This window comes from Paenibacillus whitsoniae (genome assembly GCF_003955665.1).
GTDB classification, from domain to species: domain Bacteria; phylum Bacillota; class Bacilli; order Paenibacillales; family NBRC-103111; genus Paenibacillus_E; species Paenibacillus_E whitsoniae.
In genome coordinates this window covers 4166-61633 of record NZ_RXHU01000039.1, presented here as the reverse complement: position 1 = coordinate 61633, position 57468 = coordinate 4166, and the positions used below count along the sequence as shown (strand labels likewise).

The following is a 57468-nucleotide window of genomic DNA, read 5'->3' as shown; positions in this document are numbered from 1 at the left end:
CATCAAGGTGCTGGAAGCGAACGATCTCGAGTCCTTCGGCAAGCTGATGATCGGTTCCCATGATTCCTTGCGCGATCTGTATGAAGTGACAGGCTTTGAGCTCGACAGCATGGTCGCAGCAGCATTGAAAGTGCCTGGCGTACTCGGCTCCCGCATGACGGGCGCAGGCTTCGGCGGCTGTACGGTGTCCCTGGTGCATGAAGACAGCGTGCCTCAGTTCATCGAGCAAGTCGGCAAAGAGTACACGGAAAAAACAGGTCTAACACCTAGCTTTTATGTCTGCGATATCGGCAATGGTGTAGAACAAGTCGGGGAGGCGCTCTAATATGGCGATTCTAGTTACAGGCGGAGCCGGCTATATCGGCTCACATACGGTTGCGGCGCTGCTGGAAAAAGGCGAAGAGGTCGTCATCGTCGACAACCTCCAGCAAGGTCACCGCGAGGCACTGCTTGGCGGCAAGCTGTACGCAGGCGATTTGCGCGATGCGGCTTTCATGGATACGGTGTTCAAAGAAAATGAGATCGATGCGATCATTCATTTTGCGGCGAATTCCCTGGTGGGCGAAAGCATGACGAACCCGGCCAAGTACTACCACAACAACGTGTACGGCACCCTGTGCCTGCTGGAAAAAATGAACGAATACGGCGTCAAAAAAATCGTCTTCTCCTCCACGGCTGCAACGTACGGCGAGCCTGAGAACGTTCCGATCCTCGAGAGCGACCGCACGCTGCCGACGAATACGTATGGCGAAACGAAGCTGGCGATGGAGAAAATGATGAAATGGTTCGACACGGCCCATGGCATCAAATACGTATCGCTGCGCTACTTCAACGCGGCCGGCGCGCATGCAGGCGGCAAAATTGGCGAGGATCACAGCCCGGAAACGCATCTGATCCCGATAATTTTGCAAGTTGCGCTGGGTCAGCGTGCGCATATTTCGGTCTTCGGCGACGACTACGCGACGGAAGACGGCACGTGTGTTCGCGATTACATCCACGTCAGCGATTTGGCCAGCGCGCATGTACTGGCGGTTGAGAAGCTGCGTGCGGGTGCGGACAGCAACATCTACAACCTGGGCAACGGCACAGGCTTCTCGGTCAAACAAGTCATTGACATCGCCCGTAAAGTGACCGGCCATGCGATCCCGGCGGTCATCGAGCCGCGCCGCGCAGGCGATCCGGCAGCGCTGATCGCCTCCTCCGAGCGAGCTAGAGCGGAGCTGGGCTGGAAGCCATCGCACGACTCCCTCGAAGAGATCATCGCGAGCGCTTGGAACTGGCATCAGAATCATCCGTACGGATACAGCAAATAGAGAAACGCAGGAGTAACCGAGCTGTCGTCAGATTATTAGGGCGGCGGCCGGTTCTGTTTGGCGGATAGGGCTTTTTGGCAGAAAGGGAAGTGACTAAGAATGGAACGTACATTACAAACACCGCAGACGGCTGGGCTTGCGATTGAACGGCTTTTGCGATTTGGCGGTCAAAACGGCTTGCTGGAGCCGCTGGATACGGTTGCTGCGCGGAATGCGCTGCTGGATTTGTTCGGCTTGGCAGAGCCGTATCAAGGCGATGTGCCGGAAGAGCAGCTCAACTCGCCGGTGCCGCTGCTGGAAGAGCTGCTGGACGCGGCTTACGAAGGCGGCTTGCTCGAAGAAAATACAATGACCTACCGCGATCTGCTCGATGCGCGCATTATGGGGCTCCTGATGCCGCGGCCTTCCGAAGTCGTACACCAGTTCTGGACGCTCGCGAGAACGCAGGGTGTGGAGGCGGCGACGCAGTATTTTTATAAGCAGTCGATCGATTCGAACTACATCCGCATGGACCGCATCGCGAAGAACGCTTACTGGCTGACGGATACCGCTTACGGCGATCTGGAAATCACGATCAACCTCTCCAAGCCGGAGAAAGATCCGAAAGAAATTGCCCTGCTCAAAACGCTGCCCCAAAGCAGCTACCCGGCCTGTCTCCTCTGTGTGGACAATCTGGGTTATGCAGGCCGTGTGAATCACCCGGCGCGGCAAAATCTGCGCGTCATTCCACTGGAGCTGGACAACGAGAAGTGGTACTTCCAGTACTCGCCTTATGTGTACTATAACGAGCACAGCATTATTTTTCATGAAAAACATATCCCGATGAAAACGACGGCGAATACGTTTTATCGCTTGCTTGACTTTGTCGATCAATTTCCGCACTACTTCATCGGGTCGAATGCGGATCTGCCGATCGTGGGCGGTTCCATTCTGAGCCATGACCACTTCCAGGGCGGGCGCCACAAGTTCCCGATGGAAAAGGCGCCGAGCGAGCAGGTGTTCTCGCATGCGGACTTCCCTGGCGTGAAAGCGGCGATCGTCAAATGGCCGATGTCCGTCATTCGTCTCAGCTCGCATAACAAGCAGCTGATTTATCAGCTCGCGAGCAAGCTGCTTGACGACTGGCGCGCTTACAGCGACAGCGAGGCGGAAGTGCTCGCGTTCAGTGAAAAAGACGGTGCGCGCGTGCCGCACAACACGATCACGCCGATCGCCCGCAATAATGCGCGGGGCGAGTACGAGCTCGATCTGGTGCTGCGGAACAACCGCACCTCCGCGGAGCATCCGGATGGGATTTTCCATCCGCATCAGCACTTGCACCACATCAAGAAGGAGAATATCGGCTTGATTGAGGTCATGGGGCTGGCGGTGCTGCCGGGCCGCCTGCAGGACGAGCTGGCGGACATCCGCAAGCTCCTGACGGGCGAAGCCCGCGCGGGGCGCGAGCTGGAGGAAGCGAGCCACCCGCTGCACAAGCACGCGGCGTGGATCGGGACGCTGCTGGCGCAGCATGGCACGTCGCTGAGCGCCGACGCGGCGCAAGCTCTGCTGCAGACCGAGGTCGGCAGCAAGTTCATGGACGTCCTGCTCGACGCAGGCGTCTTCAAAAGAGACGACGCCGGGCAGGCGGCGTTCGGACGGTTTTTGGCGGCGGCGGGGTTCGCGCCGCAGGGGTAAACGCAGGATGCGGATGGGCGGGAGCTCATTCGCTTGAATTGTGACGCTGAAGGTTGCGTGCAAACGGGAGAGAACTCTCGTTTGTGGGCGGCTTTCAGCGTTTTTTTGTGCACTCGGCGGAAGGGGGGCTTCGCACCGTGGTTTGGGTGAGCCCGGGCGTCGTGCCGGTGGAATAAGTCAACGTGGTTATCTTATTCCACCGGCAAAACCCCGTTAGGAGGAAATAAGCAAACCACGTTTACTTATTTGCTTGGAGTGGGCTTGTTTTGGGACTGTGCAGCCAGAATAAGACAACGCGGTTGTCTTATTGATCCCGAAATGTACCGTTAGGAGGAAATAAGCAAACCACGTTTACTTATTTGCTCGAAGTGTACACATGCAACAGGCGATGCACCTAGGGGGTACCCTTGGCACATAAACAAACTGGTCGAGCTGTGAAATTTCCCGCGCATCACCAGTTTTTTATGTCTTATCGCAGAGACGAACTTCGCACTGCCTTCATTCGTCAGAATTATAGGTGAAATCCAATAATACCCAGAGGGGGAGCAACCGATGCCTTGGCCCATGGTACATTTTGCAATAGCGGATAACGTGTGGAGGGGAGATCCATGTCCATATGCTCTAATTGGCAGTATTGCTCCGGATGCCATACATGCGAGAGTGGGAACTACGCGCGAAGATAAGGGCAGAACACACTTCATGGAAAATGCGGTTATGCCTACCGTTGCCCAAATCGGTCACCATGCGGTTCATTACTGGAGTAGAAACAATTCAGCGGAATGGAAAGCGTTCGTACAAGGCTATATTTCGCATGTGTATGCAGACTTGAGATGGACGGAAACCCTTTATGCAGAATTTGAAAGCAGCTATCGCGAAGACACGGCTTCGATGAGAAGCACATATAATCGGGAGGTTAGTCAGATCGAATTCAACCTGATGAGATCTGAAGCGTGGACGGAGCGCGTTATCGCCAAGCTACAAGAAGTAGAAGCATTTGCGATGCCGCCACTGATTGAAGCCGATGAAATCGAGGCTTATTCCAACGCAAAAATCGAATGGCTGCTTAATGCGAGCAACGAACCTGGGATCACGCCGATTTATTTTGAAGAAGAGAAAGTGCGGACTTTTATTTCTTACACATCCGAGGAGCTTCATAGGTTATTTAAGGAGTGGGGCATTACGGTGATATGACTTACAACAGCAGGCCATGCGGGAATGAACCCGACAGACCTGCTGCTACTATTTATGTGGGGGCCGAACCTACACCAATACCCTCTCTGGCACAGGCCAATCCTCCACGCGGTACGCCATATCGAAGAACATATACTCCAGCTGGCAGCTAATCATAAAATGCTCCCGCATCCGACGCTTTTCCTCCTCGGACGCCGTTACGGCCCACGCATCCAACTGCGCGCAGAACGCCATCATGCGGGGCTCGGCCTCAGGTGAGCCATAGAACGTGATCCATTCGTAGAACGGATGGTCTGGCTGCGGCTGGTAATCCTGCAGGATGCGCTGCGCCGCTTCCATGTATGTCCATGGGCACGGCAGCAGCACGGCATAAATCTCGCCAAGCGTCCCTTGCGCCGCTACGGTCAGCATGTGGCGCGTGTAGTGCTGCGCTGTCGGTGCCAGCGGGTAGCCCTGCAGCTCCTCGTAGGTGACGCCCGCCGCATGGCAGAAATTATTGTGCGGATGCACCTCACTATGCAGGATATAGCCGATCTTCTCATGGAACTTCGCGATTTCCTCGCGCGTTCTGCATTTGCTGATGCCGAGCCCGTAGACGCGCATGTACGCGTTCAAGTACTCAAAATCCTGCTTCACATAATGGATTAACTGCTCTTTGCCCAGCGCTCCTCTCGCAATGCCTTGCACGAACGGATGCTGGTAAATCGCCTCAAAAATCGGGTCTGCCGCCTCACGCAGTTCTTTCGTAAAGCTCATCTTCTACGCCTCCTAAGATAAAATGAAAAGCCGCCCCATCATGGAGCGGCGATGATCAGCTTAGGCGAACGTACGGCCAAGGCGTATCGGACAAATGCCGGCTCCACTTTCCTACGCTGGTATGATCCAGATCAGGTTATAAGGGTCCGGGGATGGTTCCCGTCTCAGCCACCGATTAGGCGCCCCTAGTGGAAATGCTTTACAGTTGCTTTTACCCTACATGGGGAAGTAGTTTTTGTCAATCCTAAGATGGTTGACCATCGGTCAAGATAGCCACGCACTCCATAATTTAGTAAAATATAAAAATGACCCAACCAGCCGATGAAGAAGGAGTGTGTCTATGGAAACTTTTCAAGCGTTGATGGTGGACCGGACGCAAAATGAGTTCAAGCTCGCCCTACAGGAGCTTCGCCTGGAAGATTTGCCGGAGGGGGAGGTCACGATTCGTGTCCGGTACTCCGGCATTAACTATAAAGACGCGCTCGCCTGCAGCCCGGCGGGGCGCGTCGTGCGCAAGTACCCGATGGTGCCCGGCATTGACCTCGCGGGCACCGTCACAGCTTCCGCCGACCCGAGGTACCGGGCCGGCGACGAGGTCCTGGTGACCAGTTACGAGCTGGGCACCGGCCACTACGGCGGGTTCGCGGCTTACGCCCGCGTCCCCGCCGACTGGGTCGTCCCCCTGCCTCAGGGCCTCACGCATCGCGAAGCGATGGCGCTCGGCACGGCAGGGTTCACGGCGGCGCTCTCCATCCACAGGTTGGAGAGCAATGGGCTTGCGCCCGAGCAGGGACCCGTGCTCGTGCGGGGCGCCACCGGCGGCGTCGGCAGCGCCGCCGTGTCGATGCTGGCCGCGCTCGGCTACGAGGTCGACGCGAGCACGGGCAAAAGCGCCGACCACGCGTACCTGCGCGAGCTCGGCGCGAAGCGCATTGTGCCGCGCGAGGAGCTGACGCCCGCGGCGCCGAAGCCGCTCGGCCCGGAGCACTGGGCCGGCGCGGTCGATCCCGTAGGCGGCGAGGGACTTGCCTACGTGCTCAGCCGCCTGCGCTACGGCGGCTCCGTCGCGCTGAGCGGCCTCACCGGCGGCGCGGAGGTGGCCGCGACGGTGTATCCGTTTATTTTGCGCGGGGTGAACGTACTCGGCATCGACTCGGTCTACTGCCCGTCTGCGCTCCGCAAGCAGCTCTGGGAGCGGCTCGCGGGAGAGCTGAAGCCGCAGCGGCTGGAGGAGACCGTGTACCGCGAGGTCTCGCTGGCCGGCGTGGCCGATGCCGCGAAGGAAGTGCTGGCCGGCAAGGTGCGCGGCCGCGTGTTGGTGCGGCACGAGACATGAGTGAACGTGCAATTGGTCACTGCCCTCTACAAGCAGCACGGGGTAGAGAAGGTCACGGGGGATTCACAAGAACAAGGAGGAGCACAACATGAAAATGCGGGTATCCGTGGTTCAATACCATTTACATACAATTGGCAGTTTCGAGGAATTTGCGGCGCAGGTGACGCATTATGTGAAGGTGGGGCAGGAGTTTGAGGCGGATTTTGTGCTGTTTCCGGAGCTGTTTACAACGCAACTGATGTCGATTGGGGACGAGAACGGCAAGGCGCTGCCGATTGAAGCGCTGCCTCGGTATACGGAGGCGTATAAGGCGCTTTTTCAGGGACTGGCCAAGGATACCGGTATGCATATCATCGGCGGCACACATATCGTCGAGGAGGGCGGAAAGCTGTACAACACGGCGTTTCTGTTCTATCCGGACGGCCGCGTCGGCGAGCAGAAAAAGCTGCACATTACGCCGACGGAAGTGAAAGAGTGGAGTATGGGTGCCGGAGATTCGCTGCAAGTGTTCGATACGGATAAGGGACGCATCGCCATCCTCGTCTGCTACGACGTCGAGTTTCCGGAGATCGTGCGGATGGCCCGGGCTCGCGGAGCGGATGTGCTGTTTGCGCCATCTTGCACCGATGACCGCCATGGCTTCCATCGCGTGAGGTATACGTGCCATGCGCGCACGATTGAGAACCAGATCTACGTCGTGACCACTGGGACGGTTGGGGCGCTGCCGACAGTGGATTTCATGCGGGCGAATTTCGGGCAGGCGGCGGTGATTACGCCGAATGACGTGCCGTTCCCGCCGAAAGGCATTCTTGTCGAAGGCGAAATCAATAACGACATGGTTGTGACGGCGGATCTCGATCTGGAGCTGCTGAACGTGGTGCGGGAGCGCGGCTCGGTGACGACGTGGCGGGATCGCCGGACGGATCTGTACACGGACTGGTCTTGAGGGAGTGTTGACGAGCTTGACGTTCGTCAATGCACAAGGTAGAAGGGAAGCGTTTCAGCATGAAAGGAAGGGATAGCCATCACCTTTTACATGAAAAAGCTCTACGTCTTCGACGGCAGCCAGCCGAAGGCGGCGGTGATCCGGACGTATGGGACGGCGGATTTTGATGCACTGATCGAGGTGCAGCAGGGAAGCTTTCCGCCGCCGTTCCCTTCGGAGCTGTGGTGGAACAAGGAGCAGCTCGGTGAGCATGTGACCCGATTCCCGCAGGGGGCGCTTTGCGTGGAAGTCGAGGGCCGGATCGTCGGCTCGATCACGGGGCTGCTCGTGGACAGCGCGGCCATGGCGGCGAGCGGCGACCACAGCTGGGCTGCGATTACGGATAACGGGTATATCCGTAGTCACGAGCCCGAAGGCGACACACTGTACATCGTCGACATCTGCATCAGGCCCTCGTACCGCGCATACGGACTCGGCAAATGGCTGATGCAGTCGATGTACGAGGTCGTCGTGCAGCTTGGGCTTGCGCGGCTGCTGGGCGGCGGCCGTATGCCGGGCTACGGCAAGCATGCCGATACGATGACGGCGGAGGCATACGTGGCGGCGGTCCTGGCCGGGGAGCTGAAAGACCCCGTTATCACATTCCTGCTGCGCTGCGGCCGGACTCCCGTTGAGGTCGTTGCGAATTACTTGGAAGATGAAGAGTCGCGGAATCACGCGCTGCTCATGGAGTGGCGCAATCCGTTCCGCGCTTCTTCACACGAACTATAGGAGGCATAAACACATGGACTACATTCGCATTACATCGATCGACAACCCGTTATTCCGGGATATGCATAACTTGATGAAAGAGGTTTTTCCGCCGGAGGAAGTGCTGGAGTATTCACTGTGGAAGGAGCCGTTGGAAGATCCGGGTATTCGTGTATTCGTTGCTGTGCACGAAGGCAAGGTGGTCGGCACGACGGAGTATCGTTATTATGAAGATTTTCAGGTAGCGATGACGGATTTTACGATCATCGGGCAAGCGGGGCTTGGCATCGGCCGTTTTCTGGCACGCCGACGTTGGAAGGATCTTGAGGAGCTGGCGGCCAGCACGGGCAGGCCGATGATCGGCATGTTCGCCGAAATTTATGATCCGTATCGTATCGAGGATCATGCTTTTGGCGGCGTGAAGCCGATGGATCCATATGTGCGGCGCGAAGTGCTATCGCACTTGGGTTACAAGCGGATCGACTTCCCGTATGTACACCCATCTTGGGAAAACAACGGGGAAGCCGTCGAGGAGCTGGATCTGTGCTTCCTGCCGACGGACGAGGACGCGGAAGAGATCTCCGCGCAGTTGGTGGCCGCGTTCCTGCGCCGCTATTATGCGGTGCTTGCGAATAAGCCCGAGGCGTGGGAAGCGATGGTCGCGGGGCTGGAGGCGCGGGAGACGGTGGCGCTGAAGCCGCTGTAGTTGTGGCGGCCGTCCCGTTGAGCTTGCCTGAAGTATGCGAGGTGTGGATCACACTGTAGCGCTTAAGCTAGTACAGCCTTTGTCAGTCCTCCGCTAGGCATGCCTGGCGTATGCGAGGTTGTTGTGCCAGACTGTAGCGCTGAAGCTAGTGCAGCTTTGTCAGCCCTCCGCAAGGCTCGCCTGGCGTATGTGAAGTTTGTTTGTGCCACATGATATCGCTGAAGCTAGTATAGCTTTGTCAGCTCTCCGCTGAGCTCATCCGGGATGGGCAAGGAGACGCGCGACACCGCAGCGCCTGAAGCCGCTCGTAATGCGAGCGCCGTCCGACCGCGCCTGCCCTGGGTTTTACAGCCGAGGCGTGGCGCGGAGCAGGCGGCAACAGCAAAAAAAGCAGGCGCATCACGCCTGCTTTTCTAAATATAGGGATAGTACTTTGCGAATGAATGAGCCAAGCGGGTCCTCAATAAGAGTGGTAAACCGCGCTTATTGCTGGGGGATTCGGTACACAGGTGAAAATAAGAGTGGCAAACCACCTCTATTTTCAAAAATAAAGGTTGATTTCCGCCACAGTGCGCCCAATAGCAGTGGTTAAGCCCCCTTATTTCTCCGCATAAGGCGCGATATGCCGGAATAGAAGTGGTCTACCACCTCTATTTCGAGCAACACGCTGCTAGGGGCTTCGACTAGCACTGAACTAGACGATCATTCGCAGCGAACGATCGGGGCGCTCGTGCCCTTTTTTACCATCCAAAATCCAGCGTCTTGCCCGTCTCTGCCAACGTCTTGATATTGCTCAAAATCATCGGCCAGCTTGCTTGGGTAGACTCGTAGCTAGGGTTATTCGGCGTCCAGTTGTCGTTCACTAGCGTAAACTTGGTGCAGTTGCCGACTGTTTCCAGCGTGAACGTCATCCGCGACTCGAACTCCGCGTGATTCTCGCGGTAGGAAGGGCCGGCGTGCTCGGTGCAGCTCAACATTTTGCCTTCCTCATAAGCCAACACGGTGCCGTAGACGTGAACGGTTTCGTCGCCATCATTGCCAGGGCCGATGTACTTGTACTCGGAGCCGACTTCAAACGTGGATACGAGGACGCTGCCGAACAAAATTTGACGCGTTCCTTCCGGTTTCGTGAGAATGTCCCATACCACTTGCTCGCTTGCGCCGATGTAAATCACATATTTTAAGGCTTCCATGTCATCGTTCCTCCTTGGTTTGTGGTTCTGCTTTTTTAGATTAGCTTACAGCCTGATCATTGTATTGTAAAAAAGCGACAAAGGGTGATGAAAATGAGTACAAATGTTCCTACACCCAGTCTAGGCATCATGAAAAAACAGCAAGGCGAACGCAAGTTTCAACTGTCCCGGCACGCGCCTTCCGAGGATTTGGCTTTTTTTATTCGCCATTATTGGCTTGTGTCGTGGGATCTAACGGGACAAGCTCCCTATACGCAGCATGTGATCCCGAATCCGTGCGTCAATCTGGTGGTCGAGCCCGGCAAATCGGCGATCTATGGCCCAGGTCGGGAAAAATTCGGCCAATACCTCGAAGGCAAGGGCTGGGTGTTTGGCGTGAAGTTTAAGCCCGGCGGTTTTTACCCGTTCGTAAAGCAGCCGGTATCCACTGTATTGGAGCGGCCTATTGGCATAGATGAAGTGTTTCCCTTCGACGTTAGGGAGCTGGAGCGCGAAATATGGGCGGCTACGGATACGGAAGCGCAGATCGCGATTGTGGAGCAGATGATCCGGGAGAAGCTGCCGGCGAAGGATGACCAGGTTGCGCTGGTGAACGAAATGGTCGAACGAATCGGCGAGGATCACGAGATCACGAAGGTGGAAATGCTGTGCGAGCGCTACGGGATTCATATTCGGTCGCTGCAGCGGCTTTTTGACCAGTATGTCGGAGTAAGTCCTAAGTGGGCGATCCGTATTGCCCGCATCCAGCATGCTGCCGAAACGGTAGACCTGAGCCGGGCGCATGACTGGTCGAAGCTGTCGATGGATCTGGGCTACCATGATCAGGCGCATTTTATCAAAGACTTTAAGTCGATTGTGGGTCAGACGCCGGAAGCGTATGCGAAGAAAGATTAGTTAAAAAGATAAAGTCTCTACCCCCGCATGCGCCCGCGCAGTATGATGAATACGCATGGACAAGTTCGTCATCAGGAGGTTGAACGATGAAACAAGGCATACACCCTAGAGCAGGTTTATCTTCGCAAGAGCTGGAAGGCGTCCGAACGTTATGGGAAACGTGCAATCACCACGATGGGATTGATATTAAATTAAACTGGGGGACTCTAAGCAGTCGACCTCCCGGCATTACGAACGATTTTCTCTATTACGAAAATGATGTGATCGTCGGCTTCCTCGCCATCTACAGCTTCCTCTCCACGGAGGTGGAGATCAGCGGCATGGTGCATCCGGCGGCGCGCCGGATGGGGATTTTCAGCGCGCTGGCGCAGGCGGCTGTGGCGGAGTGCCGGCGGCGGCATGTGCCGAAGCTCATCTGGATCAATGAGCGGGGCTCCGCCTCGGGCAAAGCGTTTCTCACGCAGCTGGGCGCAGCGTACGCGTACTCGGAGTACGTCATGGAGCTGCGCGATGACGTACAAGCAGCATCTGACGCTGCTGCGCCGGCAGATGCCACGATTGCGCTGCGCCCGGCCGTGCAGGCCGACGCGGAGCTGCTGGTCGCGCTGAATGCGGCCGGCTTCGGCATGCCGGAAGCGGATGCGCGCGAGTATGTCGCGCAGACGCTCGAGGGCGACCGCGAGCGCACCTGGATCGCCGAGCTCGGCGAGGCGCGGACGCCGATCGGCAAAATCGGCGCCATGCTCGACCCGGCCGAGCGGAGGGGCTTCATCTACGGCTTCTGCGTAGCGCCGCCGTTCCGGGGCCAGGGCTACGGGCGCCGGATTCTCGGCGCCACGATTGCGCTGCTCAAGGAGCGTGAGCAGATGGCGCACGTGAAGCTCGAGGTGTCCGTCGAAAACGAGGGCGCCCTGGGTTTGTACGAGTCGTGCGGGTTTCGAACGACGAGCGCGAACGATTATTATGTGTGGATGGTCGGGTAGGGATTTAGAATTGGACTTCACGTTTCGGGGCATGTTGTTGCTATGCCGCGGAATGTGAGGTCTTTTTGTATTTAAATACACGATTAAGTACATAATTGAATACATATTTAAGTATAAAACTAAATACTTATTATGCTATAATGGAGGTGTTACCAAATGAAGGCAAAGGGGAGAATCGCAATGTCAAAGGAAACACTTGCAACAGTAGAAAAAGTGCGCGGCGGTTTTCAGTTGGACAGTCAAATTCCGGTCACCCAGTTAGCCAGATCGACGGCGTGGAAAGGCAGTTTGGCTAAATTCTCCATGCTTCAAATACTTGACCGTAATCAGACGGCGGCCATTGTGCTTACACCAGAAGCGTTTCGGGCCGTTTTGACTTATATTGACGAAATCGAAGAAGAATTGGAATCGGCGCAGGTGGAAATGTTGCTGAAAGCACGGGAAGGGATGGAAAACTGGGAGAGCGGCGAAGAACTTGCTAGAAAGGCGAAGCAAAGCTTTCTGGAGCGCCAGGAGCTTCTGAGAGGGCTGCTGGATGGCAATCAGCAATGATCTGATTTTAGAATGGATTGACCGTGTAGCGAGCCTTCAGGGGATTCAGATGGATCCGACGGCGCTTGCCGATGATGTCCTGCTGATGGCTTTTGTCTATAAGAAAGAAGAGGAATTTGTGCTTGCCATGAGCCAGGTTGTAAGAGCGATTGGACAGCTTGTGGTTAATAAAGTTGAAGCCTCGCAATTAGAGCGCAACTATAGCGGGTGGGATTCTTACCATTTTCAAAGTAGACGTGTTCAGGGGCAGCGGGCAGATTTGCGTATTGTATTTCAGAACACTCAAAGCAGTCCTCTTAAGGTAAAAGGATTTGGAAATCGCCACATTCCCTCCGACATCTATAAACGCTTAGGATCACGTTGATGAAAATAGGTGAACAGCCGCCTCCTTGACAATGAAGTTCCTCGGATGGCGGCTGTCGATAGTTCTCGCAGGTTAGTCACGTGTGCCCAGTTTCATGCTAGTGGTACACCAACTCCGACGCCCCGCTAATAATCGTCCCCGTGTTCTGCCCGACGCAAATCTCTTTCATCGACCCCGGTTTGTCGAAATTGAACACATGAATCGGGATGTGATAATCCCGCGCAAGAATGAACGCCGACTGATCCATCACCTTGAGGTTGTGGTGAATCACGTCGTTGTAGTGAAGCGACTTATACTGCTGCGCATCCGTATGCAGCTTCGGATCGCGGTCATACACGCCGTCCACGCCCTGCTTCGCGACGAGAATGGCGTCGCAATTCACCTCAATCGCCCGCTGCACGGAAGGGTAGTCCGTCGTGACGAACGGCTGCCCGTTGCCGCCGGCGAAGATGACGATGTAGCCTTTTTCGAGGTGATGGATGGCCCTCAGCCGGATAAAAGGCTCCGCCACCGACGCGATCGGAATCGCGGTCATGACGCGCACCTCTGCGTCGGTTTTGGCTTTCAGCACGCCGCGGAGCATAAGGCTGTTGATGACGGTGGCCAGGGTGCCGATGTTGTCGGCTTCGGCTTTTTCAATCCCCCAGCTTTCGCCCATGTTTCCCCGGAAAATGTTGCCCCCGCCAATCACCAGACACACCTCGACGCCCAGACTGACGACGGTCATTATCTCATTCGCAATATGATCGAGCTGCAGGGGATCGAAGCCGAAGGAACTGCTTCCCGCGACCGCACCCCCGCTTAATTTGATGAGAACCCGTTTATACCGCAATGCCATGATCCTCGCTCCCTCTCTGATTCGTAATTGCCTACAAGACACAAAAAAACACTAAAGCCTCGAATAGGCCCTAGTGTTCCGTATAAGAAAAAGGGGAAGCCCAGGTGTCATTCATCCAGATCATACATAGCTTCATGGGCTTCACACCTTTCTTGTGACTGTGTTCGCCCTTATTGTACATGAATCAGGAAGCGCTTGGCAATTTCTTCGGTACCCGCACATGGACGAGGAGTCCGATCACAACCAACACGAGCAGGGAGCCGAGTGCGAGGCGGCTAGCCAGATTGCCATGCGAGGCGAACGCTAAGGTGATCGTACCGTACAGGGCTGGCCCGACGATGGAGGAAACCTTCCCGGAAAAGGCGAACAGCCCGAAAAATTGCCCGCGCTTCTCCTCCGGCGTCAGCTGCACAATCAGCGTGCGCGACGTCACCCACATCGCGCCCATGGATACGCCGTAGAGGCTGCCGGCCGCCCAGAACATGCTTTGCTGCGTCGCCAGGGAAGCCAGCGCGATCGCGACGATGAGGACGCAGGCGACGAGGGTGACGGCGCGCTTGGCGCCGAGGCTGCGCGTGACGTAGCCGAAGAGGAATGAACCGATGATGCTCGAGATGGTGGAGACGAGATAGAGCAGAATGAATTGACCGGTCGAGAAGCCCATCACCGTGTTCGCATAGACGGCCATGACGGCAATGGCCGTGGCAATCGCGTCGTTGAAGAAGAAGTAGGCGATCATGAACGTAAAAGCCGCCTGATAGTGGCGCGCCTCCTTGAAGGTGGCCCAAATTTCTTTATAGCCGCTGAGGAGCGATATGCTGCGGTCGGCGGTTTTGGCCGGCTTTTCTTTGAACAGAAACATGATCGGCAGTGAGAACAGCAGGAACATGGCGGCGCTTGGAATGAACGTATTTTCAAAATGGTTGCCTGTGACCAGCGGGTATACGACCAGACCGACCAACGTCCCGATATACCCGACGGCCACCCCGAAGCCGGAAATCAGCGGAATTTCACGCTCGTTCCCGAGATCGGAAATCATCGAATCGTAGAAGATCAGGCTGGAATTATAGAAAAATTTCGCGATCATGAAGAAGAACAGCACCCCGAGGATCGACAGATTCAGCCCAAGCCAGGCGGAATCCGTCCGCCAAAGCGCGGACAGCCCCATGAGCAGCGTCGCAGCAATAGCCACGAGGGTGAAAGGGACGAGGTAAGCTTTCTTTTTGCCTGTCCGGTCGATCCAGACGCCGAAGAGCGGCGACAGCAGCACGAGAAATAGGCTGGAAACCGCATTGGAATACGTGATGAACGTGCTGGCGATCTGATTCATTTCTTCGCTGCTGCCGAGCACTTCTTTTAAATAAAAGGGATAAAACACGGTCACGATGTTCGACGAAAAAATCGTATTCGCAAAGTCGTACATCGCCCAGGAGAAAATCGGTATGGAAAAAAACAGGGCCCACACGCTGCGCCCTTGCAGCTTCGTGGAAGCGGTTTCTAGCTTTGCCAATCGGGTCACGCCCTTTCTGAAGTGGAAGCCTCTTATCCTTACTATATTGGCGATGCGGAGGGGAAATCCCTCTTGTTTACAAGAAAAACATAAGACAGGAGGGGCAGGTTTATTTGAAGTGGGTGGAGAATAATTTTTCAATCCCCGTTTACGAGCAGCACCTTAAAACGGTATAGTTAAAGCAGAATTTTCGCGGGTTTTCTACGGCACAGGAGTGCCTGTTTATACCATTTGAGGGGATACGTATTCATGACGGCAAAGGATCAACGGCTAAGAATTATTATGGAAGTCCAGCAGCAAATGATGGTGTCGGACTTTGATTTGAAGTCTTTTATGCAATTAGTTTGTGACCGGATGTGCATGCTCACACCTGCGCACGGCTCCACAATTGAAATTTTGGACGAGGACGATATGGTCTACGCTGCAGTCAGCGGAACGTTGTCCCCTTATTTAGGCATCAGGTTGAGCAGGTTTACGAGTTTGTCGGGCAAATGTGTAGCGGAGAAGAAGATTCTGTACGCTGCGGACACAACGTGCGACGAACGGGTTGATCGAGAAGCTTGTCAGCGTGTTGGGGCTCGCAGCATGGTGTGTGTGCCCTTGTTCAAGGCGAGCAGGGCGGTTGGGGTTCTAAAAGTGATTGACAGTGAGCCCGACGCGTTCTCCCCTCGGGATATTGAAACGATGCAGCTCTTGTCGATCGCACTGGGCGCGGAGCTCTCAAAGCAAATGAACTACGAGGAGAAGGTTCGCCTCCTCAAAGAATATGAAGAATTGCTAGCGCAATTGCGGCTGGAGATTAAGCGGCGAGAAGCCTTGGAACATGAATTGGTTCAACTGACTGAGCGTGATGTCCTCACGGGGCTGCTCAATCGGAGGGGCTTCAGCGTACGGCTTCAGCAGTGGATGCAGCGTGTGGGCGAGGGGGACGGCCAGTTTGGCGTGTTTTATCTCGACCTCAACAAATTCAAGCAATGCAACGACACGTACGGTCATGAGATTGGAGATCTGGTGTTAAAAGAATTCGCTCACCGCTTGAAGCAAGCGGTGTCAGAGCATGACCTCGCCGCTCGCGTGGGCGGAGATGAGTTTGTCCTGGCGGCCTGGCTGCCGCAGGGCAGGGAAAGCCTGCTCGGCATCGCCCGTGGCATTATCGCTCGGATGGAAACGCCTATGCAGTGCAAGGCATATTCGCTGGCCATGTCGACAAGCGTCGGCTGCACCGTGTGGTCGTCGGGCATGACCGAGATGGAACTTATCCGTCTTGTCGATGAATCGATGTATCTCGCCAAATCAAGCGGTTCAAACCGCATTGCGGTTGATGGCAATTTGCTGGAATAGACAGGCCCTGCCCGCACAAAAATCCCCCGCCTCCATCCGGAAGCGGGGGATTTTTTACATACGCCGCTACTCCGACTGCGGCTTCTTGATATTCACTTCGATCATGTCCTGATTCTCCTGGACGCCCAACACTTCGATGCCGTTGCGCTGCAGCTCGTCGGTCAACGCTTCCTTGTCTTGCGCCGGGAACACGTAGGCGTGGCTGCGGCCGCCCTCGATGAGGCGTTTGGCGACTTGGACAAGGCGTTCCATGGTGAACGGCTTTTTCAAATACTTCTCGATTTCCTTCTCATGGTAATCATGCGGCGGGTCAAGCGCGGTGGAAACAATCACCGGCGTCTGCGCGTGCAGCGGATGCTTGTAAAGGCCCGCGATGAAGTCCCAGCCGGATTTTTCGCCCTCCAGCAAAATATCCACGATGAACAGGATCGGTCCCTCACTGCGGCAGCGTTCCAGCGCAATCAGGCCTTCCTCGGCGGAGCGCAGCTGGATGGAGGGCAGCGCCAGCTTGTTCAGCGCAATCTGAATCAATTTGGCGAGATTGTCGTCATCCTCCAGAATGACGATGCGGCCGTCCATATCCGCAATTTCAAACTGTGCGAGTTCGAGCTGGAACGTCGTGCCGTGACCCATTTCGGATGTATAGGTGATCAGGCCGTGATGGCCTTCGATAATCTCTTTCACGATGGCGAGGCCGAGGCCGGTGCCACCGATCTGCCGGCGATCCGAGTTGTCCACCCGGAAAAATTTGGAGAACATGTTCCCGCGGGCTTCCTCCGGAATGCCGAGTCCGTAGTCCTGGATGGCGATGGTTACGCGGCCTTGGTCGGCAGATAAATAAATATCGATGTGATCCGCGCCCGGCGAATACTTGATGGCGTTGCTGATCAGGTTATCAAACACCTGGCGAATCCGGTCGACGTCCGCACGCACCCACAGCTCTTTCCCGGTCTCGTGGTGGATGTTCACGCGATGCCGTTGCTTATCCTGCCACTGTTCGGCGATGTCTCTCAGCATATCCGGCAAATGCACCGGGGCAAAATGATACGACTGTCGGCCCGACTCCATCCGCTGGAGATCCAGGAAATCGTTGATCAGATTGGACAGGCGCTGTGCCTCGCTGTAAATGGTTTCCATGTATTTCTTCTGTTTGTCCTTCGGCAGCTCGCGGTGCAGCAGGATCTCGATAAACCCGAGCACGCTCGCCAGCGGCGTCCGCAGCTCGTGGGAGACGATGGAGATGAACTCATTCTTGATTTCATCGATGCGCTCCTCTTCCGTCCGGTCACGGAAAACGAACAGATAGCCTTGCTGCTCGGTGCCCTCGCTCACAAGGGTGGCGTACAGCTCGGCATGCTGCATGTGCTCGCCCTGCATAAAGCTGAAGCGCTGCGTCAGGTGCGGCAGCGAGCGGTCGATCAGCGCCTCGATCGAGGCGGCGACGCCATAGAAGCTGGTCACCTCCACGCCGATCTCGTGCGCGCAGGCGACCAAATTCTCACCGATGCGCTCGTGGAGCCCGAAATACATGTTCATCCGCTGATTGGAGAACAGGATCGTGCCCTGTGCATCGCACATCATCATGCCTTCATGGGCGGATTCCAAAATATTTTGAATCAGATCCCGTTGTCCCTCCAGCAGCTGCTTCTCCAGGATAAGCTGCTCGTTCAGTTCGGCCAGATCGACCGCTTGCTGCAGTTTCTGGTCATTCATTACCTGCGCGTAAAATGCCAGTCCGAACTGGCGCACGAGGCCTTTGGCCAGCCGCTGGTTGTCTTCCTGGGAGAACGAGCTTTGGTAACTCGTCAGGAGCAGAAAACCGATGACCGTCTGCGTATCGTCCATGAGCGGGATGTATTGCTCGACGGCGCGGGCCATCCCGCGATGGACGCCCTGCTCGCGCTCCGTCACTTCGCGCGTGTGTACCAGCGGTACGCCCTCTTCAAAAACGCGCTTCGCCGGGCCGTACAATTCCTGCACGACAGGCTGCACCTGCCCTTTCGGGTAGCCCATCGCATGCACAACTTCATAGTGCACGTCCTCGGAACCCGGTTTGCCGCGGTGCTCCAGCACAACGAGCGCGGCATCCTGCGAGAGTGAATTGAGAAGCGCAGGCAGCGTATTTTTCAAAAACTCCGATAACTTGACATATCCTGTCAGTTTCTCTTGATAAGAAGAGAGAAGCTCTAACTCGCGCTCGCGCTCGGACAGCTTGGCCAATGTGGCTTGCTGCTCTTCCTGTTGAGCGATGATTTCTTCATTCTGGATCTCGAGACTCTCCGCCATGTAGCGGTACGTCTCTTCACTCTTGCGCAGCTCCAGCTCCGCCTGGAAGGCGCGATAAAAGACGACAATCGACATGCCGCCGGCCATCAACGCGATTAGACCGCCGACAAGTGTAATGATGCGGGACGTGCGCCCTGCCTTGTGAGTGGCATCGTAAGCGTTGGTCGTAAGCTGATTAATCGTTTTTTCCATAGAAGCGTGGATGACCCGATAGCGGTCCATCATCGTTTTGCCGGTGCCGATGCGCGCGTTAGCTTCGTCCAGCTTGCCCGCTCGGATCAGCTCCAGCTGGGAGTCGTAGTAGCGCTGCAAGTTCGTAATCGCGGGCTTCGCCTGCGTATCCAGGATGATTTGCAGGGTCGGGTATTTGGCGTCGAAGCTTGACATCGTCTCCAGATCCTGCGCGATCTGGCTCTTGCCGCTGTTGTACGGTTCGAGGAATTGTTCATTGCCGGAGATTTCGAAGCCTCGGATGCCCGTTTCCTGATTAATCAGATTCGTGAGCAAGCTGTTTGTCGTCGTCAGCAACGGCAGGACATCGCCAACGATCGCATCGCTTTCATTTTCCATATTGCGGGATGCGATAAAGCTGGAAACGCTGACCAAGGCCAGCAATATGACGATAAGTACGACGTACAGCATGGAGATGCGTGATTTTGTGAAGGATTTCATTAGAAAGCTCACCTGAATTCTTTATAAAATGGCGGTAGTATCCTTGCAAAAATTTCGACAAAGGGTTACAAAATCCTGCAAAACGCGGTAATGTTATGTATTCTGACATAATAGATTGCAAGAAGTGGGAATGTCGTTTACAATATGGTCAAATACATCGTCCGATAACCATGTTCTCATGGATTTGAACGCAACAGGAGGCGCACGGTGCAGGTGAAAAACATCAGGATTCCGCCACGGCATGAGGTAAAACCGTTTTTTCAGCCTATACTTTCCTTGCAAAGCCAAGAAATCATTGGGTACGAAACGCTGGGCCGGCATGTTCGGGAGAGCGGTGTGGAAAGTTTAGGGGCTTTCTTCCATAACCCTGACATCCCGGAAGAGATGCACCTTATGATTGATCGGCATCTCAGGGAACAGGCCATCCAGCGCTTGGCGTCCACGGCGAATGACGGTATGCTGTTCATTAATCTTAAGCCTTCGTGGATTTATCGGACGTTTAAGCGAACGGGCAAACTGCCGACGATTGAACTTCTCAAAAAGTACGGTGTCGATTCCTCCCGCATTGTCATTGAGATTACGGAGGAAGAGTTTACCGGCGGCTTGCAGGAGCTGACCTGGATTGTTGAACAGTATCGCGAATTCGGCTGTACGATTGCGATTGACGATGTGGGGAGCGGATTTAGCAATTTTGACCGGATTGCGAGTCTGCAGCCGAAGATTTTGAAAATGGATCTAAACATTTTGAAAAAAAGTCTTTTCCATGACGGTTACAAAGCTTTGATGCAGTCGTTTTCGATCTTGGCGGGGCAGATGGGAGCTTCATTGCTGGTCGAAGGCGTCGAGACAAAGAAGGAGCTGCAAAGCGCGCTGCAAGTCGGAGCCCGGTACGTGCAGGGCTATTTGTTCGCCAAGGCGGAGCCGGATCTGCTGCCAAAGGATACGTTCAAGCTGATGCTTAAAGAAGAAATGAAGCTGTTCGGCCGGCAGGAGTTCGAGCGCTACAACAGTCTATTGACCGTTCCGCAGAGTTTGGACGAGCTGGTGCATGCCTCGTATGTTATCACTTCGGCGGGAGATGCGGACGCGCTGATCGAACAGGCGATCCGCAATGTGTCGGAGCAGTGCATCCGCATCTATATCTGCCGAGAGGACGGTTATCAAACCTCGTCGAATTATACCCGCCGTGAGGAAGGGTGGGGCAAGGATGAAAGCTACCGTGGGGCGAACTGGACGTGGAGGCCTTACTTTATCTCGAACATTCTGATGATGGACATGCAAAAGCAAGGGATTCTATCGCAGCCATATACCGATCTGGACACGTCGCAGCAGATCCGAACGTACTCTTGTGCGCTGAGCGAAGGGTATTACTTGTTCTTGGATTTGTTGATGTGAAGTCGATGCGGTGCCAAGCAGTGGTGCGATAGCACGATAGCGTCAACGTCTTAGCAGGCGTACCGAGAACAAAAGAGGTTATCTCAGGCGGGAGCTTGGGATAACCTCTTTTGTTCTGCTGCTGGCGTGCAGGCTTCGCGGCACGATGGGAGGGAGGATGCTCGCCTGGCTCGTAGGAGTCTGGCAATCGACGTTCGGACTGCTCCAAAGATCCCGCTATAGGACCTGTGCCCAGCTTCGGCTCCTCTTGGCGGCAGTTTACTGTAAAACCTACATCTTTTTCGCCCAAATTGGCTTAAAAAGAAGAAAAACCTGCAAATTCTACAGGTAATATGCTGCCCACCGGCCGTTTTCCCCCTTTCGAAGGGGGAATGGCCGAATTTACATGTACAAAATGCAGGTTCTCCCGTCGGATTAGAGCCAATTGCGTGAATTTGCTGTACAAAATGCAGGTGGGCAGTGTGCGCGTGGTGGAGTAGTGCCAGAATGAGCAAAGGCTGCCACCAGCAGCGGTTGTTTCGAGGGGCGGGGGCCGTAGCACCAGAACCAACAAGCAACCAGCTTTAAACGGACACAAGCCTCCACAGCAGCACGGGTACCAGCGCAGCAAGCGTACAGGTCTTCACAATAGCACGGGTACCATCGCAGCGTGGAGTACAGACCTTACCAGTGAACCCGGCCATGCGTAGTCAAGCTGCCGCGCCCGGCACTACTTTTCTCCGCGCTAAGCCTCCACCCACTCGCGACGCAGCGAGAACAGATCCCGCAGCTCGTCGGTCGACAGCTCGGTGATCCAGTTCTCGCCGGAGCCGACGATCTGCTGGCTCAGGCCGAGCTTCCGCTCGATCATCTCGTCGATGCGCTCCTCGAGCGTGCCGAGGGTCACGAACTTGTGCACCTGCACGTGCCGCGTCTGCCCGATCCGGAAGGCGCGGTCGGTCGCCTGATTCTCGACGGCGGGATTCCACCAGCGATCGTAGTGGAACACATGGTTCGCCGCCGTCAGGTTCAGACCGATGCCCCCGGCCTTCAGCGAAAGCACAAACACATTGCGCTGCGCTCCCGCCGGGCGATCCGCATCCTGGAACGTCGCGATCATCTCGTCGCGCGACGCCTTGGGGGTGCCCCCGTGCAGGAACAGCACGGGCTCGCCGAGCTCCTGCTGAAGCACATGCTGCAGCAGGGTACCCGTCTCGACAAATTGCGTGAAAATCAAGCATTTGTCGCCTTCCTGGCGCAGCTCGAGCACCATCTCGAGCAGGCGCTCGAGCTTGTTGGAGCGTCCGCTCCACGGGGCGCCAAGCCCTTCCTTTAAAAGAAGCGAAGGGTGGTTGCACACCTGCTTGAGCTTCGTCAATGCGGCGAGAATGAGGCCGCGCCGCTCCATCGTCGAGAGCTTATCCAGCCGCTCGAACATGTCTTGAATATAATTCTCGTACAGCGAGCCCTGCTCGGCCGTCAACGAGATAAATGTTTTGGATTCGTTCTTTTCCGGCAAATCGAGTTGAATCGCCGGGTCCTTCTTCTCCCGCCGCAGCAGGAACGGCCGGATCAGCTTTTGCACCTTGCCGATCGTCTCGCTGTCCTGCGTTCGCTCAATCGCATTCACATAGCGATGCGTGAACTCGCGCACCGTCCCTAGATAGCCGGGATTCGCGAAGTCAAAAATCGACCACAGCTCCGTCAGCCGATTCTCGATCGGCGTCCCGGTCAGCGCAATGCGATGATATCCGTTCAGCCGGCGGATCGCGGAGGCTTGCTTGGTGTAGGCGTTTTTGATGTTTTGCGCCTCATCGAGACAGATCGAGTTCCAGACGATGTCGCCGAGCTCGCTTTCATCCAAATGAGACAACGTATAAGAGGTCAGCACGAGGTCGCAGCCGCCCACCAGCTTTTCTTTGAAGGCTGCGCCTTTCAACCGGCCCGGCCCGTAGTGCAGGTGCACCTTCAGGGAAGGGGCGAAGCGCTTGAGCTCCATCTGCCAGTTGCCCAACACGGACGTTGGACAGATCAGCAGGGAAGGCGTCGCCGGTGCCTCCGACTCTTTGACCGTCAGCAAATAAGTGATCCATTGGATCGTTTTGCCGAGGCCCATGTCGTCGGCCAGACAGCCGCCAAGCCCGAAGCGGCGCAGGAAGAGCAGCCACGAAATGCCGTCAACCTGGTAATGCCGCAGCGAGCCATGGAAGCTCGGCGGAGGCTCGGCTTTCGGGATGGACGCGGTCTGCGTCAACTGTTCGATCATCTGGGTGAGCTGCTCGTTCAGCTCCACCTCCATGTCGAGGTAGCGCTGCGCATCGGGATCGTCATCAACCGGCAGTAAATCTCCAGCCTCCCCGGCAAAATGCAGCTCCAATACATCGCGAAACGACAGGCCCTGCTTCTTCTGCACCTTCTTCATGATCAGCTCGACCTGCGCCATGAAGCGCGGATCGAGCTGAATCCAGTTGCCGCGAATCTGCACGAGTTTGCGCTTCTCTTCCAGCAACTGATAGAACTCTTCCTCTGTGAGTTCGAGATCGCCAACCGCCAGCTTCCAGTCGAACTGCATGAGCTGGGTGAGCCCGAACATCGTTTCGCGGGCGGAGCCCACGGACGATTTGATCTTCGCGCGCAGCTTGGGCCGCTGCTTGCGGATGCGCTCCCACCAGGCCGGGAGGAACACGCTCGTGCCGGCCTCAACCAATCGGACGCTTCCCTCGGCGAGGAAGCGCCAAGCCTCCTCCTCCGTCAGGGTCTGACGGAGGGTGCCGTCTCCCGCATCCAGCCATGGCAGGATGCGCACCCATTTCGCCGCGTCCCGGGAGACGCGGCCCACTTCCTCCAGCCACGCCTCCGGCAGTGGCTGTTCACCCGCGACCGGCTCGCCGTCGGTCGTGACGGTGCGCAGCACCTCCGGCGCCAGCCGGTCCTGCAGCAGCACGCGCAGCCGCCAGCCTGCGCCGTGCGCCAGGTCCGGCTCAGCGAGCTGCAGGCACGTACGCATCGGCGTGCGGTCCTGGCGCCAGCCGATCGCGACGAGCCAGTCCTCCTCGTCGAGCCACAACGAGCTGTCGAGCTCGCCGCGGCTCATGAGCGGGTGCGCCGCTTCCAGCTTGCGCAGGGTATCCTTCATGACGCCGTCGCGGTCGACCCATTCTGGCACGAGCGCGTGAATCCAGCGGAGCATCGTTGGCGACTCCAACGCTTGCAGCTCTTCCGAGAGCCGAAGCTTCCAGCCGATTTCGCCGGCTTTCCATTTTTCATAATCGGGCATGAAGCTGCCGGTGGCGAGCGCCTCGCGCAGCGCAGGGGCCAGCTTCAACAGGTCCTGACACGTCGGATCCCAGATCAGCTTGAGATGCTGCACGGGCTCCGGTGAGCTAAAATAATCAAGCGCTTCCAGAGGCAGCAGCTCGATGCCTTCCCGGTTCTGCCATTCGCTCGGCTCGAAGAAGGTGCCGAAGAACGATTCGCGATGCCAGGCGAACAGCATATTTTTCAAATCAAGAGCGTCCCATATGCCGCCGTTTGCGCGGGAGCCCCACAGGAACAGATGGCCATTCGGCAAAGAGCCGGCATGGACGGTCAGCGCGCTGGTCTCGATCATCGAATCCATTTTCCTTTCTTCAGCTCTTCTTGAAAAGCACGCAAGCGGGAGAATTTATCCGCCAAGCGATAAATATAGTGCTCCCAGCGGTCGTCCTGGCCAATCGATTTATAGATGCTGTGCAGCTTTTTCAGCAGGCGGACAGCGGTTTTGTAGGAAGCACGGTTTTTCTCCAATACGGCACGCTCCGCGGCTTGATGGTAGAGCGGCAGGAGCAGCGCGGGGTCGTGATCCTCGATCGCTTTGAGCTCAAGTCCATACAAGTTCAGTGGCGAAATCCGGTTGGCCAGCTGCAAATCCACCCATTGCCGATAGCGGTTCGTTTGCAGGAGGTAGGCGGTATAGTAATAGTAGGAACGCGGCAAGAGGGCCTCCATCACCCCGACCCATTCGCTGTCGGAAGCGAGATGCTTCGTCGTATCCAGCCAATATTGGCAAAAGGTGCGAAAATCGTCCTGCCCCGCCGCCGCAATCGAGTTGAACAGCCAGCGCAGCCACACGAGTACTTGCTCCCATTGGCCTTCATGATAGTAAGCGTTCACGTATAAAAAGAATTCCTTCGCATGCGGATGCGTGAGCTGCTCCAAGCGCGCGAACGCCCGGTCCGTTTCGCCCTGCATAATATGAAAATGCGCCCTGGCAGCCAGCAATACGTCCCGTTTCTTCGGCAGCATCTCCTTCTTGGCGAGCAGCGTTTCCAGACGCGAAACTTCCTCCTGCTGCGCCTGCACCTGCTTGGTCAGCTTCCACCAGACGATGCGGTAGACGAAAAGCCAGTCAATCGGGCTGTCTTTGCCTTGTAGGGCGGATTCACCGAGCATCCGCATCGTCGCGTGCCAATGCTTCGGTTCGGCGCTGTAAGCTCGGTTCAGGTCCATGCTTTCTACGCATTCGACAAGCTTATCTTCACAATGTTTAGCGGTGATCCGGCATCCGTTTTCGTGATAATACGACAAATAGGAGCTTTTCGTCTCCTGATAAAACTGCTCAATCTTGCGCATCATGAACAGCACGATATGAAACTGGTAGAGCTCGCGCAGGTCCTGCTTCCAATTCGCCGCAAAAGGGGGCAGCGATTCCAAGGCCGAGTCGTAAAACGTCTCGATGGAATGCTGATGCGAAATGGAGAAGCCGTGAAACTTCCCTTCAAAAAAACGGTGCCAATCGACGGGCAGTGCATGCTCCTGCGGCACATTGGCCGCAGGAGCGGGCTTGCGCTCCGGGACGGGGGCTGCGCTGCGCGTCGTTTTGCGCCGGGTATGAATCTGCTGCTTGAGCTGTTGGAGCAGAAGCTCCGGTCGTCCATAGGGGACGAACAGGGAGAAAAAGACCGCCCCGATATGGGGGCAGTTCGCACCGGCCTCGCACGTGCACGTGCTCTCCGCGTAATTTTCCAAATTCAGCTCCGCGGTTTGCATCGCCTGATCGGCGACGGTGGCGACCACGCTAAGACCTTGGAGGTCGACTTCGGCCACACGGCCTTTATGAAAAGCCTCCCACCCTTGCTCCAGACGGGCGGCGTCGAAATGAAGCGGGATCTGTTTGATCAGGTAGTTCATTCGATTTTTGGGAATCTGCAGTTTCAGCATGTGTGCGCTCCTACCCTCCGAACGGTTCATTCCTACTCCCATAGTAACAGTTTTTTCCGAAATTGCCCATTTCCTTAGTGTATGCCAAACGGGATTTTTTTAAAATAGCAGATGACCATTTATTTCCTCATTAAATTGTAACGGGCGGCGTTAACCCTGCATTCTCCTCCATAATATGATAAAGTGAAACTATATCAACAGGCTTTGCAAAGCGAAGGGAGCTGTCAGACGCATGGGTATCAAATATGGCAGAGAATATAAGGATATTGTCACAGATTTTGTGAAGGGCATCGAGATGGTGAACGGCTTTTACGAGCTGCTCGACATGGAAGCGGAAGACTGGAGCGCGATGGAGCCGGAGGAGCAGGAACAGTGCTTGCGTACGCTGGCGGACGATATTTTCTACGGCTTGGGGAGTGCGCCGGTGATGCAGGTGGGAGCGGGGAGTGTGCGCCACGATGCGGCCAACCACGTGCTGAAAGTGCATGACGGCGAGAAGCTGGTCTCGATTGTGTATCTGGTATAGAAGGTAGGGGAGCGAGGAGATGCTCGATCAAGCTAGAAAAGTTTTACAGCAGGTCTACGGTTATCCCGAATTCCGCGCCGGGCAGGTCAGTATCATCACCAATCTGCTCGAGGGCCGGGATACGCTGGGGATTATGCCGACAGGCGGCGGAAAATCCATCTGCTACCAGGTACCGGCGCTGCTGATGGACGGGGTGACGCTCGTCATTTCGCCGCTGATCTCGTTAATGAAGGATCAAGTGGACGCGCTGGGGGCGCTCGGCGTGCCTGCGACGTACATCAACTCGACGCTGGAAGCGCGTGAGGTGGAGCAGCGGATGCAGGGGGCGATGCAGGGCAAGTATAAGCTGCTCTACATCGCGCCGGAGCGGCTGGAGTCCGAGCGGTTTCGCGCACGCATGGCGGCGCTCAAGCTGCCGCTCGTGGCAATCGACGAGGCGCACTGCGTGTCGCAGTGGGGCCACGACTTCCGCCCGAGTTACGTCGGGATCGCGCCGTTTATCCGCTCCCTGCCGGAGCGGCCGATTGTGGCTGCTTTTACGGCGACGGCGACGGAAGAGGTTACGGCTGATATTGCAAGACTGCTGGAGCTGGATGGCGCCGGTATTTTCGTCAACGGCTTCTCCCGGGACAATCTGGAGCTGACGATTTTGCGGGGTGAGAACAAGCGCGACTATATTGGTAAGTATGTGGCCGGGCACACGCATCAGCCGGGCATTATTTATGCGGCGACGCGCAAGGATGTGGAAGAGCTGTACGAGCTCCTGCGCAAAAAAGGGTTCGCCGCCGGCAAATACCACGCCGGGCTGACGGACGACGAGCGCTCCTATATGCAGGAGGCGTTCCTGTACGACGACATTCGCGTCATGATCGCGACGAACGCGTTCGGCATGGGCATCGACAAGTCCAACGTGCGCTACGTCATCCACTACAATATGCCGAAAAACATGGAGGCGTATTACCAGGAAGCGGGGCGCGCCGGTCGTGACGGGGAGCCGAGTGAATGCATTTTGTTATTCAGCGCGCAGGACATTATGACGCAGAAGTTCCTTATCGAGCAGAACCAGCTCACGCCGGAGCGCAAGGCGAACGAGTACAAAAAGCTGCAAACGATGATCGACTACTGCTACTCTCCGCGCTGTTTGCGGAATTTTATTTTGCACTACTTCGGGGAAGTGGAAGTCAAGGATACGTGTGGGAACTGCTCGTCCTGCAAGGATGATCGGGACTCTGTGGACATAACGGTCGAGGCGCAAAAGATTTTCTCCTGCATTCGCCGCATGAACGAGCGTTTTGGCATCTCGATGGTGGCTTCGGTGCTGAAAGGCTCACGCGCGAAAAAGATTATGGATTATCGGTTCGACCGCCTGCCGACACACGGGATCATGAGCCAGCTGCCCGAAAAGGAGATCGCCGAGCTCATCAACGTGCTGATCTCGGAAGGCTTCCTGCAGCTGTCCGAGGGGCAGTACCCGGTAGTGCGGCTGCTGCAGCCTGCGGCCGAGGTGCTGCAAGGTCGCCTGCCCGTGTACCAGAAAGTGCGCAGACAGCCTGTCCGCACGGCGGCAGCGGTGGACAACACGCTGTTCGAGCAGCTGCGGCTGCTGCGGCGTGAGATGGCGGCGCGGGAGAAGGTGCCGCCGTACATTATTTTCGCGGACTCGACGCTCCGCGAGATGAGTGAGCAGTGCCCGACGACGGAGGACGCGATGCGGCGCATCAAGGGTGTCGGCGAGGTCAAGTTCCGCAACTACGGGCAGCCGTTCCTGGAACTGCTGCGCACGTACGCAGGCGAGAGCGACGCGGGTGCGGGCGCCGATGCAGGTGTGGACGCGGACGAGCTGGCTTTTGGGTTTGAGTAGAAGGGCTTGAGCAGGAGCAGGAGATTGGGCTTGGGCGTGCCTCGTGGAAGCCTCCGTCCGTAGTGACCCCAAGCGCCTCTCGCCTCCTGTGCGTTGAACTGGAATGCTTCCAGTTCGTTCTCCTATTTTCGGGGGAATCGGGCTCTTGAACTGGAATTTCTCCACCTCATTTCAGCTTTGAGGCACAAATTCGGCGAAATTACCAAAATGAACTGGAGGTTTTCCAGCTCATCGGCGGGAAATGTACAAATAGCTTGAAATAAACTGGAGGAAGTCCAGTTGAGGCGCGACAACTTGTTGGCGAGGAGCGTGACGTATGGCGAAATTGGACAAGGCTGAGGTGGAAGCGGGGCTATTGGCGTTGCCGGGCTGGAGTCTGGAAGCAGGCGACGACAAATGGATCACGCGCAAGTACCGGTTCGGCGCGTTCTTAGGCGCGATCGCGTTCGTGAACGAGGTCGCCCGGCTGTCGGAGGCGGCGAACCACCATCCGATGATCGCGATCGATTATCGGATGGTGACGCTGCGGCTCACGACGTGGAGCGCCGGCGGCCTGACGCCGCTCGATTTGGCAACCGCTGCCGAGTTCGACGCGGCGTTCGAGCGGCAGCAGGCACAGCCTTAGCCGGACGGTGGGCGCGGTCCGGTATACACCATGCAGTGGACGGGCTCGCCGCCCTCGGGCGTCCACTTGTCGTACGTGTCGGTGATCGTAAACCCGGCACGTTCATAAGCCCGAATCGCGCGTTCGTTCCAGACGAACACTTCGAGGTCGACCTCGTGCGACGGATGGGGCGCACGCCGCAGCGCTTCGGCGACGAGCAGCCGCACGAAGCCGGTGCCAAGGCCGTCACGGACGGCGCAATTGCCGCTGGGCTCGTGCGGTTCGGCGCGCCGCCCAAGGTTGACGGCGTCCTGGCTACAGCTCGGCGCTTCGCCGTCATCCGGCCCATCGCTTGGCGTATCGCCTGCGACCTCGACGGCGGTTTTTTCGCCGGTACAGGCCTTATCGCGTCTGCTGACGCCGCCAGCCTCGCGCACGCCGCCCCTGCGGCCCTGCCCGCACAGGTCCGGCCGCAGGCCGAGGCCGAGGCGCGTGACGCCCGCCATCGGAAAAAACTGGGCGAATCCGACCAACCCGCCGTCCTCATCGACGGCGCCGCAGTACTGGTCGGCGCGGATGTCCGGGTCGGCGAACTCCCGCTGCTCCGCGAGCATGGCGGCCCAATCCGGCCAGTTGTACTGATGGTACGGCTCGGGATAGCGCCAGGCGCAGAGCTCTTGACAATGGGTGTCGGTCAACGGGACGAGGCGCCAGGGTAACGAGGGGATCTGCCGGCACATAGAGGGCGCTCCTTTCAATTTCTTTTATACTTACTATTTAAGGAGGCATGGGCACATGAGTCAAGTCATCGTTCGCGAAGCCGTTCCCCATGATGTTCCGGCATTGCGAGAATTAATGCTTGCTTATATTGTTGATTTTTATCAATATCCGGCGCCGGAGGAGGACAAGCTGAACGCACTGATCCATAAGCTGCTCGATCAGATTGTCGGCATTCAGTTCGTCGCAGTGGCGGAAGATGGCGGACTTGTCGGCTTTGCGACGCTGTATTTCACCTACAGTACGCTGCGTGCGACACAGGTGACGGTCATGAACGATCTGTTTGTTGTGGCGTCCGAACGGGGCAAAGATGTGGCCGCCAAGCTGTTTCTCGCGTGCAAAGCCTACTCGGCGAAGCACGGCTACGGGAACATGAGCTGGGTGACGGCCCGGGACAACGCGCGCGCGCAGGCGTTTTACGACAAAATGGGCGGCCAGCGCAGCGATTGGCAGGACTACTCCATCGATCCTGCCGGCAGTCCCGAGTAGAATCGAAAGGTATAACCCGTAAGAACCTGAGGCAGAAGCCTCAGGTTTTTTCCATAGCAGCGCGCATGCTCCTTGACGGTGCAGGGAACTCTAAGCGTATAGGCCCAATTTTGGAGGAAATTATATGGCCATACGAATGAGGCGAGGTGCAGACCATGACACTTCCTCTGATTGCATTGAGTGCTCTAGCGGCTGCAGGCTTGTACTCCCTGCGGTTTCTCCGAAACAGCTTTCGAACCGTTGAAATTGCCGCTGCCTTTATGATCCTATGCAGCCTGATTATCGAAGTCTACGGCATGATCACCCTAAATCTCGATCTGCTTAACCATTCGTCGACGTTTACAGGGTATTGGTATATCAACCTATACCTTCTAATTCTCGTCCCCTGTGTTACGTTGTGGCTGATCGCCGGTCTGTTCTCTCCTGCTGTGCCTTTTTTCGCCAAGGGGTTGCTTATCGCAGCGTGGCTATGCGGCAATTATGGCGGCGAGCTTCTGATGGACGCTTGGGGCATACTGACGTTTGATCATTGGAATATGGCCTATTCTTCCTTGGATTGGTTAATTATACTGACGCTATCTGTCTGTTTTATTTATGGATTCCGCACAATGTGGAGAAAGCAGGTAAGCCGATGATCCTCGACCCGCCTGCGCATTTCGATAGCAATGAATGGTTTATTATGGGTGCCGCCGTGGTCGTGCTCACCATATGTTGGATGCTGCCTCGTCGGTGGTTGCCTGTGCAGACGATCTTTCTTGTCTTATTCAATCTCTATTTGGGGAAGGTAGGAGATTATTTGCTGGCGATTCCGCCTGTTGATCTTTATGATGCGAATGATACGGAGAATTACGAGATCTTCGATTTCTTGCTGTATGTGGCTGCCTATCCTCCCGTCGTCTACATTATGCTGAACGTGTACGACAAGTGGAGATTGAAAGGCATGCGCCGGGTGCTGTATATCGCCTTCTTCGCGCTTTTGACCATGGGTCTGGAGTGGTTGGCGCTTTTGGCGCATGTGTTCACCTATAAAGGGTGGCATATCGGTTATTCCTTCTTTGTGTATTGCGCGGTGTATGTGCTCAACGTGCTCGTATTCCATTGGGTTCGGCGTGTAATTATACGGGAAAAGGGGCATGCAGACCCGCAGTGGTGACCCTCCTAAGCGGCAGCGTTGCCAACCCAATCGTCACTTTCGTCCCTCGGCATTTTACGTTAAAATGGATGGTGATGGAAGATTGCTCGATTACTTGTGGGGAAGGTGGCCATAACCGTGGAAAATATCGTAAGTCAATCGTGGCTCTTAGGTCAATTGGGCGACGCCAATATCGTCATCGCGGATTGCCGCTTTGCGCTGGGACAGCCGAACTCGGGGCGCACGCTGTATGAACAAGATCATATTCCGGGCGCCGTCTACGTCGATCTGGAAAAAGACATGTCCGGCGCCCTCATGGCACACGGCGGGCGTCATCCGCTGCCGGATCTCGGCGGGTTCTCGATCCTGGTCGGCAACCTCGGCATCGACGGCACGACAACTGTCGTCGCGTACGACGACCAAGGCGGGGCGATGGCCTCGCGCTTATGGTGGATGCTGAAGTTCCTCGGGCATTCCGAGGTCTATGTGTTGGATCAGGGCTACGCGGCGTGGAAAGTGGCCGGATACCCTGTCACGGCAGAAGTGACGCAGCCTTACCCGCGCACATTCTCGCCGAAGGTGAACCGCCGCATGCTGGCGTCCATGGACGAAGTGAAGGACAAGCTCGGCCGCCCGGGCACTGTGCTGGTCGATTCGCGCGAAGAGCGGCGCTACCTCGGGCTTGAGGAGCCGATCGACAAGGCCGCGGGGCATATCCCGGGCGCGCGCAACTTCTTCTGGAAAGGCGTCCTCGGCGAGAACGGCGCCTGGAAGACGGCTGCGGAGCAGGAGCAGCATTTTGCTTCGCTGCGCGATGCTGAGGAAATCATCGTCTACTGCGGTTCCGGCGTGACGGCGTGCCCGAATGTGCTCGCGCTGAACGAAGCGGGTTTCGACAATGTGAAGCTCTATAGCGGAAGCTGGAGCGATTGGATCTCGTGGGAAGAGAACCCGATTGCGACGGGTGAGGAGTAAGAGGTTTGGAGCCGCGTCGGACGCGGGTCTGGGGGCTGTGGCAGTTTGCCGAGAGGTGGGCTGCTGCGGCCCTTTTGCGCCTTTTTTCCGTAACTTGCAGGGGTCACTGCTCGCACACGCTATTTGAATGCCTGTTAATCTGCATGATATTTCATATACGATTTGTTGTAGTACGCGCAAATTGACAGGTTCTATATGATTTTTCATACAGGATCGTCAAAATTGCCTTTTTCACGTAAATTCTATACGATTTTTCATATACATTTCAGAAGCATAGGGTTATAGGGACACGTTACACTAAATCCGGACTTTGGATGGAACCCACGTATTCATAGTAAATAACCCGCCCAGACGCGCCCCTGGCTACCGATCGAAACTTTCCTTTTTCCTCTAGTATGCGACAGTACTTTATGACGGTCATAGGATGAAGTTCCAGTTCTCGCGCTGCCGCAGTTGGACGAAGAACACGATTGTGGCGAATGGCTGCTCGCATTAAGTCTCGTTCTATTTTTGAAAAGGGTCTTGGAACCGCTCTTGCAACTCCTAGCACCGCGGTCAAATAAGGGGACAAGATGTTCCGCAAGGCGGAGAGTATGAACGAGGGATTTTCTTTTAGCTCATCCAAAGAGATGTAGTAGATCGCACAGTCTTGAGCCTGCAGAAAAAGTCCCCGGTTCAAATCCATGCGATATTTCGTCCGGTCCTTTCCGTGGGACCCACAGTCCATGATTTCCAATCCAATCTGCAAGGCACCAACCCTCCACATGAAGTCAATAAAGTAGGATCTTCCTCGCCAATCCATCACTTCATATTCTGGATGCAACCCGTGGAAATGACCGACAAGCGGCCACCAAACTTTTTCGACGAACAATCTATTTCCGTAGCCATGACCGCGTTTCAGGGCATCGAGTCGCTCCCCTTTTCTTCGTTTTAGATGGTTAATCATCCATTTCTCGTGTTCAATTTGAAATCCCATTCCCAGTCCTCCTCGCTTTTCAAAAAACAAAAAGCCCCGTCCTTTCCGGTCTGGAAAGGAAGCGGGGCATGCTTTGCCACGTGGCTGTAAATATATGGATATCCCTAGTGTGTCATAAAATTTGAAGGAGCGCAATGGGGGATGTAACAGGTTGTCGAGAGGCAGGCTGTTGCAGCCCTCTTTTGTTCGTGTGCAAACAGGTTTGCACACAGGAATTTGCCGGAACTAGGATGTGATAAACATCACAGCAAGATTTGACCTTTTCATTTACTATCTGTTCTAAGGAAGCATTGCCGGCGTCTATATTAACTGCTCTAAATACAATCAAATCTTTGCTCTGCATGCCATCAAGTTCGGAGGTGAGTGCATATGGAAGTTGCCGCTCTCGAGAAGGTTGAACAGCTTGCCTTGAAGAAGCTCAAAGTATTCAAGATGAGCCGTCTAAGGTATATCGCGCGCTCCGCACTCGCGAGTATGTTCATCGGGTTCGGCGTCATCGTTGCGTTCAAGACGGGCAGCTTCTTTTATGGGGAACATTCGCCGCTTACGTACCCCATGGCAGCCATTACTTTCGGTGCGGCCATCATTCTGATCGCTTACGGGGGAGGGGACCTGTTCACGGGTAACACCTTTTATTTCACGTACACGGCCCTGCGACGGAAAATGAAGTGGCGTACCGTGTTGCGGCTATGGTTGTATACCTACGTAGGCAACATCATCGGTGCCGCCTTTTTCGCGCTCATAATCTACACGACCGGACTATTCGCGGAGTCGTCTGTCAACGAGTTCCTGCTCAGTGTCGTGGATAAAAAAATGAATCTGCCGATGGGGGAACTGTTCTTCCGGGCCATCCTCTGTAACTGGCTCGTCTGTCTGGCCTTCTTCGTTCCTCTGTCGCTCAAGGGAGACGGAGCGAAGATGTTCGCTATGGTTCTCTTCGTGTTCTGCTTCTTTATCTCCGGCTACGAACATAGCATTGCCAATATGTGCACGTTCGCGATCGCGTTGGTGCTGCACCATCCTGGGACGATATCCATCGGCGGGGTGTTTCATAATCTCATTCCCGTCACGCTGGGCAATATCATTGGCGGCGCAGTGCTGATGGGCGTGATGTATCACTATGTGAACAAACCGTATTTGGAAGATCTTAATTCGACTACTACATTAACGGAGGGCGATTTGGATGAATAAAACGAAAATTGTGATCATTGGCGTAGGAGCTGTCGGCGCGACGACGGCGTACACACTGTTGCTGAGGGAGCGGGCGGATGAGCTGGTGCTCATTGACGCCAACAAAGGCAAGGCGAAAGGCGACGCGATCGATATGAACCACGGCCTCCCTTTCCTAGGAAAAACGAAGGTGTGGGCGGGCGAATACGAGGATTGCCGCGATGCCAGCGTGATCATCATTACAGCAGGAGCTGCCCAAAGGCCAGGCGAGACGAGGGTCGATCTGTTAAAAAGGAATGTCGGCATCTTCGAGAGTATCATGACGGAAGTGCTCAAGTACAATCAGGACGGCATTCTGCTGATCGCTTCCAACCCTGTGGACATCATGAGCTACTTTTCGTGGCGGAAGTCGCAGTGGCCTGTTCAGCGGATCATCGGTTCGGGCACGCTGCTCGACAGTTCGCGTTTCCGTTACCTAATCGGAGAAGAGCTGGGCATCGATCCGCGCAGCGTGCATGCGCATATCATCGGCGAGCATGGCGATTCCGAACTCCCGGTGTGGAGTCTGGCCAATATCGCCGGAACCCGCATTCCATTCAACGAGGAGACGAAGGATAGAATTTTCACGAACACGAGGGATGCGGCATATGAGATTATCTCGGCCAAGGGAGCTACCTACTACGCGATCGCCCTCGCACTCGACCGTATCTGTACCGCAATTCTTCGCGACGAAGGTGCTGTGCTTAATGTCTCGACGCTGCTTCAGGATTATCACGGGGTATCGAATGTCTATTTGGGCGTCCCTTGCGTCGTGGATCGCAGCGGCGTTCGCGAAGTGCTCAAACTAGAGCTCTCGGAGTTGGAGCAAGAGCAGCTTCAGCGGTCGGCGCAAAAGATGAAGGAGCTGATTCAATCCATTTCCCTTTCGTGAATCAGCTTCAACAAAAGCCATTTTAATGGCAAGCCTAGCCCTATTCCTACAAAGCAGCAAAGTATTGGCAACCATACCGGTCCCAACAATAATCCAAAAATTGTAAAACTAGGAGAGTACATGACTCCCACTGTAACTAAATAGGCAGATAAAACAAATGGCAAGTAAGAATATCGGGATTTTTCCCCTGTCACATCACGGTATGTATCCCATGCAGCAAAAAAATACAGGCAAGGATAAAACATGAGCCATTGGTAATTGGCTTGACTAATCGCTTTTGGAATATCCCCTTGAAAACTTGACATAATGATCTCATTAAAGTGGGATTGAACATTGACCAGAAATTCCAAGCCAATGAAGAGGACCCCCTTCCAATATTTCCGATGTAAAAGTTGACTAAGCCCTGGGAAGGCCATACTCCATAGCAGCTTCTCGATCCGATTCTCCATAGCGTATAACATTACATTTGAGTAGGGCTTATTAATTGATATCGATCCTCGGCTTGGGGAGGTTCTTCCATCCATCCGTTCTTTACCATGAGCTTGTCACCATCTTGGGCGTAGGTAAGGATATCAGCTTCTAATGCTGTTGCCGAGGGGGGTTCGTCTTGTAAACTGTCCATTGTAGATTCTCCATTCATCATAGTCGACTGATCAATATAACTAAGATTTACTTTTAATGTAAAATTATTCTGACACCGGAAAATTGTAGATAGCCCCTTATCCTGGTTCACTAGTCCTGCTCCTTCTGTGCCCCCAGCAAATCTAGCCGATTCCATAAATTCCCGTTAAAAATGTGCATGAAATTGTCGAATTTTCTAATGAATTATTTCAAAGGTTTTGGTATATTGTAGGTCAAAGATCCTATGCTCGCGGGTTGTTTTGTTCAGAAATTGTTCAGAATCGTGTGTTATAGTGCTTATTGTAATAGGAATTTAGGTCTAAGGTCGCATGAATCAAACTTGCAAACCGTGCTATTTGTCAATTTCTGTCAAGTGACGCGAGAATACCAAAAATTGCCCAAGGCTGCCGGATGCCATTCCGGTTAGTGTCTTGAGCGAAGGGAATGGGAAATAAGCATGAGACACAACGGCATTAAAAGATTAATTTCAGCAGGGCTAGCTCTGCTCCTGGTCGTAGGGGCTATTGGCTTTTCCCCCGCCAGCGTAGCGGCAGCGGCGGCGCCCACGTCGACTACAGCGAACTACAAGCAGTTCCAAGTCAAGTTGACGGCCGATCCGGTGACAGATGCGGCGCCTGTCGGCTCACCTAGCGGGTTCGGCACAACAGGTTCAGCCGGGCGCATATGGACCGACAAGAGCGTAACGGCGGAAAGTGACGGCAGTTTCGGTGTCAAGTTGTCTACATTGGCACAGGAATATGTGACTGTCAACTCGCAGAACCCTGGCGTAGGTGGCGGCAGTGGCAACACGCCGGCGGCGGATGTGACGTTTATTTTGGACATGAGTCTGTCTATGGGCTCATCTGGCAATGACATCGCGAAACCAGGTGGAGGCACTTATTACCGCGTACAAGCCATGGCACTTGCGGCAAATGAAGCCATCCGTACCGTTATGAACGCAAACCCGAACAACCGAGTTGCAGTCTATTGGTTTGGAGGGGGCGCTACGACTAATCACCTCGGTACGATGTTGGACTTGGGTCATTATGAATTTACTTCAGGCCATGAAAGTGAAGATTATTTAAAGTATTCGAATTATACCATCACTCCAAACAGCAATCTAAGAAGAGATGGCAGTTCTATTTCAGCTGCACAGGTATCGTTGGGGGCGGGAACACCGACCCAGGACGGAATTATGTACGGAATTTCAAAGACGATCAAGGATTTGGGAACGAGGGAAGACGGACCTAGGCGCCAGCCTTACGTATTTATCCTTTCAGACGGAGCGGCGGTAAATGCCAAAAAAGCATGGTATACGTCACCCAAAGGCAAATCATTTGAGTCTGATTATAACAATGCGTTAACCGATGCAATTACAATTGCAAATTATAACCGGCCAAGCTCCTCTGATAATAATTACGTGCCTGCTAGCGGATCCGCCTCGACAACTACGGGCACGGATGAAATCGCTGCGCTGACCACGCTCACCGGTGCGTATATGAAAAAGCTTATAGGAGAAAAGTATACAGCTTACAACGGAGAGTCCACGGAATCCAAATTTTATACGGTTGGTTTGGGTTCATCAGCGGCAATTAACGGACCCAGTGGCAGTAGTCCAGTTTATGCTTGGGCGGGTCTTGACCCAAAAACACTTTATGATAATAGAACAAATAGTAGCTTTAGAGATGGTTCGGCGGTAGCTACCTATAATAAGCTGACAGGTTTTGCGGTCTCTGGACCGGGCGGTATCGATTATGCCAACACTTTTGTCTACAGCAATTATTATACCTTTGCCTCCAGCTATGATTTACTCAGCGGAGCCTTCAACGGGATGGCCAGTGACGTAGAGGCTTCCACGACCATCCTTCCACTGCTCGATATCCCTGCAGGCGGAGGGCTTGGAGGCAGCTCGGAAACGGCCGAGATCAAGAGCGCCATCGTCTTCGTTGACGAAATCGGTCAGGGTCTGACCGTCGATACGTCCACGCTGAAAATTGGAGACGCTGTTGCGGCGGTCGACACAAGTCTGAGCATAACCGGCGGTACGGCATATAAATTTGCCGGATATGGAAGCAAGGCTGTCATTCAGACGGTTGATGGCGTTACCAGCCTCACCTGGTACATCGATTCGTCAGATATGCAGCCGCACATTTACCGTTTTACAAACCGGACTAGCCCGGTGGCGGGAGAATATACCGCGCCTACAAATGGTTCTTTTGCACTCAACTATAAAGTTAAACCTGCATTTGCAGCATTGCCTGACGACAGCGGACTGAATCTTGCCTACTATCTCAATTCCGGCAGCGCAGCCGGAGGGGCAAAAACCGCGGCTTACTTCACTCCGCCCGCCGACAGCCCGTATTATCAAACGTTGAATAGCCCGCAGACGGTTTCCAAGTCAGGTGGCATCGGAGCGGCTTATGTTACCGAGGAGTCATTGTCCGGTGGGAAAATGACGATGAAACTTGGCAACAACGGCAAGCTGGATTTGGAAATGGGGATTGTTAAGGCTGGCCCAGCGACTGCTCAGCTCAACGGCACTATCAATTATACGGTTACGGTTTATAACTATACAGATACACCCAAAACAGGTCTTAGCGTCATCAGCGAAGGGCAAACACAATCAGGTATTACGGTTCCCGCAAATGGCAGTAAGGAGATGACTTTCAATGCAACCGCGCCAGGCACGACAGGACAGATAACCAGTGGCGCTGCGGTCATTTCGGGTATCAATCTTGCATCCAATACGGTGACAACGGACGTAACGAATGTGAATGCACCGCCAACTGCAGCGGCGCAATCGGTTGATGTGAATCAAAATACGGCGAAGGCCATCACCTTGAGCGTCACGGACGATCTGACCGCCGTGAATGATCTGATCTACACGGTGCCGGCGACAACCGCGCCGGCACATGGGACATTGTCACAGGACACAGTGGACAAGAATAAATGGACATACACGCCGACTACGGGATACTCGGGCCCAGACAGTTTCACCTACAAAGTGACCGATGCGGGAGGTTTGTCGAGCAGCGAAGCTACGATCACGATCACGGTGAACGGAGCACCTACAGCGGCAGACCAGACGGTGCAAGTAGTTAAGGATACGCCGAAGGTCATCACGTTGGGAGTCACAGACGATCTGACCGCTGTGAATAATCTCATCTACACCGTGCCGGCGACAACAGCCCCGTTGCACGGAACATTGACGCAGGACGCGACGAATAAAAACAAGTGGACGTATACGCCAAGCGCAGGGTATACAGGTTCTGACAGTTTTACGTACAAAGTGACCGATGAAGGGAACTTGTCTAGCAGCGAAGCCACGGTGACGATTATCGTGAACGGACCGCCTGTGGCAGTCGGTCAGGATGTAAAGACAAACAAAGACGTTGCCAAACCGATCATGCTCATCGGGATGGATGATCTGTCCTCCGTGACAGGTGTAGTATATCACGTGCCTAGTACGACGTTGCAGGGCGGCACGTTGACACAAGTGGGTACAAGCGGGGCAGTGATTTACACGCCAGCGCCTGGTTATATTGGTCCGGACAGCTTCACATTTACAATTACGGATGAAGGCGGCTTAGTAAGTAACCCAGCTGTAGTTAACCTCACGGTGAACGGCAGTCCGACGGCTTCGGGCAACACGTTCGAAACATCGGAGAATGTGAGTTTGACTGAACAGGTCGTGGGAACTGACCCGAACGGGGATGCATTGTCTTACCACATCGACACGCAGGCCGGGCATGGCACTGTGACGATGGATACATATGGAGGCGGTGCTTTTACTTATGTGCCGACGGCCGATTATGCGGGGGAAGACAGCTTCACCTTTAAGGTGATGGACGAAGATGGCCTGGAAAGCGAACCGGTAACGGTGGCGATTACGATTTTGAAGTCGCTGGACGGATGGGTTGGCAATAACGGGCTCGGCGTCTTGAATCCTCCGGTTATTGTTGGGGCGGGAGATCCGCTTAAACTATCAGCAATCAGTTCCATCTTTGCGACTTCAGCAAAGGCAACGATTACGTACAAAATCCTAAATGCTGCCAACATGTTGGTGGATCAAATCGATACGGTAGACCTGGCGGTGAACCCAGTGGGAACAACGTTGGTCGGCACGCAGTGGACGAATGTCAACTATCGATTGAACGACAAAGCGGTAACAGGATTCTATACCGTTACTTATGCGACGTACAAGCAAGGCAATCCGTTCCAGACAGAGCCAAGCGACCGTTTGGCGGATAATCACTTCAGTGTTGTGACGAACATCAATTTGGTAGGTACGGTACAAAGGGATGGAGAAGCAGGTCCGAATCTTCCTCTTGCGGGCGCCAAAGTAACGCTGTACGATCCAACCGGCTTGAATAAGGTTGCCGAAACGACAACGGATGCAAATGGCGGCTATAGCTTTGAGGACATTGCCACCAAGAACTATTTAATTGAAGTGGGCAAGCAAGGATACACATCGAAGAAACGGGTATTCAACGCTTTGCCGACAACGACGGGTCAAACAGAGGTCAGGCAGGATTTCCTGCTGGTCAACTTCGGGCTCGGCCTGACGGCAACCCCTACGGCCATCGTCGGTGATGGGAACACCACGTCGGTGCTAAAGACGGTTATCACCGACCGCAACGGGAACCCGATTCCCAACATCGAAGTCGTATTTGGCGCTCTGGTCGGAACTTTCCCTGGTGGATCAACAGCAGTGACCAATGCAAATGGCGTTGCTTCGGTCGTGTTCAAATCGGCGAAGATTGAAGGCATACTTTCTCAACTTGTTCCGGTAACGGCTACTGTGAATGATGATGCAAACGGGCTGCACGATACCGCGCAAATTCTGATTACGTTCGAGCCTGCCTCCGTTGTCGGACAAGTCACGAATACGACTAACGGCCATGCCGGCAGCAATGTACTTGCGGGCGTTCCTATTAAGCTGACGGCCGATTTTGACGGGGACGGCATCATCGATTTCTCGGCGGAGACAGTGACGGATAGCGATGGCAAGTACAGCATTGCCGTACCGAGGGGGGATAAGCCGTACCATTTGGAAGTTATCCGTACTGAGAATATTGGTGGCGTCGCTACACCGGTTTCTTACCAGCAGACAGCCAATGTAGGGATTGTAACCGGCGCAGGTAACGAGAGCTTCAATTCCGAGAAAACAGCGACGGGCATCGTGCTGTTCAAGCAGCAGGACGGTACGGAAGAAGGCAAGTCCAGCTTGCCTAGCTCGGATTTGAAGAATAGTATGAAAGTTTATGTGAAAAAGACGGACGGCACTTATATCGAGGATAGCCCCGGTCATCCGAAGTCATTCGCTCTTGCGAACCAAGGTGTCTTCAATGTCGAGGGACTGTCTGTAAATGAGGCCTACACGCTGGATTTTGCCTACGAGGTATCACCGGGCAAAGAAATCGTGCTATCGCACAGAACGGTGCAAGTATCGGCTGACGGTGAAATGAACATTACGCAAGAGCTGATCGACCCTTATGGTAAGGTAACGGATGCTGTTACGAATAGTCCGATCGCAGGCGCGCATGTGGTTCTCTACTACGCTGGCACAACGACCGGCGTTGTGTTACCGGGCATTGCAGGCTTTGCGCCTAATAACAATGCAAGCCCTGATCAATACACCGATGCGTCAGGTGACTATGCCTACATGGTATTCCCGGATACCGACTATAAATTGGTTGTTTCCAAAGAAGGCTATAACACGAAAACAATTGATAATATCCATGTCGGTAAAGACATCGTTAAACAAGACTTTACCCTGGATCCGATCCCGCCTTCGAATGGAACGCCAAGCGTACCGACGCCAACAAATGTAACCTTGAACCTGTCCGTGGATAAGAACCTCGTGCAGGAGGGCGGAAATTCCACAATTTCAGTGGATTATACGAATCCGACTGCGACAACCATTAAGGATGGCAAGATTACGGTTACCGTGCCCGATGGCGCCAAAATTGTAGACGCTGACGGCGGTACTGTTGACGGCAACACAATTACATGGCCGATAACGGACTTGCCTGTCGGACAAGCTGGCAGCCACCACGTTGTTGTGAAATGGCCGCAGCTCTCCACAAAGGATGCTGATTTTGATTTGCAAGGCAAGTTCACGGTCGGCGTAAATGCAGTGAAGGCGAGTTCGACCGTGAGAGTCAAAGTATTCTCAGATCGTTACAACCATTTGCAGCATCAACATTATATTCTGGGGTATCCGGATGGCACCTTCAAAACGAATAACGCGTTGACACGAGCGGAGCTCGCAGCCATTGTTGCAAGATTAACTGAAAATGTGAAAATCGAAGCGCCATTGACCTTCCGTGACGTATCGGAAACGCACTGGGCAGCGAACTACATCAAGATCGTAACCAAACATGGCTTCTTCAATGGGTTTGAAGACGGCACCTTCCATCCGGAAGCGCCGGTAACAAGAGCTGAGCTGGCATCGGTTATGGTGCGCTTCTTGAAGCTGAACGTCGGTGTGACCGGTGACTACCACTTCACAGATGTTCAGGGTCATTGGGCAGCTCAGTCGATTGAAGAATTGTATCGTGAAAAATTCCTTGCCGGCTATCCGGACGGAACATTCAAACCGGCAGCGAACATTACCCGCGTCGAAGCTGTTACATTGATCAACCGGATGTTGTACCGCGGTCCATTGACCGGCATCTCGCCGTTATTCCCGGATGTGTCTTCAACGTATTGGGGCTTTGGGGATATCATGGAAGCAAGCGTCTCACATGAATCCACCCGCAATGCGGACGGAAGCGAAGCTTGGTTGAACAAGATTGCGGATGACGTGCAATAATTAATAAAGAGAAGACCTTAGCCTACTCAATAGGTTAAGGTCTTCTTTCTTTGTGCTTGAGATGAAATTTTATGGGAATTGTTCCAAATCACAGGGGAGACTATTTTTGCGCATCTCGATGCTGGGGCGTAGGAACAGCAGGCTCATTCGTGCCGCCCATCCGCCTCCGTGAGGTTTCATAATGCCCAACAGCCGGAAGATGTTCAGCCACTTTACCTAGGCCAAATTTCGGCATATTGCCATAGATACATTCATAATCGCCGCTCTTGATCTTGTAGGTTTCGTGGTAGATGCCCACGGTACCGTCTGTGCCAATCGACTTATTGAACTTACGCCAAGCAATCAAATGTTGGCCGCCCCGTGCATAAGTCTCAAGCTGCTCGTAAGAATCCCAGTATTGAAGCAAATTCACCGTTCGCCAGCCAAACATAAATTCCGTACCGCGAAATCCTAGTTTGCGATTCATATAGAGCTCCCGAATCATCGGCCCCATCGCCATAAACACCGGCAGCCATTTATGCACCGCCCAGAGCTTATTGACACGCATGCCAATGATGAATACAACGAAATCACCTTCCACGCGAGCTGTGTATCTTCCTGGCATTACTTTTGCCATTGAGCTTCATCTCCTTTGAAGTTTTATTTATTGATAAATAAATGAAAACCGTTAAAAGAAGAGAAGGCATAGTTAATCCTTCTCACAATAATACGGTGAAAGCTCCGGCAGCTCCAGAACCTCCGATAGAATCGTCATCATCCCTAGGCCGATGAAGCTGGACGCCTGAAAGCTTGCCTGCGGAATGTTAGCCCGTTCGAATTGCTCTTGAACGACCCGGTGAATCTGGGCGAAGCCTTCTCTTGCTTTTTCACGAATCACAGGTTCTCCTATCGTGAACGATTGCATCGAAAGTAGAGTTTCGTCCCGGTGTGAAGCAATCAGTTCACCGAACACTGCCCCCATGCGGATCATCAATTGTTCCGATGGAGCTTCAACCTCCCGGAAAATCCCGACAATTCGCTGCACGGACTGCTCCAACACGGCAATATACAACGCCTCTTTGGACTTGAAAAAATGAAAAACATAAGGCTGCGTAACCCCCACAGCTTGCGCTATATGCGCGGTCGTCGTTTTGTAGTAGCCCTGTTTGGCGAAGACGGCGATGGCTGCCTCGAGAATTTGCTGTTTACGATCGTCTTTGCCCACTTCGTGATGCTCCTCAACGTTTATTTATTAATTAATAAATAAACGATTTTCCGTAAGTTGTCAACGGGATTTTCCAAATTCGCTGTATCATGCACGAAAGTCATCGTTTCGCTACAAAGCAGATCGTGTTATTCTTATGGCGGATTTCCGCGAGAATAGTCGCGGGGCTTGTGAACGGCGCTACTGCGCCGAGCCCGTCTTCATCATGGCGTCCAGCATTCGTTTACGAACGACCTGCGGGTTCAGATCGGGGGAGGTAATGTGCGTCAGGTAGTCTCTGGCACTATGCTCGATTTGCTCATCCGTCGCTTTGATTGCGCCATAGAATTTATAATGAGGCAGGAAGATCATGCCGGTCTGATTGGCAAACACTTGCAGGGGACGGACCAGTTCGCTGATGGTATACCCAATGAGGCCGCCCGATTGGTAGGAAGCTTCATCGCCGCCAATCGATAGGGCAAGTGCGAGCTCGGTCCCCGCGACGGCCTTGCCGCCGGTGCTAAACAACCAGGATGTCGTCACGACGTCATCCAGCCACTGTTTTAACAGAGCCGGCATGCTGTACCACTGAATGGGAAACTGCAAAACGACGCGTTCATGCTGCGCGAGAAGGTTCTGTTCATTTTTCACGTCAATGACATGGTCGGGGTAGGTTGGGTATAGTTCTTGAACGGTGATTTCATCGGGGTACTTACGAAGTTCCGCTATCCAACGTTTGTTGACGCGCGACTGTTCGATATTCGGGTGGGCTGCAAGGACTAAAATTTTCATCTGCGGCCTCCTTTGGCTTCAAACTCAATGGTCGCTTTCATAACCTCCGCGCCGCGATAGATACGCGCTTGAATCTCTGGAGCGAGATGCTCCGGCAGAAAATCGGTGATCCAGACGAGGTTAGTGCCACTGTCGCCGTGAGGGAAAACTTGAAGCGATGCATGATGATGCAGCAGAGGCATGCGCCCTTCTACGACGGCATATGCCATTCTGCGTTCCTGATCATCGATGGACACAATGTACTCGCGCGTCATGCCGCCATTTGGCAGCAATAGCGTCCTTTCGTGACCGTTGATGAGGGTGTTTTCGGTATAGCCGGGAACCAGTCGATCATGGACAGCACCGACGTCACTGACGGCGTCCCATACCTGCTCGGGTGAAGCATCAATCCAAATGTCCTTACGAATCGTTGCCAAAATAATCACGCTCCTTGAGCTCATTATATTTTTGATTGAGTTATCAGTCAACCAAAAAAAAGAAAAAGCCTAATCCGGCTTGAAAAACGAAGTGGCGGATTCGGCGATTTGATCGAACTTTTCGCTCATTGTGTGGTTCACTTCTGTCTCTGTCAGACCTTGAGCGGTAAGCTCCTGAACCAACTGATCCAAGTAATTCATGCCTTGTGAGATGGCACCCCAGAACTGCATAGCCATTAAGCTTGCGTCGCCCGGACGGATCATGCCGTGCTGAATGCCTTTGTCGATCGCCCTCACCATCGGCTGAATAAAACTTTTCATCCAATCGAAGGGAGACAACTCTCCGGGCTCATACAGATGATGCAGATCAAGACTGATGCGCATATAAAATCGCTGGGTCTGGGAATCGGTGATGACGCGCTCGCAGATGAGTTTGGCGTAGCTCTGGAATTGGGCAAGCACCGGCATGTCTTGTTCAAAATAGGTCGTTGTATAACGGAGGGATTGCTCCGTCATGTATTCGTACAGCTCGCGGAAGAGCTGTTTTTTGTTTTTAAAGTAATAATACACCAGTCCATGCGCAAGACCTGCCTGAATAGCGATATCGCCTAAAGTGGCTGCAGCGTAGCCTTTTTCAACATACACACGGATGGCCGCCTGCAAAATTTCTTGCTTGCGCTGCTCACGAATAAGCTCGTTCTGTTTCTTTGTACGAGGGGACATGGGATCACACCTTGGTTTGATTTTATTACCAGTATACGTCATGGCGGTCGAGATGAAAAATGCTTGAATATAGCATAACTTTTAAGCGCTTGACTTGGTGTGTACACCAAGTTGTAACATGGGTTCTGCGGTGACCACAAGCGCAACGTTCCTTTACTTACAGGAGCGAGCAGAGGAGCAAGGTTCCCGAATCATCGTCCGTTATGCTACACTTGCGGAAGACGGGCCCACAGGAGGCTTCTTTAATGAACAAGGCGTTCTTCCTTGGTAACGTAATTCCACTACAATAGGGAGGTCTTCGGATGAGCGGGAGCGACACGGCGTATTCCATTAAGCAAATATCCAAAAAGACGGGATTAACGGAGGATGCGCTCCGCTATTACGAGAAGATCGGACTGCTTCCCCCGGCAAAAAGAAAAGAGAACGGGCGGCGCGTCTATCACGAGGAAGATATGCAGCTGATGGAGCTCATCATTTGTTTAAAGAAGATGGGAGTGCCGCTGAAAAATATTAAAGAATTTGCTTCGCTGTCCTATGTCGAAGATATTGTGTCCGTCCCTGAACTGTATGAGAAAGTGCTGATGTACAGGGAAAGGATTCAGACCCAGGTGGATCACTTGCAGAAGATTTTGAGCGTCTTGGATTATAAAATTACGCATAAGAAAAGCTTGCTGAAGGATGCGTCGAAATAACGATGGTTGAACACGCTCTGGGGTAATAGAACAGCTCATATCTAAAAGGATGTGGGCTATTTGGCGCGCAATGCCCTTAACCAAGCAGCAGCTTCTCCTCCTGCTCATCCCACATGCCGAACAAAGCGTGCAAGGCTCCCCCTGTGTAGGCGCCAACCACTTTTACGTTGCGATGCACCAGCTGAACCGCAACCATCATCGAGACAAACTCGTCTTCTACGCGCAGCTTAGCGACCGTTTCCTTATCCCCGGTGATCAGGACGAATCCGCTCAGATCACTTCCGTGCGGCTCAAGAAGCACCACCTCAAAGCTCTCGATCTTGCCCTCCAATTGCAGTCGCACACAGTATTGCATCGCATTGTTGAGCGTGGCTTTTGCAGTTTTCTCGCGCCCCGGAATAATCTCGCCCCAACCAACCAGTAATGAACCTTTCGCCATTTGTTATTCTCCTATCTCAAGTTTAATATAGGTTAAATTTAACCTATAAAGAAATTAACACGAAAATTCTACTCGGTCAATAGTGATATAGGTTATTTTTAACTTATGTTTTGGTGTGCTATACTACAGCTATCCGAGTCGGTAATTTCAGTACACAAAAGATAAAGGAGTGAAGCGCATGAGTTCTTTTCGACATGCCATGCTAACCTTGTTGGCGCGGGAACCGCTCAGCGGATATGATATGAAGCAGCAAATGAACAGTCGGATGGGTCCTTTCTGGAAAGCGGGTAGCAATCAAATTTACCCCGAACTGGTCAAGATGGAGGAAGAAGGCCTGGTCGAGCTTGAAGTCGTGCAGCAGCATGATTATCGTCCGGCACGCAAAGTATATTCAATCACCGAAAGCGGAAGGCAAGAATTGAAGCGATGGACCATGGAGCGGGCGGAGCCGGAGACCATTCGGGACGAGTTCCTGCTCAAGGCGTATAACCTCTGGCTGGCCGATCCCGAAACCATGATGCTCAGGCTGGAGGAGAAGAAGAAGGAGCACGAGGAGAAATTGCGGATCTACCTGGACAAGGTAAGCGAGCTCAACGGCCTGTTGGATCCGTCAAATCCCCAAGATCCTATCTTATCCAGTCTGTCTGTCGTGGAGTTCGGAATTGAGTATGAGAAGCTGTACATGAAATGGTGTTCCGACCTGGCAAGCAAGCTTAAAAATCGCCAATAACCTACGGGCGCTCGTCAGACAGGGAGGCGAAGTAGTCGATGACGAATTCGCGGAATTCCAGCGCAGCTTGCGACATGTATCGGCTCGTATTCCACAATAGCGCGATTTCTCGTACCAGTGTATGATTGTCGATTTGCAGGTAATGGATTGATTCTCTCGCATTTTTGGCTGTGCCGGGGATGAAGGCGATGCCGATTTCGGCCTCTACTAATGCAGCCAGCCTCGCAGGTTCGTCACCTTCATACACATAGTGAGGTGAAAATCCGACCGACTGGCATAAAGCGTCCACGAAGTTACGGGCGCCGTACCCTTTTTGGACGCCGACAAACGATTCGTTTCGCAGTTCAGCCAAGGATATATTGCTGCGCCGGGCCAGCGGGTGTCCCTTGGGAACCGCCACGAAGATGGGATCTATGCACACCACTTGGCAGGCGATGCCTTCTTCCTGAATCGGAGGCGACGATAGGCAGAAATCGACCTCGCCTTTATGAAGGAGCGAAATCAGGCTCATCTCGTTCATCATTTGTACGTGGAATTGTATGTGGGGACGCTTTTTCCGAAAACCCCGCAGGAGTTGGGGCAGCGGACTTGCCGTCGTTACCGCCAATTCAAGCGTGCCGTGCTCAGGACTAGATAAATCCCGCAGCTCCTGTCGCCCTTGCTCCAACTCATACAACGCTTTTTCCGCTCGGCGAAGAAATCGGGTGCCAAATTCGTTCAAGCGGAGCTTCCTCCCCGTTCGATCGAACAGCGGAACGCCGAGATCTTCCTCTAACCGCTGGATCGTTTTGCTTAAGGAGGACTGAGTGACATGCAGACTCCGCGCAGCTTCTGTCATATGTTCCAAGCGAGCGACGGCGAGAAAATAATGCAATTGCAACAGTTCCATGGGGCAGCCTCCAATCATTCCTTATAATCAATGAAATCATAACATGAAATGCCTTGGAGTAAATGGACGATTTCCAGTACGATAGGGTCAACATCTTTGGAGGAGGAAGTTGCCCATGAATCGGGTACGCAACCAATGGCTCATGAGCGCTGTCGGTTTAGGCATATTGCTAAATCCACTAAGCTCATCAATGATTTCTGTCGCAATCGCCAGGCTGCAGCACGTATATGAATTGGATTTTACAAAAGTATCCTGGATCGTCTTCTGCTTCTACCTGGCGAGTGCGGTCGCACAGCCTGTAATGGGCAAGGCCAGCGACATGTTCGGCCGCAGAAAAATATTTCTGACCGGTCTCATCGTCTCCTTCGCTGCTTCCTTGCTCGCTCCGTTGTCCCCGAATTTTGGATGGCTGCTGGTGTCCCGCACGGTGCAGTCGATCGGCACGAGCATGATGGTCGCCGTAGGCATGGCGATTGTCAGAATCGAGGTGAAGGAAAAGCAAGCGGCGGCCTTGTCCGTGTTGTCCATGTTCATGTCCGGCGCAGCGGCCATCGGGCCGTTTGTTGGCGGCGTTATGCTCCAGTGGGGGGATTGGCCGGCGATTTTCATCGTGTGCCTGCCTTTCGCGGCTGCCAGCTTCATTCTCAGCTGGCGAGTGCTTCCTAAGGACGCACCTGCTACGGCAGCAGGCACCCGGTCCTTTCGGACATGGCTGGAATGGATGGATGCGCCGGGCATTCTAATGTTCACGATCGGTTTGATCAGTCTGCTCGTCGGCTTGCTGTCGGCGAAAACAGCCGGTCAGTTCTCATGGATGAGTGGGAGCGTCTGCTTGCTCGGAATCGCAGCGCTGGCGGTTTTCGTACGGCGCGAGCTGAGGACGGCTTCGCCCTTTATTCCGCTGCGCACATTCGCTCAGCACCCTGCCTTGACAGGGGTCAATGTCCAATATTTGCTCGTCAATTTGCTGTTTTACGCCCTGTTCTTCGGAGTGCCTTCTTATTTGCAGATGGTTCGCCATGTCAGTGAATTCCATACAGGACTTCTGATGCTGGCCATGGGCCTCAGTTCATTAATCGCTTCTCCAATTGCGGGACGCTGGGTGGATCGAGCCGGGCCTCGGCCTGTGCTCATCGTATCTGCGATCATGATGACACTCGGTTCGGTGTGGCTGGCGCTATTGAAAGAATCGTCACCAGTGATCAGCGTCTGCTTCGCGTTAGCGGCGTTTGGGTGCAGCAACGGCCTGAATGCCGTGGGGCTGCAATCGGCGCTATTCAAAAGTGCTCCTAAATCGATGATCGGCGTTGCCTCCGGGCTGTTCAATACGTCGAGATATGTGGGAACGATTCTCTCCTCCTTGTTGACCGGCTTGATGATGGGAGGAAGCTTTAGTTTTACGGGGTTTCGCAGGCTCGCGATGGTGCTTGCCGTTATCGGCATTGCCATGGTGTTCATGAGTCTGCGGCACAGGGACGCAAATCTTGTACAAGGTTCTGATGCGTAAAGCCTGAGCTTGGCGAGTTGAATGAAGTGTGGGGCACTTTTTTACAATTCAGCATTCCAATCCGCCGCAAGGCAGTCGTATAATAAAAATTATCCATTTGCAGGGAAGGGACAAGCCCAACCGCTTTGTGATGTTCACTTCATGATGTAAAGGGCGTGACCGTGTTTGTTGAAAAATAAAGATTCCATTTTGCGGCAGCCGTCGTTTAACAAGTTCTGGCTCTCGCGGATGTTCTCCTCGACTTCGTTCCAGATGCTCTCCGTCGCGATTGGCTGGCAGATGTACGATCTGACGCACGATGCGTTCAGTCTCGGTTTCGTGGGTCTGGCCCAGTTTATCCCGATGGTGCTGCTGACGTTTGTGGTCGGACAGGTTGCAGACCGTTTTGATCGACGCCGGATTGTGTTCATCTGCCAAGGGATCGAGGCGCTGATCGCTGCCCTCCTCCTATTTGGCAATGTGAACGGTTGGCTGGGCAAGGAGGGCATTTTTGCGGCGGCGGCGATACTTGGCGCCTGCCGGGCTTTTGAAGGACCGACTTCGTCGGCCTTGCTGCCGCAGCTCGTTCCCAAGTCGATGCTGCAGCAGGCAATTGCCTGGAGCACGTCGGTCGGGCAGACGACGCAAATTTTGGGACCGTCCTTGGGCGGACTGCTTTTCGCGTTGGGGCCGGTTTCCGTATACGGTACGGCAGCCGTAGCGCTCCTCGTCGCCGCGATCCTGACGTTTCTTATCCGGACAGAGCCGATTGAGCGCAAGTTCGAGCCAGTGACGCTGCGCTCCGTATTCATGGGGCTGTCGTTCATTTATCGGCACCCGATGATTCTGGGTACAATTTCGCTGGATTTGTTTGCGGTGCTTTTAGGTGGGGCTACGGCGCTGCTGCCGATTTTTGCACAGGATATTCTGCATGCCGGGCCTGTCGGCCTCGGGCTTCTGCGTACGGCACCGGCGGTTGGCGCGCTGCTAATGTCCATCGTCCTGGCCTACTTCCCGCTGAAAAAGGCAGTGGGCCTCAAGCTGTTCGCTGCGCTCGGCGTGTTTGGGCTCGCCACGATGCTCTTTGCCATTTCGACCAATATCGCAGTATCGCTGTTTGCTCTGTTCCTTGTCGGCGCGTCGGATGTCGTCAGTGTCGTGATCCGGTCATCGTTAGTACAGCTCCAGACGCCGGACGACATGCGGGGCCGAGTGAACGCGGTTAACTCGCTTTTTATCGGGACGTCGAATCAGCTGGGCGAGTTTGAGTCTGGCATCGTGGCCGGGTTCATTGGCGCGGCACCTGCGGCACTCGTGGGAGGAGTGGGCACGCTCGTTGTGGCAGGCTTATGGATGTATCTGTTCCCGTCGCTGCGGCGGATGCGGTCATTGGCGGAGGAGTAGCAGTCGAGTCGTAGCCGCGGCTACTGACGCGTAAAATGAAGCATGCTGGCTATCCACGAAGCCGCCGTTGTGATGGCTGAAATTGAAATGGATTCCGGCCGTCCCGAATAAGGCGCAGACCCTCTGGTTACGATGAAAGTAAACGTGACCAGGGAAGGGAGAAGGTCTGATGAAGGTTGAGCTTGGCAAATGCCTGCTGCAAGAGCGATTGGACGAACGTGGCGTGTCGCGCGAGGAGCTGGCTAGGGCTCTGCATTATAAGCCGGAGCGGCTGGCGGATTATATGGAGAATAAGCGGGTCATGCCGCTGCAAGTGGCAATCTCCATTGCCGATACCGTAGGGTGCGGCGTGCGGGAGTTGTATGAGTTACGGGAATCTTGAGCGTATAGAAAAGGCTGTAACCGGCGCCGAGGGGCGGGGTTGCAGTCTTTTTAGTATATGAAGACGAAGCGCCGCCCTTATTGTGCGTTCTGACGGTAGGGGCTAGACGAGAAAAGCAGCGGTCAAAGAAGAAGCCTGGGGGAGAGCCAGTAGTGTGTAAGGAGCGGAAAGTGGTGGAAGAGAGTAGTGTGCAAGGAGCGGAAATTGGTGGAAAGAGAAGTAGTGTGCAAGGAGCGGGAAGTTGGCGGGAGTGCGCAAGGAGTGGAAAGTTAGTGGAAGAGAAGTGGGTGCAAGGAACGGAAAGTTGGGGAGAGAGGGTAGTAGTGTGCAAGGAGAGAAAATTGGTGAGAGAGGGGAGTAGTGTGTAAGGAGCAGAAGTTGGCGGGAGGTGGGTGAGGGAAGCCGAGTGGATAAGGAACGGAAAGTTAGCAGAGGAGTTAGTTAAAACAATTTAAGTAAGCGTATACAACCCCTCTTATTTCACGCCAGGGTGGAGGAATTGCCCAAATAAGAGGGGTAAAGCCCTTCTATTTGCCCTCGTTGGCCCGAAAATGGCGGGTTTGGAAGCAAATAAGAGGGGTTAGCCACCTTTATTTCATGCCAATCCGCTCCAATAGCAAAAATAAGAGGGGTTTACCCCTTCTATTCGACGGGATCATACGGGGCGTCCCTAACGGCTGTGCGCCGATCCGCTACCGGCTAAACGATTCGCCGACATGCGGACGCGAATGAATTAATTAGCCTGTCATGACCCTTTCGACCGGATAGCGGTAGAGAGGGTTCTTTTTGTTGCCGCCCATCAGATTCAAGACGGAGGTAAGACCGATTCTTCCAAGGAACATAAGGACCATCAGAATACATTGGGCAAAAGAGCTGAGATCCGGCGTAATGCCGGTCGACAAGCCCACCGTGCCGAACGCGGAGCACACTTCCAAAAAGATGGCGACAGGCGAATGCTGGCGATCCGTGAACGAAATCGCGATCACTGAGACGCAGCAGAGCACGAGGGCCAGCATCGTGATGGCCAGCGATTTCAGAATGTCGTCCGGATGGACTTCGCGATTAAAAACCTTAATCTGCGGCTTCCCCTTGGCAAAGTTGTAGAGAAACAGCATGTTCAGCGCAAAAGTCGTCGTCCGGATCCCGCCCCCTACCGAGTTTGGCGAGCCGCCGATGAACATATATACGCTCATTAACAGGAGCGTCGGCAGCGCGAGCTGGTTAATATCCAGCGTCGTCACACCGGCGCTGCGCGTGGTTGCAGCTTGAAAAAAGGCATAGAAGAAGCGCTCGTGCCAGGACATGCCGCTAAAATAGTTGTTATGCTCGAACAGCAGAATCAGCAGCGTGCCGACTGCAAGCAGAATACCGTACGTAGATACGGTGAGTTTGGTAAAAAGCGAAAACCGATACGGCAGCTTGCCCAGACCTTTGTCGTGAGAAAGGAAAGCTTTAACCTCAAGCAGAACGGGAAACCCGATCGCGCCGAAAATAATCAGCACAACCGTGACGAGCTGTACGAAATAATCGCCGGCGAACGGCGTCATCGATACCCCGGTAATGTCCATCCCGGCATTCGTCGTGGCGCTGACGGAGGCGAACAGGCCATGGAGGAACGCTTCCCGCCAGGTCGGGTAATACTGAATAAACCGAATGCCTAAGATGAGCGCGCCGAGCAGTTCGGTGATCAGGAATATTTTCACAACATCCTTCACCAGCTTCACGAGGCCTGCCAGCGCAAATTGATTGTTGTCCACCATGATGAGTCGGCGTTCACGCAGGGAGATTTTGCGTCCGAGAAGCAGCCAGAACAGTGTGCTGATCGCCATAATGCCGATGCCCCCGAATTGCAGAACAAGCATAATCACAAAATAACCGAACACGCTGTACGTATCCGCCACGTTGAAGATGCTGAGCCCGGTATCGCTGACGATGCTGACCGACATGAAAACCGTATGAAAGAACGAGACGTCGGCCCCCGGTTTATGTACGCCCGGCAAGCTGAACAATATAATAGAAATGATAACGGCCATTACATAGTACCCGCTTACAACTTGCGCGGGGGAGAGGGACTTGAGCCAGACCCATTTTTGACGCAGCATAGGAATAATAACCCTTTCTGTATTGAACCTGAGCAGGGACCGGTTGGTATATCTTGGTTTACCCATCTTAAGAGTATGGTATGCGCCTAGGGAGTGGGCGTCAAGTGCATCCTGCCGGATGGTGCAGGGATTGACGGGTTTCGGAACGCGGATCTTGATAAAGTAGGGATAGAAAGGAGGTCGGCTTATGGATTCGCTGAAGCAAATGAATAGCGCACTCGCCTATATCGAGGAGCATCTGGACGCTGACATCGATATGAAAGAAGTAGCCCGGCGCGCGTGCTGTTCGGAGTATCATTTTACGAGGATGTTCTCGTTTCTTGCAGGGGTGACGCTGTCTGAACATATCCGCCGCAGGCGGCTGACGCTGGCCGCGCTGGAGCTTGCGGGCAGTCAGGCCAAGGTGATCGATGTTGCGGTAAAATACGGATATGCTTCCCCGGACGCGTTTACGAGAGCTTTTCAGGGGATGCATGGCATCACACCCTCCGAAGCCAGACAGGAAGGACGCCAGCTCAAAGCGTATCCGCCGATGACCTTTCAACTATCGATTCAAGGAGGACACGAGATGAAGTATCGGGTTGTGCAGAAAGACGCGTTTCGTATTGTAGGTTTGTATAAAAGGGTGCCTATTCAATTCGAGGGGGTGAACCCCGAAATTGCCGCAATGTGGCAGAGCTTGGATGAAGCCAAGATCAAGCAGCTCAAAAGTCTTTCAAACACCGAGCCTTCCGGCATACTCAGCGCTTCGGCCAACTTTTCCGAAGGCCGGATGGAGGAGAAGGGCGAACTCGACCACTACATTGGCGTGGCGACGACGGAGGCCTGCCCGGACAATCTGGCGGGGCTGGAAGTGGCGGCCTCAACGTGGGCTGTTTTTGAAGCGGTAGGTCCATTTCCGGAAACGCTGCAGGGGGTGTGGGGCCGGATTTATTCGGAATGGTTCCCTTCCTCCGGCTATGAACTGGCACCGGGGCCAGAGATTCTGTGGAACGCCGATAAGGATGTTACATCACCGGTGTTCCGCAGCGAGATTTGGATTCCAGTGGCGGCAAAAGGATAACAAGCGTGCTCCGGGCCCGCTCGGTCAGATTCAGTCTTCATTCTGGAACACTTCTACAGTATGATGAAGGAGATAGTGTTTATGAGCGGGGGGTGATTTGACGGTGGAGAAGTCGATGATTATCAAGCGGGGGATACATGTAGGGGTATTTGCGCTTGTGGCATTAAGCTGCGGTTGGATTGGCCGATGGCTCGACACCTATGTCGGCAGAGATGCGACGGGAAGTCTTGGCCAACTGCTGTGGATCGCGGCTCCAATCCTGACGATGCTGCTGCTGCGAGGCCTGGCCGGCGATGGCTGGGAAGACGCAGGGCTGCGTCTGCGGCTTCGGGGGAATGGCCGGTATTATGCTGGGAGCGTGCTCTTTTTTCCGGTGCTAACGCTGCTGGTGGTTGGCCTGGGCATCTGCGTCGGCTGGCTGAACTGGACCGGCATTTCGCTGCGGACGTATGCGGAAGCGTGCGCATTCGCGCTGATCCCGAGCTTTTTCAAGAACATCGCGGAAGAATTCGCCTGGCGGGGCTACCTGGCGCCATCGCTGCATCGCATAGGCGTTCCTCGCTTATGGTCGCATGTGACGGTCGGTCTTGTCTGGGGGGGATGGCACATTCCGTATCTGTTTCTGTTTACAACGACTTCCGAAGGAATGCTAACCTTCCTGCCGCGCATGCTTCTCGGTGTTGTCGCGATGGCCATCGTCTATGGTGAGATTCGGCTGCGCATAGGCAGTGTCTGGCCGGCCGTTATAATGCATACAGTGGGCAATGCGCTGGTCAATCCGTTAATTGCCGGGGAGTACCTTGCTATCGAAACGAAGCTTCAGGCCGTGGTGATGCCTAGCCCGGATGGGTGGATCACGATGGGGCTGACGGGGGCTGTCGGGGTGTGGCTCATGCTCGTGCGAAAAAAGAAAAAAACGGCATAAGCTATGCCGTTCAAGGGAGAGAGCTCGGTTAAGGGCTCTCTTTGTCTGTATGTTGGGCGGCACGCTGCCCCTTCCGCCAATTCTTCGGGTTGAGGTAGCTGCGAATGCGCTTGGCGACTTCCTTGCCGACAAAGAGGACGCCGATCCAGAAGCAAATTTCCGAGATCACAAGTGCGACGGAGATCACGCCAGTCTTGGTCTTGGTGTCAAGTGGCAAGAACGGAACGGTAAACGGCGTGAGCCATAGGGTCAGTGAGACGATGATGAAGGTGAGTCCTGCGCGATATAGAAATTTCTGTTTCGGGTTCATGAGTAGGCCTCCGTTACGTAGCTTCATTGCGTGCAGTCATTTCCTACGTTTGGAGGCGTTGGGGGTTTCAAAATCCTGATAGCTCCGGCGGGGCAAGATCTGGTAAAGTGGGGATAGCTCTTGTGAGTCTATTAACGAATAAAAGAGGTGCATCATGAAAGCAAATCGTATGGAAGCCTTCAGCGATGGCGTGCTGGCCATCATCATTACCATCATGGTGCTGGAGTTCAAAGTGCCGGAAGGCCATGACTGGCATTCACTGACAGGCCTGATTCCCAAAATTATGTCCTACATCGTGAGCTTCGTGTATGTGGGCATCTACTGGAACAACCACCACCATCTGCTGCACACAGTGCGGAGAATTAACGGCAAATTGATGTGGTTGAACATGCTGTTGCTCTTTTGCTTATCGTTGGTGCCGTTTACGACGGCTTGGATGGGGGAGAGCCACTTTGCTCCGACGCCGACGGCGTTGTATGGCATCGTGCTGCTGATGGCTGCTGTGGCGTATATGTTCCTGCAGCGGGCCATCATTGGCCAACACCCGGCTGACTCCGTCATCGTGTCCGCTATGGGCAAAGACCTCAAGGGCAAATTGTCGCCAATTCTGTATCTGCTGGCGATCATTATGGCGTACGTAATGCCGTGGGTGTCGTGCTTCTTCTTCGTGCTGGTCGCGATCGTCTGGTTCGTACCGGACAAGCGGATCGAGCAGGCGCTGTCGATGCACAATGAGGAGCATGGGGCGTAGCGTATGCTGATCTGCCTTGCTTCTCTGCTCACGCATGGGCGGTCAGGCCTGCTGCGCGCATAACGGCGCTCCTGCGGTTCGGGCAGGCGCGCCGCTGCCCTACCCCCGCATTGTTGAACGCGTCTGCTGCAGCCTGCGCATCAGATTTCGGTTTCGGCTCCGGCGAATCCAACGCTCCGCGAGCAGCAGATTCGGCAGCCATGCCAGCCAGGCGATGACGACGAAGGACGCGTTCGTTCCCAGGCCGAACAGCACCGCCGCCAGCGGCGTGTAGATGCGGAGCGTGATCGCCGCGCACGTCAGCGCATAGTTGCGCAGCATCCACGCGCCATGGGCTTGCGGATCGCGACGCACGAGCATGCTTTGCAGGCTGCGATACAGCGTGTACAGCCACATAAGCGACAGCATGGCGAAGCCGGTC

53 protein-coding genes and 1 riboswitch (1 of these 54 running past the window's edge) are annotated in these 57468 nt (G+C 54.3%); of the genes, 32 read left to right on the top strand and 21 right to left on the bottom strand.

The window, feature by feature from the left end; genetic code table 11:
• From EJQ19_RS14175 to EJQ19_RS14160, 4 genes are all read left to right on the top strand, one after another.
• On the top strand, nt 1–325 hold the final stretch of the coding sequence (locus EJQ19_RS14175) for a galactokinase (RefSeq protein ID WP_126141888.1). The gene continues 857 nt to the left of window position 1, outside the view; only the last 325 of its 1182 coding nucleotides appear in the window; its start codon lies off the left edge, out of view; its stop codon occupies nt 323–325.
• A 1-nt stretch (nt 326) separates the two neighbouring features.
• On the top strand, nt 327–1313 hold the full coding sequence (gene galE / locus EJQ19_RS14170; RefSeq protein WP_126141887.1) for a UDP-glucose 4-epimerase GalE: 987 nt from the start codon (nt 327–329) through the stop codon (nt 1311–1313).
• Nucleotides 1314–1412: 99 nt separating this feature from the next.
• Nucleotides 1413–2990: a UDP-glucose--hexose-1-phosphate uridylyltransferase gene (locus tag EJQ19_RS14165; protein WP_126141886.1), complete on the top strand. Its 1578-nt coding sequence runs from the start codon at nt 1413–1415 to the stop codon at nt 2988–2990.
• Nucleotides 2991–3689: 699 nt separating this feature from the next.
• Entirely contained in the window at nt 3690–4181 is a 492-nt protein-coding gene (locus EJQ19_RS14160) for a hypothetical protein (protein ID WP_126141885.1), read from the top strand.
• 69 nt (nt 4182–4250) lie between these two features.
• On the opposite strand, the gene tenA is transcribed toward EJQ19_RS14160, so the two are convergent.
• Nucleotides 4251–4937: a thiaminase II gene (gene tenA, locus EJQ19_RS14155; RefSeq protein ID WP_126141884.1), complete on the bottom strand. Its 687-nt coding sequence runs from the start codon at nt 4935–4937 to the stop codon at nt 4251–4253.
• A gap of 91 nt (nt 4938–5028) precedes the next feature.
• A riboswitch (TPP riboswitch) is annotated at nt 5029–5134 on the bottom strand.
• 143 nt (nt 5135–5277) lie between these two features.
• On the opposite strand from tenA, the gene EJQ19_RS14150 reads away from it, so the two are divergent.
• The 4 genes from EJQ19_RS14150 to EJQ19_RS14135 all read left to right on the top strand — a co-directional run bounded on the left by EJQ19_RS14150 (nt 5278) and on the right by EJQ19_RS14135 (nt 8675).
• Nucleotides 5278–6273 (top strand): acrylyl-CoA reductase family protein, encoded by a 996-nt coding sequence (locus tag EJQ19_RS14150; RefSeq protein WP_126141883.1) that lies wholly within the window; start codon nt 5278–5280, stop codon nt 6271–6273.
• A gap of 88 nt (nt 6274–6361) precedes the next feature.
• The gene (locus EJQ19_RS14145) at nt 6362–7219 is read left to right on the top strand and encodes a carbon-nitrogen hydrolase family protein (RefSeq protein ID WP_126141882.1); all 858 of its coding nucleotides are present in this window, start codon (nt 6362–6364) and stop codon (nt 7217–7219) included.
• A gap of 90 nt (nt 7220–7309) precedes the next feature.
• A complete protein-coding gene (locus tag EJQ19_RS14140) occupies nt 7310–7990 on the top strand; it encodes a GNAT family N-acetyltransferase (RefSeq protein ID WP_126141881.1) in 681 nt (226 codons plus the stop codon).
• Nucleotides 7991–8003: 13 nt separating this feature from the next.
• A complete protein-coding gene (locus EJQ19_RS14135) occupies nt 8004–8675 on the top strand; it encodes a GNAT family N-acetyltransferase (RefSeq protein WP_126141880.1) in 672 nt (223 codons plus the stop codon).
• Between the two features lie 740 nt (nt 8676–9415).
• Here EJQ19_RS14135 and EJQ19_RS14130 read toward each other — a convergent pair.
• Complete coding sequence (locus EJQ19_RS14130) at nt 9416–9868, bottom strand: SRPBCC family protein (protein WP_126141879.1); 453 nt, start codon at nt 9866–9868, stop codon at nt 9416–9418.
• A 93-nt stretch (nt 9869–9961) separates the two neighbouring features.
• Here EJQ19_RS14130 and EJQ19_RS14125 point away from each other — a divergent pair, with 93 nt between their 5' ends.
• From EJQ19_RS14125 to EJQ19_RS14110, 4 genes are all read left to right on the top strand, one after another.
• Entirely contained in the window at nt 9962–10762 is an 801-nt protein-coding gene (locus EJQ19_RS14125; protein WP_126141878.1) for a helix-turn-helix domain-containing protein, read from the top strand.
• Nucleotides 10763–10848: 86 nt separating this feature from the next.
• On the top strand, nt 10849–11745 hold the full coding sequence (locus EJQ19_RS14120) for a GNAT family N-acetyltransferase (RefSeq protein ID WP_126141877.1): 897 nt from the start codon (nt 10849–10851) through the stop codon (nt 11743–11745).
• 180 nt (nt 11746–11925) lie between these two features.
• Nucleotides 11926–12297 (top strand): hypothetical protein, encoded by a 372-nt coding sequence (locus EJQ19_RS14115; protein WP_126141876.1) that lies wholly within the window; start codon nt 11926–11928, stop codon nt 12295–12297.
• A complete protein-coding gene (locus tag EJQ19_RS14110; protein WP_126141875.1) occupies nt 12281–12661 on the top strand; it encodes a hypothetical protein in 381 nt (126 codons plus the stop codon). The genes EJQ19_RS14115 and EJQ19_RS14110 overlap by 17 nt, the downstream gene beginning before the upstream one ends.
• A 97-nt stretch (nt 12662–12758) precedes the next feature.
• Here EJQ19_RS14110 and pyrH read toward each other — a convergent pair whose 3' ends face one another.
• Nucleotides 12759–13499 carry a UMP kinase gene (gene pyrH, locus EJQ19_RS14105; protein ID WP_206438418.1) on the bottom strand — a complete coding sequence of 247 codons (741 nt, stop codon included), beginning with the start codon at nt 13497–13499 and terminating at the stop codon, nt 12759–12761.
• A 184-nt stretch (nt 13500–13683) separates the two neighbouring features.
• Entirely contained in the window at nt 13684–14922 is a 1239-nt protein-coding gene (locus tag EJQ19_RS14100; RefSeq protein ID WP_126141898.1) for an MFS transporter, read from the bottom strand.
• A 336-nt stretch (nt 14923–15258) separates the two neighbouring features.
• On the opposite strand from EJQ19_RS14100, the gene EJQ19_RS14095 reads away from it, so the two are divergent.
• Nucleotides 15259–16350, top strand: a complete 1092-nt coding sequence (locus tag EJQ19_RS14095) for a sensor domain-containing diguanylate cyclase (RefSeq protein WP_126141874.1) — start codon at nt 15259–15261, stop codon at nt 16348–16350.
• A 66-nt stretch (nt 16351–16416) separates the two neighbouring features.
• Here the strand turns inward: EJQ19_RS14095 and EJQ19_RS14090 are convergent, their stop codons facing one another.
• On the bottom strand, nt 16417–19308 hold the full coding sequence (locus EJQ19_RS14090) for an ATP-binding protein (protein ID WP_126141873.1): 2892 nt from the start codon (nt 19306–19308) through the stop codon (nt 16417–16419).
• 213 nt (nt 19309–19521) lie between these two features.
• Between EJQ19_RS14090 and EJQ19_RS14085 the strand changes: the two genes are divergently transcribed.
• Nucleotides 19522–20703, top strand: a complete 1182-nt coding sequence (locus EJQ19_RS14085; RefSeq protein WP_164716550.1) for an EAL domain-containing protein — start codon at nt 19522–19524, stop codon at nt 20701–20703.
• A gap of 724 nt (nt 20704–21427) precedes the next feature.
• Here EJQ19_RS14085 and EJQ19_RS14080 read toward each other — a convergent pair.
• On the bottom strand, nt 21428–24301 hold the full coding sequence (locus tag EJQ19_RS14080) for a DEAD/DEAH box helicase (RefSeq protein ID WP_206438417.1): 2874 nt from the start codon (nt 24299–24301) through the stop codon (nt 21428–21430).
• Nucleotides 24289–25881 carry an SWIM zinc finger family protein gene (locus EJQ19_RS14075; protein WP_126141870.1) on the bottom strand — a complete coding sequence of 531 codons (1593 nt, stop codon included), beginning with the start codon at nt 25879–25881 and terminating at the stop codon, nt 24289–24291. Before EJQ19_RS14075 ends, EJQ19_RS14080 begins: the two co-directional genes overlap by 13 nt.
• 232 nt (nt 25882–26113) lie before the next feature.
• On the opposite strand from EJQ19_RS14075, the gene EJQ19_RS14070 reads away from it, so the two are divergent.
• The 3 genes from EJQ19_RS14070 to EJQ19_RS14060 all read left to right on the top strand — a co-directional run bounded on the left by EJQ19_RS14070 (nt 26114) and on the right by EJQ19_RS14060 (nt 28893).
• Nucleotides 26114–26407 (top strand): hypothetical protein, encoded by a 294-nt coding sequence (locus EJQ19_RS14070; RefSeq protein WP_126141869.1) that lies wholly within the window; start codon nt 26114–26116, stop codon nt 26405–26407.
• A 19-nt stretch (nt 26408–26426) separates the two neighbouring features.
• Nucleotides 26427–28268, top strand: coding sequence for a DNA helicase RecQ (gene recQ / locus EJQ19_RS14065; protein ID WP_126141868.1), 1842 nt, complete (start codon nt 26427–26429; stop codon nt 28266–28268).
• A gap of 316 nt (nt 28269–28584) precedes the next feature.
• On the top strand, nt 28585–28893 hold the full coding sequence (locus tag EJQ19_RS14060; RefSeq protein ID WP_126141867.1) for a 4a-hydroxytetrahydrobiopterin dehydratase: 309 nt from the start codon (nt 28585–28587) through the stop codon (nt 28891–28893).
• Here the strand turns inward: EJQ19_RS14060 and EJQ19_RS32960 are convergent.
• Nucleotides 28890–29612 carry a GNAT family N-acetyltransferase gene (locus EJQ19_RS32960; protein WP_126141866.1) on the bottom strand — a complete coding sequence of 241 codons (723 nt, stop codon included), beginning with the start codon at nt 29610–29612 and terminating at the stop codon, nt 28890–28892. The two genes, EJQ19_RS14060 and EJQ19_RS32960, sit on opposite strands and share 4 nt — an antisense overlap.
• Before the next feature lie 55 nt (nt 29613–29667).
• Between EJQ19_RS32960 and EJQ19_RS14050 the strand changes: the two genes are divergently transcribed.
• From EJQ19_RS14050 to EJQ19_RS14035, 4 genes are all read left to right on the top strand, one after another.
• A complete protein-coding gene (locus tag EJQ19_RS14050) occupies nt 29668–30138 on the top strand; it encodes a GNAT family N-acetyltransferase (protein ID WP_126141865.1) in 471 nt (156 codons plus the stop codon).
• Between the two features lie 155 nt (nt 30139–30293).
• Nucleotides 30294–30773, top strand: a complete 480-nt coding sequence (locus EJQ19_RS14045) for a hypothetical protein (RefSeq protein ID WP_126141864.1) — start codon at nt 30294–30296, stop codon at nt 30771–30773.
• Entirely contained in the window at nt 30749–31291 is a 543-nt protein-coding gene (locus EJQ19_RS14040) for a hypothetical protein (protein ID WP_126141863.1), read from the top strand. Before EJQ19_RS14045 ends, EJQ19_RS14040 begins: the two co-directional genes overlap by 25 nt.
• 117 nt (nt 31292–31408) lie before the next feature.
• Nucleotides 31409–32245 carry a sulfurtransferase gene (locus tag EJQ19_RS14035; protein WP_126141862.1) on the top strand — a complete coding sequence of 279 codons (837 nt, stop codon included), beginning with the start codon at nt 31409–31411 and terminating at the stop codon, nt 32243–32245.
• Between the two features lie 292 nt (nt 32246–32537).
• Here EJQ19_RS14035 and EJQ19_RS14030 read toward each other — a convergent pair whose 3' ends face one another.
• Nucleotides 32538–33221 carry a hypothetical protein gene (locus EJQ19_RS14030; RefSeq protein WP_126141861.1) on the bottom strand — a complete coding sequence of 228 codons (684 nt, stop codon included), beginning with the start codon at nt 33219–33221 and terminating at the stop codon, nt 32538–32540.
• Nucleotides 33222–33590: 369 nt separating this feature from the next.
• On the opposite strand from EJQ19_RS14030, the gene EJQ19_RS14025 reads away from it, so the two are divergent.
• Nucleotides 33591–34412, top strand: coding sequence for a formate/nitrite transporter family protein (locus EJQ19_RS14025; RefSeq protein WP_126141860.1), 822 nt, complete (start codon nt 33591–33593; stop codon nt 34410–34412).
• Entirely contained in the window at nt 34405–35322 is a 918-nt protein-coding gene (locus EJQ19_RS14020; protein ID WP_126141859.1) for an L-lactate dehydrogenase, read from the top strand. Before EJQ19_RS14025 ends, EJQ19_RS14020 begins: the two co-directional genes overlap by 8 nt.
• Here the strand turns inward: EJQ19_RS14020 and EJQ19_RS14015 are convergent.
• Both EJQ19_RS14015 and EJQ19_RS32845 read right to left on the bottom strand, forming a co-directional pair.
• A complete protein-coding gene (locus EJQ19_RS14015) occupies nt 35301–35672 on the bottom strand; it encodes a hypothetical protein (protein ID WP_338143332.1) in 372 nt (123 codons plus the stop codon). The two genes, EJQ19_RS14020 and EJQ19_RS14015, sit on opposite strands and share 22 nt — an antisense overlap.
• A gap of 110 nt (nt 35673–35782) precedes the next feature.
• Nucleotides 35783–36055, bottom strand: coding sequence for a hypothetical protein (locus EJQ19_RS32845; protein ID WP_126141857.1), 273 nt, complete (start codon nt 36053–36055; stop codon nt 35783–35785).
• A gap of 345 nt (nt 36056–36400) precedes the next feature.
• Here EJQ19_RS32845 and EJQ19_RS14005 point away from each other — a divergent pair, with 345 nt between their 5' ends.
• Nucleotides 36401–42760 carry an Ig-like domain-containing protein gene (locus EJQ19_RS14005; RefSeq protein WP_126141856.1) on the top strand — a complete coding sequence of 2120 codons (6360 nt, stop codon included), beginning with the start codon at nt 36401–36403 and terminating at the stop codon, nt 42758–42760.
• 100 nt (nt 42761–42860) lie between these two features.
• Here the strand turns inward: EJQ19_RS14005 and EJQ19_RS14000 are convergent, their stop codons facing one another.
• The 5 genes from EJQ19_RS14000 to EJQ19_RS13980 form a co-directional block, all read right to left on the bottom strand.
• Nucleotides 42861–43376, bottom strand: a complete 516-nt coding sequence (locus EJQ19_RS14000; protein ID WP_126141855.1) for a DUF4188 domain-containing protein — start codon at nt 43374–43376, stop codon at nt 42861–42863.
• Nucleotides 43377–43448: 72 nt separating this feature from the next.
• Nucleotides 43449–43964 (bottom strand): TetR/AcrR family transcriptional regulator, encoded by a 516-nt coding sequence (locus tag EJQ19_RS13995; RefSeq protein WP_126141854.1) that lies wholly within the window; start codon nt 43962–43964, stop codon nt 43449–43451.
• 180 nt (nt 43965–44144) lie between these two features.
• The gene (locus EJQ19_RS13990; protein WP_126141853.1) at nt 44145–44735 is read right to left on the bottom strand and encodes an NAD(P)H-dependent oxidoreductase; all 591 of its coding nucleotides are present in this window, start codon (nt 44733–44735) and stop codon (nt 44145–44147) included.
• Nucleotides 44732–45151, bottom strand: a complete 420-nt coding sequence (locus tag EJQ19_RS13985) for an SRPBCC family protein (RefSeq protein WP_126141852.1) — start codon at nt 45149–45151, stop codon at nt 44732–44734. The genes EJQ19_RS13990 and EJQ19_RS13985 overlap by 4 nt, the downstream gene beginning before the upstream one ends.
• A 69-nt stretch (nt 45152–45220) precedes the next feature.
• Nucleotides 45221–45874, bottom strand: coding sequence for a TetR/AcrR family transcriptional regulator (locus tag EJQ19_RS13980; protein WP_126141851.1), 654 nt, complete (start codon nt 45872–45874; stop codon nt 45221–45223).
• 302 nt (nt 45875–46176) lie between these two features.
• On the opposite strand from EJQ19_RS13980, the gene EJQ19_RS13975 reads away from it, so the two are divergent.
• Nucleotides 46177–46566, top strand: a complete 390-nt coding sequence (locus tag EJQ19_RS13975) for a MerR family transcriptional regulator (RefSeq protein WP_126141850.1) — start codon at nt 46177–46179, stop codon at nt 46564–46566.
• Nucleotides 46567–46642: 76 nt separating this feature from the next.
• Here the strand turns inward: EJQ19_RS13975 and EJQ19_RS13970 are convergent, their stop codons facing one another.
• Entirely contained in the window at nt 46643–47005 is a 363-nt protein-coding gene (locus EJQ19_RS13970; protein WP_126141849.1) for a hypothetical protein, read from the bottom strand.
• Between the two features lie 178 nt (nt 47006–47183).
• Here EJQ19_RS13970 and EJQ19_RS13965 point away from each other — a divergent pair, with 178 nt between their 5' ends.
• Nucleotides 47184–47735: a PadR family transcriptional regulator gene (locus tag EJQ19_RS13965; RefSeq protein WP_126141848.1), complete on the top strand. Its 552-nt coding sequence runs from the start codon at nt 47184–47186 to the stop codon at nt 47733–47735.
• Nucleotide 47736: 1 nt separating this feature from the next.
• Here the strand turns inward: EJQ19_RS13965 and EJQ19_RS13960 are convergent, their stop codons facing one another.
• A complete protein-coding gene (locus tag EJQ19_RS13960; protein WP_126141847.1) occupies nt 47737–48624 on the bottom strand; it encodes a LysR family transcriptional regulator in 888 nt (295 codons plus the stop codon).
• Between the two features lie 115 nt (nt 48625–48739).
• Here EJQ19_RS13960 and EJQ19_RS13955 point away from each other — a divergent pair, with 115 nt between their 5' ends.
• The 3 genes from EJQ19_RS13955 to EJQ19_RS13945 all read left to right on the top strand — a co-directional run bounded on the left by EJQ19_RS13955 (nt 48740) and on the right by EJQ19_RS13945 (nt 51896).
• On the top strand, nt 48740–50131 hold the full coding sequence (locus EJQ19_RS13955) for an MFS transporter (RefSeq protein WP_126141846.1): 1392 nt from the start codon (nt 48740–48742) through the stop codon (nt 50129–50131).
• A 165-nt stretch (nt 50132–50296) separates the two neighbouring features.
• Entirely contained in the window at nt 50297–51514 is a 1218-nt protein-coding gene (locus EJQ19_RS13950) for an MFS transporter (RefSeq protein WP_206438416.1), read from the top strand.
• A 169-nt stretch (nt 51515–51683) separates the two neighbouring features.
• Nucleotides 51684–51896, top strand: coding sequence for a helix-turn-helix domain-containing protein (locus EJQ19_RS13945; RefSeq protein ID WP_126141845.1), 213 nt, complete (start codon nt 51684–51686; stop codon nt 51894–51896).
• 737 nt (nt 51897–52633) lie between these two features.
• Here EJQ19_RS13945 and EJQ19_RS13940 read toward each other — a convergent pair.
• Nucleotides 52634–53998: a TrkH family potassium uptake protein gene (locus EJQ19_RS13940; protein WP_126141844.1), complete on the bottom strand. Its 1365-nt coding sequence runs from the start codon at nt 53996–53998 to the stop codon at nt 52634–52636.
• A 187-nt stretch (nt 53999–54185) separates the two neighbouring features.
• Here EJQ19_RS13940 and EJQ19_RS13935 point away from each other — a divergent pair, with 187 nt between their 5' ends.
• Both EJQ19_RS13935 and EJQ19_RS13930 read left to right on the top strand, forming a co-directional pair.
• Nucleotides 54186–55061, top strand: coding sequence for an AraC family transcriptional regulator (locus EJQ19_RS13935; protein WP_126141843.1), 876 nt, complete (start codon nt 54186–54188; stop codon nt 55059–55061).
• Nucleotides 55062–55164: 103 nt separating this feature from the next.
• Nucleotides 55165–55986: a type II CAAX endopeptidase family protein gene (locus EJQ19_RS13930; RefSeq protein WP_126141842.1), complete on the top strand. Its 822-nt coding sequence runs from the start codon at nt 55165–55167 to the stop codon at nt 55984–55986.
• A gap of 28 nt (nt 55987–56014) precedes the next feature.
• Here the strand turns inward: EJQ19_RS13930 and EJQ19_RS13925 are convergent, their stop codons facing one another.
• The gene (locus EJQ19_RS13925) at nt 56015–56296 is read right to left on the bottom strand and encodes a transporter suffix domain-containing protein (protein WP_126141841.1); all 282 of its coding nucleotides are present in this window, start codon (nt 56294–56296) and stop codon (nt 56015–56017) included.
• A gap of 154 nt (nt 56297–56450) precedes the next feature.
• Between EJQ19_RS13925 and EJQ19_RS13920 the strand changes: the two genes are divergently transcribed.
• A complete protein-coding gene (locus EJQ19_RS13920) occupies nt 56451–57047 on the top strand; it encodes a TMEM175 family protein (protein WP_126141840.1) in 597 nt (198 codons plus the stop codon).
• 99 nt (nt 57048–57146) lie between these two features.
• On the opposite strand, the gene EJQ19_RS13915 is transcribed toward EJQ19_RS13920, so the two are convergent.
• On the bottom strand, nt 57147–57468 hold a 322-nt coding region (locus EJQ19_RS13915; RefSeq protein WP_164716549.1), incomplete at its 5' end, for a DUF2306 domain-containing protein.

Bases quoted from the DNA above. Each gene is read 5' to 3' on its own strand.
- EJQ19_RS14050 (WP_126141865.1), top strand. From the start codon at position 29,668: ATGAGTCAAGTCATCGTTCGCGAAGCCGTTCCCCATGATGTTCCGGCA.
- EJQ19_RS14145 (WP_126141882.1), top strand. From the start codon at position 6,362: ATGAAAATGCGGGTATCCGTGGTTCAATACCATTTACATACAATTGGC.
- EJQ19_RS14135 (WP_126141880.1), top strand. From the start codon at position 8,004: ATGGACTACATTCGCATTACATCGATCGACAACCCGTTATTCCGGGAT.
- EJQ19_RS14130 (WP_126141879.1), bottom strand. From the start codon at position 9,868: ATGGAAGCCTTAAAATATGTGATTTACATCGGCGCAAGCGAGCAAGTG.
- pyrH (WP_206438418.1), bottom strand. From the start codon at position 13,499: ATGGCATTGCGGTATAAACGGGTTCTCATCAAATTAAGCGGGGGTGCG.
- EJQ19_RS14150 (WP_126141883.1), top strand. From the start codon at position 5,278: ATGGAAACTTTTCAAGCGTTGATGGTGGACCGGACGCAAAATGAGTTC.
- EJQ19_RS14110 (WP_126141875.1), top strand. From the start codon at position 12,281: ATGGCAATCAGCAATGATCTGATTTTAGAATGGATTGACCGTGTAGCG.
- EJQ19_RS13925 (WP_126141841.1), bottom strand. From the start codon at position 56,296: ATGAACCCGAAACAGAAATTTCTATATCGCGCAGGACTCACCTTCATC.
- EJQ19_RS14080 (WP_206438417.1), bottom strand. From the start codon at position 24,301: ATGGATTCGATGATCGAGACCAGCGCGCTGACCGTCCATGCCGGCTCT.
- EJQ19_RS14025 (WP_126141860.1), top strand. From the start codon at position 33,591: ATGGAAGTTGCCGCTCTCGAGAAGGTTGAACAGCTTGCCTTGAAGAAG.
- EJQ19_RS14120 (WP_126141877.1), top strand. From the start codon at position 10,849: ATGAAACAAGGCATACACCCTAGAGCAGGTTTATCTTCGCAAGAGCTG.
- EJQ19_RS13935 (WP_126141843.1), top strand. From the start codon at position 54,186: ATGGATTCGCTGAAGCAAATGAATAGCGCACTCGCCTATATCGAGGAG.
- EJQ19_RS14090 (WP_126141873.1), bottom strand. From the start codon at position 19,308: ATGAAATCCTTCACAAAATCACGCATCTCCATGCTGTACGTCGTACTT.
- EJQ19_RS13960 (WP_126141847.1), bottom strand. From the start codon at position 48,624: ATGGAACTGTTGCAATTGCATTATTTTCTCGCCGTCGCTCGCTTGGAA.
- EJQ19_RS14070 (WP_126141869.1), top strand. From the start codon at position 26,114: ATGGGTATCAAATATGGCAGAGAATATAAGGATATTGTCACAGATTTT.
- recQ (WP_126141868.1), top strand. From the start codon at position 26,427: ATGCTCGATCAAGCTAGAAAAGTTTTACAGCAGGTCTACGGTTATCCC.
- EJQ19_RS13965 (WP_126141848.1), top strand. From the start codon at position 47,184: ATGAGTTCTTTTCGACATGCCATGCTAACCTTGTTGGCGCGGGAACCG.
- EJQ19_RS14075 (WP_126141870.1), bottom strand. From the start codon at position 25,881: ATGCTGAAACTGCAGATTCCCAAAAATCGAATGAACTACCTGATCAAA.
- galE (WP_126141887.1), top strand. From the start codon at position 327: ATGGCGATTCTAGTTACAGGCGGAGCCGGCTATATCGGCTCACATACG.
- EJQ19_RS14020 (WP_126141859.1), top strand. From the start codon at position 34,405: ATGAATAAAACGAAAATTGTGATCATTGGCGTAGGAGCTGTCGGCGCG.
- EJQ19_RS14060 (WP_126141867.1), top strand. From the start codon at position 28,585: ATGGCGAAATTGGACAAGGCTGAGGTGGAAGCGGGGCTATTGGCGTTG.
- EJQ19_RS13945 (WP_126141845.1), top strand. From the start codon at position 51,684: ATGAAGGTTGAGCTTGGCAAATGCCTGCTGCAAGAGCGATTGGACGAA.
- EJQ19_RS14165 (WP_126141886.1), top strand. From the start codon at position 1,413: ATGGAACGTACATTACAAACACCGCAGACGGCTGGGCTTGCGATTGAA.
- EJQ19_RS14000 (WP_126141855.1), bottom strand. From the start codon at position 43,376: ATGGCAAAAGTAATGCCAGGAAGATACACAGCTCGCGTGGAAGGTGAT.
- EJQ19_RS14045 (WP_126141864.1), top strand. From the start codon at position 30,294: ATGACACTTCCTCTGATTGCATTGAGTGCTCTAGCGGCTGCAGGCTTG.
- EJQ19_RS14095 (WP_126141874.1), top strand. From the start codon at position 15,259: ATGACGGCAAAGGATCAACGGCTAAGAATTATTATGGAAGTCCAGCAG.
- EJQ19_RS14005 (WP_126141856.1), top strand. From the start codon at position 36,401: ATGAGACACAACGGCATTAAAAGATTAATTTCAGCAGGGCTAGCTCTG.
- EJQ19_RS13920 (WP_126141840.1), top strand. From the start codon at position 56,451: ATGAAAGCAAATCGTATGGAAGCCTTCAGCGATGGCGTGCTGGCCATC.
- EJQ19_RS14030 (WP_126141861.1), bottom strand. From the start codon at position 33,221: ATGGGATTTCAAATTGAACACGAGAAATGGATGATTAACCATCTAAAA.
- EJQ19_RS13970 (WP_126141849.1), bottom strand. From the start codon at position 47,005: ATGGCGAAAGGTTCATTACTGGTTGGTTGGGGCGAGATTATTCCGGGG.
- EJQ19_RS14160 (WP_126141885.1), top strand. From the start codon at position 3,690: ATGGAAAATGCGGTTATGCCTACCGTTGCCCAAATCGGTCACCATGCG.
- EJQ19_RS14100 (WP_126141898.1), bottom strand. From the start codon at position 14,922: ATGTACGACTTTGCGAATACGATTTTTTCGTCGAACATCGTGACCGTG.
- tenA (WP_126141884.1), bottom strand. From the start codon at position 4,937: ATGAGCTTTACGAAAGAACTGCGTGAGGCGGCAGACCCGATTTTTGAG.
- EJQ19_RS13990 (WP_126141853.1), bottom strand. From the start codon at position 44,735: ATGAAAATTTTAGTCCTTGCAGCCCACCCGAATATCGAACAGTCGCGC.
- EJQ19_RS13955 (WP_126141846.1), top strand. From the start codon at position 48,740: ATGAATCGGGTACGCAACCAATGGCTCATGAGCGCTGTCGGTTTAGGC.
- EJQ19_RS13940 (WP_126141844.1), bottom strand. From the start codon at position 53,998: ATGCTGCGTCAAAAATGGGTCTGGCTCAAGTCCCTCTCCCCCGCGCAA.
- EJQ19_RS14115 (WP_126141876.1), top strand. From the start codon at position 11,926: ATGTCAAAGGAAACACTTGCAACAGTAGAAAAAGTGCGCGGCGGTTTT.
- EJQ19_RS13980 (WP_126141851.1), bottom strand. From the start codon at position 45,874: ATGTCCCCTCGTACAAAGAAACAGAACGAGCTTATTCGTGAGCAGCGC.
- EJQ19_RS14125 (WP_126141878.1), top strand. From the start codon at position 9,962: ATGAGTACAAATGTTCCTACACCCAGTCTAGGCATCATGAAAAAACAG.
- EJQ19_RS14140 (WP_126141881.1), top strand. From the start codon at position 7,310: ATGAAAAAGCTCTACGTCTTCGACGGCAGCCAGCCGAAGGCGGCGGTG.
- EJQ19_RS32960 (WP_126141866.1), bottom strand. From the start codon at position 29,612: ATGTGCCGGCAGATCCCCTCGTTACCCTGGCGCCTCGTCCCGTTGACC.
- EJQ19_RS13975 (WP_126141850.1), top strand. From the start codon at position 46,177: ATGAGCGGGAGCGACACGGCGTATTCCATTAAGCAAATATCCAAAAAG.